Raw genomic sequence first — 42730 nt, forward strand, 5'->3', positions numbered from 1 at the left:
ACACAATTCTTTTGTCTGCCGAAGTTCCAGTGTGGGAGCGAGCCTGCTCGCGAAGGCGTCGGCACAGCCAACATCATCGCAAACTGATTCACCGCTTTCGCGAGCAAGCTTTGCTCCCACAGGGGACCTGTGCCGAACACAATTCTTTTGTCTGCCGAAGTTCCAGTGTGGGAGCGAGCCTGCTCGCGAAGACGTCGGCACAGCCAACAGCATCGCAAACTGATACACCGCTTTCGCGAGCAAGCTTTGCTCCCACAGGGGACCTGTGCTGAACACAATTTTTTTGTCTGCCGAAGTTCCAGTGTGGGAGCGAGCCTGCTCGCGAAGACGTCGGCACAGCCAACAGCATCGCAAACTGATACACCGCTTTCGCGAGCAAGCTTTGCTCCCACAGGGGACCTGTGCTGAACACAATTTTTTTGTCTGCCGAAGTTCCAGTGTGGGAGCGGGCTTGCTCGCGAAGGCGTCGGCACAGCCAACATCACTGCAAACTGATTCACTTCATAACCCTTTCCTGAAACTTCGATTCTGTCTGAAGTCGGTTTCAAGCGTCCCAAGGGACTGCTGCGTCAACGTCAATGGCATAGCGCGCAATCGCCTCGGCACAGACACTGGCGTCCAGAAGCCCCTCATGGACCAGTGAGGTCAGCGCACTCAAGACAATCTGGTGGCGGTCCACTTCGAAGAACCTGCGCAGCTGGTTGCGGGTATCGCTGCGGCCAAACCCGTCGGTGCCGAGCACGGTGTAACGGGCCTCGAGATAACTGGCGATCAACTGGGGCAAGGCGCGCACGTAATCGGTACAGGCAATGATCGGTGCCGAGTCGTCGAGGCATTCTTGAACATGACTGCATTTGGCAGGTTGGCCAGGATGCAGGCGATTCCAGCGCTCCACTTCCCGGGCATCCCGGGCCAGCTCGGTGAAGCTGGTGACGCTCCAGACCTGACTGTCGATGCTCCAGTCGCGGGCCAGCAACTCGGCGGCGGCAATGACTTCGCGCAGGATCGTGCCGGAACCCAGCAATTGCACGGTGCCGCGCGTATTCGTCACTTCATGCCGGGCAAATGCATACATGCCCTTGATGATCGCCTGTTCGACACCTTCGGGCAGGCTGGGCTGCGGGTAGTTCTCGTTCATCAAGGTGACGTAGTAAAACTCGTCGACCTGACGCTCCAGCATCTGGCGCATGCCGTGATCCAGAATCACCGCAAACTCACCGGCGAACGCGGGATCGTAGGCGCGACAGTTGGGCACCATCGACGCCATCACGTGACTGTTACCGTCCTGGTGCTGCAAGCCTTCGCCGCCCAGGGTTGTGCGCCCTGCAGTCGCGCCGAGCAGGAACCCGCGAGCGCGCTGATCCGCCGCTGCCCAGATCAGGTCGCCGATGCGCTGGAAGCCGAACATCGAGTAATAGATGTAGAACGGCAACATCGGCAGGCCATGCACCGAGTAGCTGGTCGCGGCGGCCACCCAGGAACTGATGGCGCCGGCCTCGCTGATGCCCTCTTCGAGAATCTGCCCGTCCAAGGCTTCTCGATAACTCAGGATCGAACCAATGTCCTCCGGCTCATAACGCTGCCCCACACTGGAGTAGATGCCGATCTGCTTGAACAGGCTGGCCATGCCGAAGGTACGCGCTTCATCCGCCACGATCGGTACGATTCGCGGCCCCAATTGCTTGTCCCGCAGCAATCCGCTGAGCATGCGCACGAAGGCCATGGTGGTGGAAATTTCCTTGCCTTCGGCGGCGATGGCAAACCCGGCGTAGCTGTCTACATCGGGTACGACCAATGACTCGCAGGTCGACGGTCGCGTAGGCATGTAACCGCCCAACGCACGGCGGCGTTCATGCAGGTAGCGCATTTCGGCACTGTCGTCGCCCGGCTTGCAGAAGCTCAGCGAGATGGCCTGTTCATCGGTCAACGGCAGGTTGAAACGGTTGCGGAATGCGATCAACGCCCCATTATCGAGTTTCTTCTGCTGGTGCACGGTCATCTTGCCCTGCCCGGCGTCGCCCATGCCGAAGCCCTTCTTGGTCTGGGCCAGGATGACCGTAGGCTTCTTGCCCTCGAGCATTGCGCTTTGATACGCGGCAAAGATTTTCACCAGGTCATGACCACCGCGCTTGAGGCGGTCGATCTGTTCGTCGGTCAGGCCTTGGGCCAAATGCGCCAGGGCTTCGTCCTGGCCAAAAAAATGCTCGCGGTTGAAGCGCCCATCCTTGGCCGCGAACGTCTGGAACTGGCCATCGACCGTTGCCGACAATGCCCGGACCAGCGCACCGTCTTTATCCCGGGCAAACAATCCGTCCCAGTCGGAGCCCCAGACCAGTTTGATGACGTTCCAGCCGGCCCCGCCGAACAGAGACTCCAGCTCATCGATGATGCGACCGTTGCCACGCACCGGACCGTCCAGGCGCTGAAGGTTGCAGTTGACCACCCACACCAGATTATCCAGCCCCTCACGCGCCGCCAGGGTCAATGCCGACATGCTTTCCGGCTCATCCATTTCACCGTCGCCAAACACCCCCCAGACGGTTCGCCCCGAGGTATTTTGCAGGCCGCGGTGCTCCAGATACCGCATGAACCGCGCCTGGTAGATCGAGCTGATCGGACCGATGCCCATCGAGCCCGTCGGGAACTGCCAGAAGTCCGGCATCAACCACGGGTGCGGGTAGCTCGACAAACCCCGAGCGCCATTGGCACGTGCGCTGATCTCTTGCCGATAATGTTGCAGATCCTGTTCCTCGAGACGCCCTTCCAGAAAGGCCCGCGCATAAACGCCCGGTGCCGAGTGCGGCTGGTAAAACACCAGATCACCGCCACGCGTGTCGGTGCGCGCCTTGAAAAAATGGTTGAAGCCCACTTCAAACAAATCGGCGGCGCTGGCGTAACTGGCGATGTGGCCACCCAGTTCCCCATAGGCCTGGTTGGCCCTGGCGACCATGACCAGCGCGTTCCAGCGCATGATCGACGCCAGTCGCTCTTCCAGCGCCAGGTCGCCCGGAAACACCGGCTGCTGCTCGACGCTGATCGTATTGATATAGGGCGTGCCGTGGCTGGGCCGCCAACCGATCTCGCAAGTGCTGGCCAAGGCCACCAGCCTGTCGAGGATCTGTTTTGCTCGGACCTTGCCACCGTGGGCGATAACGGACAGCAGCGCATCCTGCCACTCGGCCATTTCCTGTTCATCTTCAGCTGTCTGGCCCGGCAATGGGGTCTGGGTATCGGACGCGCTCATGAGCAACTCCTGCAGGTGTCGGGTAACACTTCAAGGTGGTGCGAACGGTTCACCCGGGCGAGGCTTTTCACCTGTTCTACCGCCGCAATAATCGAACGTTCGGCCGTCCCGTCTGAAGCAATCGAGTAGATGCAGGGCTGACCAATGGAAAGGTCGCGCAATAAACGCTCATCCAGTTCACCGAGCACTACAAAACAGTAGTCAGCCTTGGCCACTCGCACTTCAGAGAGATGGCCAGGCAGCGTGTTCACAGCATCGATATGGATCAGTGCAACATTGTCAAAACAGCTGAACCCCTGATGGATCAAATCAATGTGATCGCTATCAAGCCCGCACGCGATGACCACGACACGTGTGCAATTTGAAGGCTCGCGCACCCACTTCAGGACGTTGGTACGACAGCCGGCAGCTTGGCTCATAGGCATGGCCTTTGTTGTTTGGTGATTGATTCAACAGGTGAATTGGCGCAGACATTGGCTAAATGACGCCGCGCGCCTGCAGCACGCTTTTTGCCAGACGGCGGGTCGCCGAAAGCACTTGTTCTACCTGTTGATCCATCGCTGCGGTGGATGAGGCTATCGCTCCCAGTTCGACGACGCGCAACGGGTGACCGCGCACGGACCCCAGCCAGGTCAAGCCGGGAACCGTGCCGACTTCGACATCCAGTAAAAAACTTTCGTGGGAGACGCAGTGCAACAGTTGGCTGGCATAACACATGTAGCCCCCAGCAGATTGTTCCGGGCCAGACCCGACCCGCAACCAGTCGACCATCAACGCCTCGGATTGCTTGACGGCCAGATAAGCCACCTGGTCCCAGTCATCTATCGCCACGTGCAGCTTGTCGATCATGTATTTGGGCAGCGCGGTGCTGGTAACGATGACCACTCCGGCATCCGCCGAAGGCTCCTTGATCCAGACTGCGGATTGAGATATCGCATGCATGGCGGTACTCCCGGCGGCTTGGCAGGAGCAACTTGCTCCGGACGGCGATGAGGTCGTGACATTCAACATGGATGCCAACTGACCCAGCGCTTCGTGAACAAACTCGCTCCTACAGGTTATTGGCGTTGATCAGCCGTTGCGGAACAGGAAACTGTAGGCGTTCAGCGCAGGTGCCCCGCCCAGGTGTGCGTAAAGCACTTTCGAGCCTTCGGGGAACTCGCCACGGCGGACCATTTCAATCATCCCGTGCATGGATTTGCCTTCATACACCGGGTCGGTCAACACCCCTTCAAGGCTGCCGCACAGACGAATGGCTTCCAGCGTACCTTCGTTGGGCAACCCATATTCCGGGTAGGCGAAGCGTGTATCGAGCACCACGTCGTCTTCGGTGATCTCACGCCCCAGGTCCACCAGCTCAGCGGTGTGCCGGGCGATACGCAGTATCTGTGCCTTGGTTTTCTCTGGCTTGGCCGAGGCATCGATGCCGATGACGTTCTTCGAACGGCCGTCCGCGGCGAAACCGACGACCATGCCGGCCTGGGTACTACCGGTCACGGAGCAGACCACGATGTAGTCGAACTTGAACCCCAGTTGTTTTTCCTGCTCCCGTACTTCCTCGGCAAAGCCGACGAACCCGAGGCCGCCGTAGGGATGTTCAGAACATCCCGCCGGTATCGGGAACGGCTTGCCACCCCGCGCCACCACATCGTCCATGGCCTTCTCCCAACTGGGCCGGATGCCGATGTCGAACCCGGCGGCGTCCAGTCGTACATCCGCGCCCATGATGCGAGACATCTCGATATTGCCAACGCGGTCATACACCGCATCGGAATAGTTCACCCAGTTTTCCTGAACCAGCACGCACTTCATGCCCAGATGTGCGGCGACGGCAGCGACCTGGCGGGTCTGGTTCGACTGGATTCCGCCGATGGACACCAGGGTGTCGCAGCCCTGTTCGAGTGCCTCGGGAATCAGGTATTCGAGCTTGCGTGTCTTGTTGCCGCCAAAGGCTAGGCCACTGTTGCAGTCTTCACGTTTGGCATACAACTCGACCTTGCCGCCCAAGTGTTCGCTGAGGCGTTTCAAGGGCGTGATGGGAGAAGGACCGAAGGTCAGCGGATAACGTTTAAAGCGATTCAGGTTCATGACTCTGCTCCTTGTTTATTGAATATCCAAGCGCCAGACCGAAAGGCAAAAAAGGCTGCGTTCCAGGTTCTTTCAGAGGGGCTCCGATGAGTTCAATATTAAGAACAAAGCTGAAAATATGTGTTGCAAGTTTCAATCAACTAAAGAAATATAAATAATTAATAACCACTTTAAACATATCTTTATTGTGCAGAAACCAACATGAACGCAACAAATAACCACAACAAACCCGGCACCCCAGGCGCGGAGCCGCCCCCGCTGGACCGGACCGACCGCGCCATTCTCAAGACCCTGCAGCGAGACGCCTCTATCTCCAACGTGGCGCTCGCCGAGAAGGTGAAACTGAGCGCGCCGGCCTGCCTGCGACGAGTCGAACGCCTCAAGCAGGCGGGCCTGATCAAGGACATTGTCGCGTTGCTGGACAATCAAGCGCTCGATGCAGGGATGGTGGTGTTGATCGGCGTGGTGCTGGACCGCTCGACGCCGGAATCCTTCGCAGCCTTCGAAGCCGCGGCGCAAAAGGTGTCCGGCTGCATGGAATGCCATGTGGTGACGGGGGAATTCGACTACTTCATGTTGATACGAACCAAGGACAGCAACAGTTTCAACCGGCTCCACGCGGAGCAATTGCTTTACCTGCCCGGAGTTCGCCAGATTCGCTCGTTCATGGGGTTGCGCCAGGTCTTGTCGACAACCCACATTCCCCTTTGAGGCTCAATTTAGCCCGATGGGTGAGGGTGCCCCATGGAGGTGATAGCGAGAAGACCGGCACGTCGAGCGGACCGCGCACAGCACCGAACACACGATGGCGTCGTCGCAAGAGGGCATTTGCTCTAACGTACTCGGCCTGAATATAATGCGATTCATTATCAATTATGTATTTTCCGAGATGCTGATGCGCAGCAACGACACTCTGGGCAATGCCGATCTCGCGCTGCTCTATCGCAGTCACCATTCCTGGTTGCACAGTTGGCTGAGCCGGCGCATCGGATGTCGCGAAAGCGCAGCGGATTTGGCGCAGGACACCTTTGTCCGCCTGCTCAAGTCCCGTCAAATAAGCCCCTTGCGTGAACCCCGGGCTTATCTGAGCAGCATCGCCCGTGGACTGATGATCGATCGGTATCGCCGTCGCGAACTCGAACGCGCCTATTTCGAGAGCCTCGCGCTGCTCCCTCCGCAAGCGGCCCCCTCGGAAGAAGAACGGTTGCTGATCCTTGATAGCCTTGAGCGCATAGACCGCCTGCTCGACCTGCTTAAACCGAGAGTTCGCCAGGCTTTTCTACTCGCTCAGTTGGACGGCCTGACCTGCCAGCAAATAGCCGAAAAACTGTGCGTTTCCCGCTCGACGGTTGAACGCGACCTGGCCAAGGCCCTGCAACACTGCTATCGCTTGCGTTATGCCGAACAGTGAAGCGCAGGTGCTGGACCCGGCCGTGGTCGACCAGGCGATCCACTGGCTGGTGCGCCTGCGTTTCAATCCAGCCGATGAGCGAACACAGAGGACTTTCGAGCACTGGCTGCGGCAGCGTCCGGAGCATTTTTTAGCGTGGCAGCGGGTAGAAACCCTTGGCGATGACTTCGCGGGCGTTCCACCTGGTTTGGCCCGGCAAACCCTCAAGGGCGCCCGCTCAGGCATGCATCGGCGCCAAAGCCTGAAGCTACTGGGTGCGTTGGCCACGTTGGGTGGCGCGACCTGGCTGGGCCGCGACTACACACCGCTGCCGGCCATGCTTGCACAGCAGCACAGCAGGACCGGCGAGCAGAGACGCTTCCAACTCGATGATGGCAGCCTTATCCAGCTCAACAGCGACAGTGCGGTCGACAGCTATTTCAACGAACAGCGGCGTCTGATCATTCTGCGGCGCGGCGAAATCATCGTGAATACCGGCGCCGATGCGGGCTCGGCTCAACCGCGTCCTTTCTGGGTACAAACCCGCGACGCAATCATACGCACCCAGAATGCCCGGTTCCTGGCGTACGAGCGTGACGACGGGACCCTCATCGCGGTGCAGAGCGGCGCCGTCAGCGTATTTCCTGGATCCAGACAAGCCCTTGCGGTGAACGACACCGTCCAGGCCGGCAATCAGCGGCTGTTCACCTCAAATGGCGTTCGTGAATTCAAGGATAACGGCCTGGATGTATGGAGCTGGAGTGACGGGGTGATCAGCGCACGCCATATGCGCCTCGGTGATTTCATTGGGGCCTTGTCGCGCTATCGCCCCGGCCTGTTGCGATGCACCGAAGAGGTCTCGGGTCTACGCGTTTCCGGCACCTTTCAGCTCGCCGATACGGATCAGGTCCTGGCATTGGTTGCGCAGTCGCTGCACTTACAGATTGATTATCGAACCCAATATTGGGTGACGTTGAGCGCCGCCAGCTAAGCCCTTTTCCCGTCGCGCGCCAATATGAAATATAAATGAGGTGATTTCTCATTCTCGTTCGGCATGTAAGAAAGGCTGAAATACAGGCCGATCTGCCGATCCCCTTTCACGGAGCGAGTCAATGAGTGCGTCCCCGGTTTCACAGCGTCATCTACTGAATCGTGCCCTACACGGTGCGGTCTTTGGCGTCATCCTCAGCAGCTACGCGCTACCATCCCTGGCGCAATCCTCGAGCGTTGATCAGACCCACCAGGTTCACCCGTGGAACATTCCTGCCGGCCCGCTGGCACCGGCACTTGACCGCTTTGCGCGCGAGGCGGGTATCAGTCTTTCCTTCGACGCCTCAAGCGTAGCGAACCGCAATACCCGGGGCGTGAGCGGCACACTCGATACGTCCGAAGCTCTGTCAACGTTGTTGCAGGGGAGCGACATCGCGATACAGCAACAGGGCCCGAACGCTTACTTGCTGACGCCACAAACCAAGGCAGAGGGAGAACTCGAGGAGTATCGCCTCGCGCCCATCCTCGTCAACGCCAAGGCCAGGGTCGACGGCACCGAAGATCCCAACTCGGTGGTGGCCCAGGAACTCTGGGTCGGCGGCAAGGTGGCCACCAGCATCCTCAACACGCCCGCCTCGGTATCCGTGGTAACCGACAAGGAAATGAAGCAACGCAGCGTGAGCACGACCGAAGAGCTGCTGCAATACACGCCGGGGGTCATTACTGACTATTACGGCACTGACGACCGCAACGATTACTTCCAGATCCGTGGCTTCCAGGCCACGACCTATCGGGACGGCCTGACCTTGGGTTCGATGCGCGGTGTGCGCGAAGAGCCTTTCGCCTATGAGCGAGTTGAGGTGATACGCGGGGCCAACTCGACGCTGTTCGGCCCGGCTGACCCGGGCGGCTCGGTGAACTTTGTCAGCAAGAAGCCACGCTTCGACAAGTTCGGCCAGGGCTACGTCACCTACGGTTCTTTCGACCATGTCGAATCCGGCATCGACGTCGGGGACTCGCTGAACGAAGACAAAACCGTGGCCGGTCGCTTCACGGCAAAGATGCAAGACAGTGATCGCGAGTACGACCACTCACGGGACGACAACAAGTTCCTGATGGGCGGCCTGACCTGGTCACCCACGGACTTCACCTCCGCCTCCGTGATCGTGGACTACCTGAAAACCCAAAGCTCGCCCAACAGCGGCGGTTACCCGCTGGACAAGGAATACGACCGTGACAAGTTCTACGGTGAGCCCAGCTACAACTTCCACGACGTCGAGCGCACCAACATCAGCGGGACCTTCAGCCATGATTTCGACAATGGGTTCGTGCTGCGCAGTAACCTGCGCTACAGCGAACTGACCGATGATTTCGGCTATGTGTTCCTCAGCGACTCCCCTACCCGCACCGGCACCACGATCCCGCGTTATATCTTTGGCACTGACAGCGAAGCCGAGCAACTGAACGGCAACTTGATGCTGCAATACGATGCCCGCTTCAAAGACATCGACAGCAGTACGTTGGTGGGCGTGGAGTATGGCGATTCTTCGACTGAGGAACGCTCCGTATACGCCACGACAGGCTCCATCGACCTGGCCAACCCCGTGTTCACAGGTGTTCCAAGCGCAGTAGCACCCTATAGCAACAACAAGCTCGACACGAAAACCAAGGCCGTGTTCCTGCAGCAGAACCTCTCCTTCTACGAGCGCTTTATCGTCACCGCCGGTGTGCGCAACGACTCGCTGGATCTGTCCAGTACCGACATCAACAACGTAAAAGAGTCGGATAACTTCTCGGAAACCTCCTATCGCGGCGCACTGACTTACATCGTCAACGACGAAGTTTCCACCTACGTCAGCATGGTCGAGTCGGTCTCGCCGCCAACGGTTGGCGTTGTCCCGAAGACGGGCACGCAATACGAAGTGGGTGTGAAATATGCGCCCATCGGTATGGACGCATTGTTCTCGGCGGCCGTCTACGACCTGACCCAGGAAAATGTCAGCATCGCCGTTGTACTGCCCAGCGGTGTCATCGAGCAGCAAACCGTTGGCGAATCACGTGTGCGCGGCCTGGACCTGGAAGCCAAGGCTGAGCTGACCCCGAACCTGAGCCTGGTGGGTGGCTACTCCTACATGGAGTCCGAAGTGTTGCGCGGTACTTTGTACGACGGCAGCTCACTCAAAGGGAATGAGTTCGCCACGGCCCCCAAACACTCCGCATCGCTGTGGAGCTATTACAACATCCCCGACACCGATGTCAGCGTTGGCCTGGGCGCACGTTATGTGGGTTCCTATTACTTCGACGCGGCCAACACCGGCACCAGCGATGGCACGACGCTCTTCGATGCGGCCTTCAACTACAAACTCTTCAAAGGCACTGACCTGGCGATTAACGTCAGTAACCTGCTGGATGAGCAACATGTGGTTGGTTCGGGGACCGCGAACTACTACAACCCGGGCCGCGAAGTCACCGCGAAGCTGAGTTATAACTGGTAAAGAGCTGGTCGTTCACGATGGGGCTCGGCGTGATGCGGGTCAGTCATGTTTAAGAATGGCATGAGGCCCGTACACCCTGGAGAAATTCTCAAAGAAGAGTATCTGGAACCGCTTGGCCTTACCGCAGCTGCGCTTGCAAGGGCTTTGCACGTTTCTGCCCCCCACCGTAAATGACATTGTCTTGATGCGCCGTAGCATCAGCGCCGATGTTGCTTTGCGCTTGGCCGCCGCATTGGAAACGTCAGCGCAGTTTTGGCTGAATCTGCAGACTGCGTATGATTTACGTACAGCTGAGATTGCTAAAGGGGAACAGATTCACAGGGAAGTGGAGAAGGTCCCTCACTGCGCGTAACCAGCACAAAACAGAAATTTGATAGCCCAGCAAATAGCTGGGCTTTTTGTTGGGCATAAAAAGATACCGCGCGTTTGCCGCAAGCGTTTTTTGCGCCGGGACCATGAGTGACTAGAGTCAGCCGACATACCTGGCCCCATCACACGAGCCGGCAACCTGGCCAGCCGATCCCCACCCTCGGCACTGATCCCTGAACAGTTCAGCAACGCCAATGTGTGCAGCGGCAGTTGCAGCGACACAGGCACCGAGGCTGAGGTCATCCGCGACGCCCCCCTCTCGTGGCGAGGGAGCTTGCTCCCGCTGGGCTGCGCAGCAGCCCCTTCTGTGACATGAAGCACGCAAGTCTCTAGTAACACGCCATCCGAAGCAGTTTACAGCCCTTCTTATTTATTTGGATGTAGGAAAAAACGCGCTAAGCCCTACTTGCCTTCCGCTCGCCAATACCACCCGTCCGTCATTTTTCCCGTGCAGCTTCACTGCACTTTCTATTTCTGAATACAGCACCGGTTTGAATTCGATGACGGCTTCCCGGTCGCCAGCGAAAATAAACCTGTTTATATTTTTGCTGAACCACGCCTGGTTCGCCAGCGAGCTTTTGACAAAGTTGTAGACGTCCTTCAAAGGGTCTCCTTGGGTGATGTTGCTGAGGTCGAACAGAATGACCTGATCGACGGATCCATCGATAATTCCTCGACGATAATCCAGCTCATCTTTCACACTTCGCGAGTCATGGAACCTGTGCGCCTGCATGAAGTAATCGGACAGGAAGCTGGAGAGCTTCGCGCAGCGAGGGGTCTTCAATTCTATGGCGAAAACCCGGTTGTCCAGCTTCACGTAATAGTCAGGATAGGTAATGTTGCCTTTCTGGAAATAAAGAGAGCCATCCTCGTAGCAAATCTCATCTCGCCCTAGAACAACCTTGCGCCCCTGCCGGTTACCGCTGGCGGGGTTCGACTTTACCAAGCCCGGTTCAGGCACCGTTTCGTCATCGCAGAAGCTGCCGATATTGGCTCGATAAGCCTTGAACTGTCCGTCCCTGGCGAGGAAAAGGTAATTGGCCTCGTGGAGTTTCTGATACATCTGCGCCTGCGACTGTGCTTCCACCACCAAGAGGTTTCCCTGGTGCAATGAACTGCTGAACTCGTCGTAGGCATTGCTGGCTGAGACTTTCTGTTCCAGCGTGGGTATAGATGAAGAGGCTGCGGATGTGCTGGCAAACATGGAGGACGCTACCTGTGAACCGGGTGGCGATTGAGAGGAAAACGGCGACGTAGGAGGAGAGAACGAAGAATTGAAAGAGGTGACAGGCAAAGTTGGCGGTGAAAAGGACGGCACAGGAACCGTCGACTGCATGGCCATTGGTGCAGAGGTGGTGTTGGAGTCGCTTCTGTCTTGCGTCCCGAAAAGACGGGTAATCGGCACCTTCGCTCGCGGATGGTAGGCGGACTTGAGTACCGGATGATCCGAGACATAAGTCTTCCGCGTAAAGGTGGCCTTCAGCTTGCGGCCACACGCCGGGCAGACTCTGGATGCCAGCATCTGCGGCGTCAGCTTTTTTTCTGAGCGACTGAGATGCGCCAAATCGCAAATGAAAAAATATGACATCGATGCTCCTTATCGAATTTTCCAGATGCCAATATGGGTTCACGACCAATGGATAAACGAAGAAGACCATCGCAGTGTAGTCAGCCCTCCACAATTTCGCGCAAATGATCTGGGCAACTCGTGGAAGCGAATAAAGTCGTTGTAACAGAGCCGCGCCCCCGCCGGTAAGGATCCCCAGCGCCTTCAAGTCGCTCCCCCACTTTAAGGCTGTTCGAAACCCCTGTGGCGAGGGAGCTTGCTCCCGCTGGGCTGCGCAGCAGCCCCTGCTGTGAACGCTCCGCACTGGAGCACCAGCCCGGTCAAGCAGAAGCAAGCGCCCTCGCCACCGACTTGTCTCCGCCAACAGGCAAAGGTCCTACACGAAGCTCGGAAAGCGACATCTTGTAATGCTCGAACGGGGCACCCTATAGTCCCTTGTCGCCCAATGGTGACTCGGGTTTGGCGACTCGATTAACGAGGTAGCTCCTTTCAATTGAATGAGGTACTACCTATGAAACGATACATGCCCATCACCGGCATCGATTGCATCCCCGCCCAATGCCACCCATTTGAAGCGGGGCAGCATTGGGTTTGGAGGTAGCCATAACGTAGCCCCGACCGTCGGGAGCAATACATCCCTCTGCTGCGATGAGCTGTGGCGCAGTTCGTCAAAAACTGCGCCACTTCTTTCATCCAAAAATGGCGCAGTTCTGAGAACCGCGCCATAATTGCGCCAAAATCTCCTCAAACAGCGCCAACACAACCATGTCTTCGACCACCGACATACTGGACATGTTGATGGGCCACGGATTCATCGTTTTCTTAGGTGAGTGGCGCTGCGAACAGATCGACGCCTTTGCGGCTTCCCGCTCGCGAATCAAGGCTTTTAACCCCATTGCCCAGCAAGCTGGGCGACTCCCCGGTGATCTCACACAACAGCGCCGTCACGACGTGGCCTTCGACCATGCCTCGCGCTTGCAGAAGATTCGCCACCGCACACACAGCAGGCCAGTAACGATGCACCAGACAACTGCTGCGGGCGATGGCCTGGGATTCGGCAACAAGTAGCTTGCGCGGTGGCAACAGGCTGATCAATTCGTGCCCCCGGTCCAGGTCTCCCCGGCCGCTGCCCCTGATCAGCCGGTCGGACCTGCGGTGCCGGTAGACCGCTTCGGCCACGGGCCCCGCGAAGCAATTGAGCAAGTCACGTTCAATGGCATCGACCATCGAGGGCAGGTATTCAGCGATCCCCGGGGCGTCGAAGGCGGGACGTGGGACAAGGTAGTCACCTTCGACCAACCCTTCTGCGTATTGCGGGTTGCCGCGCAGGTCGAACAGGGGCCCCGTGCGGGCCTCGACCTTGGTACGCACAGTGATGCGTTTTATCGGTTGGCCGTTCCACCAAAAAGCCAGGGCATGACCCGCTTCGTGGAAGGCCGTGCTGCGCGGGCATTTGTTCATTATTGGGTCCGTCACGGCAGGCGCCATTCATATCATCTGCCTCTCCGTTGGGCCTCGATAAAAGATTATCCCTATCGACCGTTAATACTGCGCCTATTAGCTATCTGGCAAAGGGGGACTAGCCTGAATTCAGGCTGGTGTAATCCGGCCCGTGAAACCTGACGAAAAGATATGAAACGTTCAGAACGTACTGGGCTTGCCGTGGGCCACCGTACTGGCAGCTAGACCGCTCTCTCGAGTTGCCGCGCGGTCATGACAATCAGTTGAGCGAACTGCGAGCCCTGCGCCCTGTGTCATTTATTTCGCCTGTCGCTATTCGGGACCCGGCCGGGCTGGATAGCTGGATGAATACGACCAAAGGTAGCTTCTCATGGCAAACGAATCGAAATGCCCGTTCAATCACGCCGCGGGTGGTGGCACCACGAACCGTGACTGGTGGCCCAACCAGCTGAACCTGAAGATCCTGCACCAGCACTCCCCGTTGTCCGACCCCATGGGCGAGGATTTCAACTACACCGAAGCATTCAAAAGCCTGGATTTCCAGGCCCTGAAAAATGACCTGAATGCATTGATGACCGACTCCCAGGACTGGTGGCCGGCGGACTTCGGGCACTACGGGCCGCTCTTTGTCCGCATGGCCTGGCACAGCGCCGGCACCTACCGCACCGGTGACGGACGCGGAGGCGCGGGCTCCGGCCAGCAGCGTTTTGCGCCTCTCAACAGTTGGCCGGACAACGTCAGCCTCGACAAGGCCCGGCGACTGTTATGGCCGATCAAACAGAAATACGGTCGCAACATTTCCTGGGCCGACCTGATCGTCCTCACCGGCAACGTCGCGCTGGAGTCCATGGGCTTCAAGACCTTTGGTTTTTCCGGCGGTCGTCCCGACGTCTGGGAGCCGGATGAAGACGTCTACTGGGGTTCCGAAAACAAATGGCTGGGCGGCGACACCCGCTATGGCAAACCGGATAAAGCCGCGATGCAAGATCCCGGCGAGGGACAACTGGTGGCCGAACCCGGCAATGAAGAAAGTCGTACCGACCTGGGGCGCAACCTGGAGAACCCGCTGGCCGCCGTGCAGATGGGGCTGATCTACGTCAACCCGGAAGGCCCCGAAGGCCAACCGGACCCGGTTGCTGCCGGGCTGGATATCCGCGAAACCTTTGGCCGCATGGCGATGAACGATGAAGAAACCGTGGCCCTGATTGCCGGCGGCCATGCCTTCGGCAAGACCCACGGCGCAGGCCCCGCGGACAACGTCGGCGCCGAGCCTGAAGCCGCTGGCCTGGAACAACAGGGCCTGGGCTGGAAGAACGCATTCGGCACCGGCAAAGGCCCCGATACCATCACCAGTGGCCTGGAAGTGACCTGGACCACCACGCCCACCCGCTGGAGCAACAACTACCTGGAAAACCTGTTCGGTTTTGAGTGGGAGCTGACCAAGAGCCCGGCCGGTGCGCATCAGTGGACACCGAAAAACGGTGCTGGCGCGGGCATCATTCCGGACGCCCACGATCCGGCCAAGCGCCGCAATCCAACCATGCTCACCACTGACCTGGCGCTGCGCTTCGACCCGATCTACGAAAAAATCTCACGGCGCTTCCTGGAGAACCCGGACCAATTGGCCGACGCCTTCGCCCGCGCCTGGTTCAAGCTGATCCACCGCGATATGGGCCCGCTCTCGCGCTACCTCGGCCCGGAACTGCCCACCGAAGAATTGCTGTGGCAAGACCCTATCCCGGCAGTGGACCACCCCTTGGTCAACGACAGTGACATTGCCTCCCTCAAAGGCAAGCTGCTGGCCTCGGGCCTTTCGGTTTCACAGCTGGTGTCCACCGCCTGGGCGGCCGCGTCGAGCTTCCGTGGCTCCGACAAACGCGGCGGCGCCAACGGTGGCCGCCTGCGCCTGGCTCCGCAGAAGGACTGGCCGGCCAACCAGCCGGAACAATTGGCGCCAGTGCTGGCGACGCTCGAAAAGGTCCGGAGCGAGTTCAACGGGGCCCAGTCCGGTGGTAAAAAAATCTCCCTGGCGGACCTGATCGTGCTGGCCGGCAGCGCCGGCATTGAACAGGCGGCCAAAGATGCCGGGCTCAGCGTGACGGTGCCTTTTTCACCGGGGCGTATGGACGCCAGCCAGGAGCAGACCGACGTCGAGTCGTTCGGCTTTCTTGAACCCATCGCCGATGGCTTTCGCAACTACCTCAAGGGCAGGTATCGCGTACCCGCCGAGGCACTGCTGATCGACAAGGCGCAACTGCTGACCCTCAGCGCCCCGGAGATGACCGCGCTGATCGGCGGCCTGCGCGTGCTTGATACCAATGTCGGCCAAACCCGGCATGGGGTTTTCACCCAACAGCCAGGGGCGTTGACCAACGACTTCTTCGTCAACCTGCTGGACATGGGGGTGGAATGGAAACCGCTCTCGGACGACCAGCAAACGTTCGAAGCCCGTGACCGCAAGACCGGTCAAGTCAAATGGACCGGCACTCGTGTCGATCTGGTCTTCGGCTCCAACGCTCAACTACGGGCCCTGGCCGAAGTGTATGCCAGCGCGGATGCGCAGGAGCTGTTCGTCAACGACTTTATCGCGGCATGGGTCAAGGTGATGAACCTGGATCGGTTTGATCTCGGCTGAGGCTGTCAGGCGCTGAGAGAAGCCCTCAATCTGATCCAGGTTGAGGGCTTCGTTCCCTGCTCATTGAAACGTCACTCATGAACTTTTCTTCACCCCACACGTTGCCGTGATTGGGTAAAGTCCCCTCGCTCATTCAAGAAACTAAGGTTTTAGCCCGCCCTCCCGCGGGCTTTTTTTTGTCCGAAATTCAGGATAAGCCTGAGGCGCGCAGCAGATTCTTCAGCCAATGCCTGATACCCGGAAAAAATCCTTTCAGATCCAGAGTCGGCAGCCGATACAGCCCTGTTACACGTTTTAGCTGGCTCAAAAACAACAATCTTCCAGCGTACCGACGATCAAGCAGCACAATGTTCCTGGAGGAATTTGATGAATAGCTGGTTTGGCAACATTAGCGTCAACATGAAACTGGGCCTGGGCTTTGGCCTGGTGCTGGTACTGACCTGCGTCCTGGCGCTGACCAGTTGGACCAGCCTGGGAGGACTGATCGACCGCAGCAACTGGATGAGCGACATCACCAAGCTCAATGCCGGCCTGACCAAACTTCGCGTCGTGCGCCTGCAATACATGCTGACCAATGGCGACGAGACCGCCGCACAGAATGTGCAAACCACCCTCGATGGTTTTGTGGCGCAACAGAACGCGCTGCTAAGCAGTTTCAAGAGCCCGGAAAACGTCAAACTGCTCAAGGAGCAGAGCGCGACCATCAGCGCCTATCAGGTTTCCCTGAACAAAATGCGCAACGCCTACCGCACCGGCAACACCGCCCGCGCTGCGATGACAGCCAACGCCGGGACCGCTTACAAGCTGATCGAGACGATCAATACCGACGTTCAGCAAATGGCTCTGAGCGACCAGCGCTTCGAACAGTACCAGGCCATCACCGAGGCCAAGCAGGCGTTCATGTTGGCCCGCTATGAAGTGCGCGGTTACACCGCCAAGAGCAACGCCGAAAACGAACGCAAGGCCGTCGCTCAACTGGACGCGGCCATCGCTTCGCTCCAACCGCTGAATGTGTATTTCGCCAGCACCCGGCAAGATGAGCTGCGTCAGCTCGAAGCGGTCCTGACTCAATACCGCAGCGCTGTCCAGGCTTTCACGCTGGCCATTGCCGAGGCGGCGCAGGCCCGCAAGGAAATGACCGATCAGGGCACGACCATCGTCTCCCTGAGCGAACAGCTGTATCAGATCCAGCTCGACCGCCGCGATGCCGAAAGCGCCCAGGCCCGCACCCTGCAACTGGTCAGCACTTTATTAGCATTGCTGATGGGCATCATCGCGGCGGTGATCATTACTCGTCAGATCACCCGACCGCTGCGTGAGACCCTGGCCGTGGTCGATCGCATTGCCAGTGGCGATCTGTCGCAAAACGTCGTCGTCACCCGTCGCGATGAACTGGGCGTGCTGCAACAAGGCATCGCGCGCATGGGTGTGACCCTGCGCGATCTGATCAGCGGCATCCGTGATGGCGTGACCCAGATCGCCAGCGCCGCCGAAGAATTGTCCGCCGTGACCGAGCAGACCAGCGCCGGGGTCAACAGCCAGAAAGTCGAGACCGATCAGGTGGCGACCGCCATGCACGAGATGACCGCCACGGTTCAGGAAGTGGCGCGCAACGCCGAAGAGGCCTCGCAGGCCGCGGCCGCCGCCGACGGCGAAGCCCGTGCCGGCGACCAGGTGGTCAACGAAGCCATCGCCCAGATCGAACGCCTGGCCAGTGAAGTGGTGCGTTCCACCGACGCCATGACCGTGCTGCAACAGGAAAGCGACAAGATTGGCAGCGTCATGGACGTGATCAAGGCCGTCGCCGAGCAAACCAACCTGTTGGCGCTGAACGCGGCGATTGAAGCGGCGCGCGCCGGTGAAGCCGGTCGTGGTTTCGCCGTGGTTGCCGACGAAGTCCGTGGCCTGGCCCAGCGCACGCAGAAGTCCACCGAGGAAATCGAAGGTCTGGTGGCCGGCCTGCAGAACGGCACCCAACAAGTGGCCGCCGTGATGAACAACAGCCGCAGCCTCACCGACAGCAGCGTCGCCCTGACCCGCAAGGCCGGCGTCTCACTGGAAAACATCACCCGCACGGTGTCGAACATCCAGTCGATGAACCAGCAGATCGCCGCCGCCGCCGAAGAGCAAAGCGCCGTGGCCGAGGAGATCAGCCGCAGCATCATCAACGTACGCGACGTGTCCGAGCAGACCGCCGCCGCCAGCGAAGAAACCGCAGCGTCCAGTGTTGAACTGGCACGCTTGGGTAATCAGTTGCAGATGATGGTGAGTCACTTCCGCGTCTAACACCCTACGCACTGTGGGAGCGGGCTGTGTGGGAGCAAGGCTTGCTCGCGATCCAGGCGCTGCGGTCCTCAAGAGACAGCGGCGTTTTCATCGCTGGCAAGCCTTGCTCCCACACAGCCTGCTCCCACCGGGTTTGCATCAGCGCCGCCCACGAATTGCTCTTTCGTACAAGTTCCCCATCCCCTGTCCTACCGCCTTTCTTTGCCCGCTCCTGTACGGTTTTCGCTTGAACAAGCACATTCCGTTCGCACAGGAGATGACAACACATGGACGTAAGCAACGACTCGCTGTTGCACAGGCTCGTTGGCTCCCCAGACAGAGCGGACGCCACAAAAGTCGATCTGAGAACCGCCCTGCAACGAATGGGCGTGACGTCGGTCTTCGACATCGCGCGCATGAGCAAGGCGCAGTTCACCCAGGCACTCGCCAGGCATAGCGACGCGGACGGTGAACAGGTCTACGACAATGCGACGAGCCATGCCCGGCAAATCAGCCGTCTGTATCAGGAGCATCGCGTATCGTCCGGCGCCAACCCGCCACGGAGCAAGCGCAGCCTAAAGGCAGGCTCGACGTCAGAGTCCACCGGCTATCAAGCGCTGTTCGAAGAGAATTGGGGCCAGTTCTGCAACGAGGGTGATATCGCGGCAATCGACTCGCCCGTGGCGTATCTGCGGGCGTTGTATCTGTTTGCCGGGGAGCTGGAAAACCGCTCGCCCCACGCCGGCAGAATCACCTTGGCGCAACGGCGCCCGGACCTCAAGGCACTGATGCTCGATCGCCAGAGTGCCTTCGTGACCCGTCCGATGCTCGACATCATCAACGACACCCTGCAAAGCAATATCGAAGCGCACCTGGCAAAAACCAACGAGAACAGGACCGTTCACCAGGTACTGGCCAGCGCACACTACCCCTTCTCGCTGCCCTACGATCTGCACCATCACCAATGTCTGCTTGGGCTGGGCACGGGCAAGCCGACGCTGGGCGAACTGAATTATCGGGTTAGCCGGAACCTGCCGTTTTCAAAGGATCGGGAGCTTTACGGGGGAGTAGTCGTCAATTCTGCAGAAGCGCAAAAACTCCTGTCCGGGTTGAGCTCCGCGCAACAGATGCTGCTCATCGCGCCAACCGCCTCGGATGCCAATCTCGGCACACTAAAAACAAACTACGGCACTGAGAACATCTCACGCTTGAGTGAACTTGAGTTCTTCAAGGAGCGCACCGGGCTCACGACGGAGCAGGTTGAGCAACTTCTGGCGCAAGGCAGGTACAGCTCGAGAACCTCATCCCATAGCCCAACGTCCACTCAGGCTCATTATGGAACCAGCTACATCAACGGGCCGGGGTCGAGCCCTGCCCTGAGCATTGAAACCCAAGCGGACCAGAGGCGCTTCACCCACCATTCCCATGAGCGTTTCGACCGCTTGCAACGAATGATTCGATTACACCGCTGGACCCGTATCCCCGTCGACGAACTGGACACGCTGATCTTCAATGCCCAACGCTCGCAGAGCGACTATACGTTCAACGCCCACACCTTGCGCACGCTTGGCGTCTATCGATACCTGAACCAACGCCACGGCATAGCGCCTGAAGAATTCGCTGTATTCCTGCACGACATGCCGACTGGCGCTTGCGGGGAGCGTCTGTCGTTATTCGATCAGGTGTTCAATCGCACCCAACTGCTCAAAAACCCTGTGTGGCAAACGCCATCAGAGCCCCTTGTCACCACGGACCTGCAGAGCTTCAGTTATCTCAGTGCCGGCCTTGGGCTACCCATTACGCAAGATTCGCTGTTGCTGCTTGCGGCCTACTCCCAGAAGTACCTGCTTTCGTTGAAACATGATCTGCGCACGGTTTCTTCGCTGTATCGCCAGGCCCGTATCGCACGGATGTTTGGTCTATCCCCCCTTGAATGCATGGAGCTGGCACGATTACTGGGTGGGGATGATTTCTGCAAAGCGCTGGTGACCGGGAAGCTGGGCTCCTCGGGGTCCACACAATCCGACATTCTCGACGTCCTGATGGCAATGGATTGGGCCGTTGACTGGCTCAGGCGACACCATTGGGATGTGCTGCATTGGTGTCGCCTGTTTGATGTCATCGGAAACAGCTTGCCTCTGAGTCAGAATCTGGAAAAGCGATTGGCGAAATTCCAGGCGGACACCAACACCTCCCACGCCCCTCAGCATCGAGTGGAGGTTCTACTGCACGACATTGCAGACCTGTCTGCCGAATACGTCCCTTGCGTATTGAAAATGGCCAACACCGACGCAATGGCGCTCATCGCGGCCATCAAGCAAGCCCCGGGAACAATGCCCTCGTTGCTGGCGACGGTATTACGCACGGCCGAGACTTGCCAACGTTTGCACCTGGGCAGCAGCACGCTGAAGGTCCTGATGGAAAACCCGACATGGCTGGCCCCGCACCTGTCCAGCACCCTGACGCCCCAAACCCTGTATCTGCTCGAATGCTTCAGTCATTGCGCCCGCCATCAGGCCCAGTCGGAAGAGAACCTGTTGCACTACCTGCAAGTGGCCAACCAGGAACATTCGGAAAAAGAAGCCAATGGCCTGCTGGCCAAGCTGTTGAACTGGAGCGTCGAAGAAGTGAGTTCCCTGACGGCGTCACTGGACACAAGACGCGCAAACTCAATGGAAGCGGTGGATTGGATCATGCGCTGCCAGGCGAGCTGCCAGCAAACGGGATTGTCGGCAAACCTGCTGACCAAGGCGACCAGACTGAAAACCGCCAGTCCTGCATCGGATTGGAAAATAGTTGGTGAAGCGCTGATCGCCGCCTGCCATTGACGGGTGTACCCACTTTAAATTCAAGGATTGAATACATGACCGAGGCCATAAAAAAGCAGCTCGATGAAAGCTTGCGTGACGCACTACTGGCGCTCTACCTGAACAATGTCGCACCCGCTAGTGCCAAGTCGTTGAGGAACGCCCATGACCTCTATGAGTACTGGCTGCTCGATGTGCTGGTCAGCCAGGATGTGCCCACCACACCAGTCGCCTGTGCGATTGCCAGTCTGCAGCAATACATCAACCGTATCTTGATGAACCTGGAGCCCGGATACGACCCGGAGGACTTCAGCGCTGAACATCGGCAGACGTGGCGCAATGAACTGCATCAGTACGCCACCTGGGCCGCCTATCAAAAGCTGCTCAATTTCCCCTCGACGTATCTGGACCCGACCCTGAGGGCCAACAAGAGCGATAACTTCCTGCAACTGGAAAACGCCCTCAACCAGAACCGGATTCAACCCGACGCGGTTCAATCGGCGGTCCTGGCCTACCTGTCCCGATTCGAAGAAGTGGCCAACCTGACGATTCTCAACGGCTATATCGATGGCGAGGACTTTGCCAACAGCACCTATTATTTCATCGCCAAATCCCGCACCGAAAACACTTACTTCTGGCGCTCGCTGGACATGGCGCAACGTCCGCTGGACAGTACCTTACCGCCCCCTTCCAAACAGGATCAGCCGGATCCATACGCCTGGTCGGACTGGGAAAAAGCTGATGTGCCGATTCCCGATAGCGCGGTTGAACACTCGATTCGTCCTGTCTGGTTCAACAATCGCCTGTTCGTTGTCTGGGCAGAATGCATCCATCAGGATCAGTCGGCCTCCAGCGCGCCTTCGAACGCTGATGCCGTGGCACCCGGTGTGAATCATCCGCTACTGCGCTTGAGCTATTGCTTCAAAAAACAGGATGGCATGTGGAGTACGCCACGAGTGGGCCTGCAAGGGTATTGCGAGGACAAAACGCTTGCCAGTCTGAGCCTGGAGGCGATCAGGTCGTTGATAGGTTCCGTTGCGGTGCGACACCGCAACGGGTCGCTTGACTCGCTCTGTCTCATCCTGTGTGCCAAGAGTCCCAAGGCCAATGCCGAAGCCATGCCGACGAATGCTTTCAGCTTTATCAAAACGGTTCGCGTTGATAAAAACCTCGTTCATGAACCGGATAGCTCAGCCTTCATCAAACAAACGGAGAAGGAAAAAGTCACTGGTCCGAATCGCAGCCCCGTTGATGATGACCTCATCGAGGTTCACGACCAGCGCATCCAAACAAAACTGTCTTTTATGAATATAGAAGGTTCTGATACCCCTCTGCCGAAGAATATAATTAATACCCTTCCCAGCCTCGATGACCAGTTGAACGGTGTCATCGTTAGATCCGCCGACTCAACACATTACCTGTCTTTCAACGCCGACAACGCGTCGCTCCCTCCAACAAGTAAAATTCGCCTCTACTCCGGTAACTTCACATTGAATCTGATGCCACCGGACGAAAACCTGCCGTCCTCCGCCTATATTCCGCTCGGCGAAAACTCGACTCTCAGATTTGCGTATCCCAGCAACTTCGATACCGAATACAAGTTGTCGATAGACAGCCTGAGCAACGTGATCCTGGATGATGAAAATTCGACGGGCTTTACGCTTCCTGGGAATACCTACGTCAGTGGCAAGCTCATTTCCGTCGCTGCGGTCAGATATTTAAACCGGGGCGCAGATATTCGGATGACGCTCGACACACCCGACAGGTCTACTAATTTCCAGGCTCGCGTTCTCTGCGAAGAAGAGTTGCTCTACAAAAAATACGTGGTCTTCCGTCAGCCAGACGCGATGGCCCCTGACTCGCTAACCTATGAAAACCTGAAGCCTGTCGCGACGTCCTCTCTGGTAAAGCAACTACCGGCTCTCTACCAATACCCTTTACGCATCGAAGAACTCAGTGGAGAAGGCGATACATTGTTTTATGGGGTTGCGTTAGCCCGCCCTCACGAACCCGATAAGACAGTCGCCTTCGTCCTGAAAGCGATCAAGCTCAACCTGGCCCCTGCACTTTCCCAGCCTCCCGGCATTAACTCCCTATCAACACCGAACCTGGGCGCCACCCAATTTATCGACTTCGCCCATTCTTCCATCAAGTACAGCGACGGCAAAAACCAAAAACGCCAACCGATCCGGTTGAACACCCTATTCGCCGCCGAACTGATCCGGCGCACCGAAAACAGCCTGGACGAGCTGTTCGACTGGGCCACTCAACACCTGCCGGAACCCACCCTGCCCGGTGACCCTAACAACAGGATGGACTTCCATGGAGCTTACGGCCGTTACTTCACCGAACTGTTTCTTTACTTGCCATGGCTGGTCGCCCATCGATTGAACGCCGAGCATCGGTATGAGGAAGCTGAACGGTGGCTGCGCTATGTCTTCGACCCGGGTCGCAGGAAAGCCGAATGCTGGAGAAGCGTCCCTTTGCTCGACGGTGACACGCCTTCGTATGCCGACCAGGCGCCCCACGATCCCCATCAAATTGCCCTCAGTCATCCGGTGCACTTTCGCAAGGCGCTGTACTTCCTGTACCTCGACATCCTGGCCAACCGAGGCGACGCCGCATACCGCGGGCTGACACCCGACAGTCTCAGCGAGGCAAAGCTCTGGTACGTTCGGACACTGGACTTGTTGGGGCCGCGCCCGGTCGTTCAACCGGTCGATCACTGGACGGCCGTCAGCCTTCACGGCTTGAGCACCACCAACAATGACGACCTGCGCCACTTTGAAAAGCGGCTGCCTCTGCCCACCGTCAGCCCGCCGTCGCTTGTCCAGGAAGGCCGTTCCCAAGCGGCCCTGACGGCGATCGATAACCCGTATCTGCGCGTGCCGTTCAATCCGCAGTTGCTCAAATGCTGGGACGTCGCCGAAAGTCGCCTGTACAACCTGCGCCATAACCTCGACATCGCCGGCAAGCCGCTGCATTTGCCGGTATTCGCTGCTCCGCTGGACCCTCGCGCCTTGGACAGCGCCAGTGCCCCGAACACCCCGGCCGGTGCCACCGTCCACTTGCCGGCGGTTCAAATCCCCCACTATCGCTTCACGGTCATGCACAGCCAGGCCCAGAGCGCGGTTGAAAGCATCATCCAGTTCGGTGCCACGCTGCTGTCGTTGATCGAGCGCAAAGAACAAGTTCAGCTACAGGAGCTGCAACAACAGCAAGCCTGGGACCTGGCGAAAATCTCCGTCGGCCTGCAACGCCAGGCCTTGAACGTCGACCGGCAAAACCGTCAGGCGCTGCTGGCCAGCAAGGCAATCGTCCAAGGCCGGGTCGATCACTACCAGCAATTGCTGGAGAAAGGCATCAGTGAAGCCGAGACGCAGGCCTCTGAGTTGTACTTGAACAGCGGCAACTGCGAACGTGCGGCATCGATCACCCAGGTCATGGCGGGCAGCCTCATGTTGGCTCCAAACATCCTTGGTTTCAGCACTGGCGGCATGCGCTGGGAAGGTGTCACGCACGCTGCCAGCGCGCTCGCCCAAGGGGCCGCTATCGCCGATCGCACGGCCGCGTCAAATCTTGACCGCACAGCACAGTTCAATCGTCGCCAGGAGGAATGGACCCAGGCCCGTGACCAATCACAACTCGAACTGGCCCATATCGATGCCCAACTGGCGCAATTCGCCGAGCAGGAAACCGCCACGCGCTTGCAACTGCGCCTGGCCGAATCAACCTTGGGCCAAGCCAAGGCCAACTACGACTTTCTCAGCAAGCGCTTTACCAAGGCACAACTGTACCAATGGCTGAACAGCCAATTTGCCGCGCTCTATCGCCAGGCCTACGACGCCACACTGGCGCTGTGCCTGGCGGCCGAAGCCTGTTGGCAGTATGAAATCGCCGACTTCAATACGCGGTTCATCCAACCCGGCGCCTGGCATGCAACCTATCGCGGGCTGGGTGCTGGCGAGCTGCTGAAGATGAACCTGTTGAAGATGCACGCCCAATACCTGCGACGCCACGAACGGGAACTGGAGATACGCAAAACGGTGTCCCTGCGTGAGCTCAAGCGCCAGACCCCAACCAGCACCCTCAACAAGGCGTGGCCGCACATCCACGCCGACTTGAAGAAAGGCACCTGCGAATTCGAGCTGCCCCAGTCATTGTTCGAAGACGACTACAAGGATCAGCAGCACTACCTGCGGCGGATCAAGACCATCAGCGTGTCCTTGCCGGCCCTCATCGGTCCTTATGAAAACATTCGAGCCACGCTGACCCAGACCGCCAGCAAGGTATTTCTCTCGCCGGGTGACCGTGGCCAGACCCTGGAGAGCCTGCGCGCCAACCAGCAGATTGCCCTGTCGACGGGCGTCGACGACAACGGTCTGTTCACGCTGAATTTCAACGATGACCGCTACCTGCCTTTCGAGCACACCGGCGCCATCTCCAAATGGCAACTGACCTTCCCGAACCCCGAAGCGCAAAAGGACCTGCTTGACTCACTGACCGACGTCATCGTGCATGTGAGCTATACGGCCCGGGTCGGTGGAGGTGCGCAATGACCGAGCAATCACTCTTGCCCGTCACCGCGCCATCGCTGCCCAAGGGCGGCGGGGCCATTCAAAGTATCGGCAAAGGCTGGGCGGCCATCGGCGCCCACGGTACGGCGTCCTACGAAATTGCCCTGCCGATTTCACCGGGGCGCGGCTTTGCTCCGCCCTTGTCCCTGAGCTATGCCAGTTCCCTCGGCAACGGTGTGTTCGGCATCGGTTGGGGGCTGTCGCTGTCCAGCGTGGCGCGCCGCACCAGCAAGGGCGTGCCGGCCTATACCGAGGATGACGAAATTATTGGCCCCAGCGGGGTGGTCTGGTTGCCCGAGCGTGACCGGCAAGGCGTCATCACCGCAATCCGCATCGATCAATACAATGATCTGGACCTGGGAACGACCTACAACGTCACACGGTATTTCCCCCGAATCGAAAACCGCTTCGACCGCATCGAACACTGGTCCTCGCCCGACGACAAACCGGGCTTCTGGCTGGTGCACGGTGCCGATGGCAGCCTGCATCTGTTCGGAAAAAACCCTGCCTCCCGCCGCAGCGATCCCCTGGATAGCCGTCGTGTGGGCGAATGGTTGCTGGAGGAGAGCCTGAACGCTTATGGCGAACACATCCTCTACCAATACAAGGCCGACGCAACGGCCCAGCGCTATTTGAGCCAGGTGAGCTATGGCAATTTCAAGGCCGATCCGCACCTTTACTCATGGAAAACAGCGCAGCTCGTCTCTGTGCAATGGCACTTCGAATTGGTCTTCGACTATGGTGAACGGAGCACGGCCTACGAACAGAAACCGCCGTACGAAGGCCATCAGTGGGCAACCCGTAGCGACGGTTTTTCCAGCTTCGCCTACGGTTTTGAATTACGCACCGAACGCCTGTGCCGCCAGGTCCTGATGTTTCACCGCTTTCCCGAGGAACTGGGCGCCGCCCCCGTCCTGGTGCGCCGCCTGTTGCTCGATTATCGCCAGGCATCCCTGGGTTATCACCAGTTGAGCGCCGCCCATGACCAGGCCTTTGGCGACTCGACAACCGTCGACAGTCGGCCACCCATCGAATTCAGCTACAGCCAATTCAAGCTCCGGCCGGAGACCCGCGCCTGGAAGCGTTTTGAAGACATGCCGGGGCTCAACGATGGTCAGCGTTATCAACTGGTGGATTTGTACGGCGAAGGCCTGCCGGGCGTGCTCTATCAAAACGACGGGGGCTGGCATTACCGCGAACCCGTGCGGGCCAAGGCCAAAGGCGACAACGTGGCTTACGCGCCGTGGCGAACACTGCCCGCCATCCCGGTTGCCGACCTGGCGAAACCGGTGCGCCAGTCATTGAGCGACCTCACCGGAGACGGCCGCTTGGACTGGCTCGTGGCCCAACCGGGACTGAGCGGTTTTTTCTCCCTTGGTGCCGATCGAAGCTGGTCGGATTTCGCCACATTCAGTGCGTTTCCGGCAGAGTTTTTCAGCCCACACGGGCAATTGGCCGACCTGTCGGGAGAGGGGCTCAATGACCTGGTATTGATCGGCCCGCGCAGCGTTCGCCTGTACGTCAACCATCGGGAACACGGATTCGCCACCCCGCTGCAAATCGCTCGTGACGAGCATGAAGATGCCCTCGCGGTATCGCGCACCGGGCCCGGTGAACTGGTGGCGTTCAGCGATGTGCTGGGCAGCGGCCAGCAGCACTGGGTGCGCATTCGTCACAACGAAGTGCGGTGCTGGCCAAACCTGGGTCGCGGGCGGTTTGGCAAGGGCATCGTGTTGGACTTTCCCGGGCTGGCCTACGAAACCTTCGACGCCTCGCGCATCCGCCTGGCGGATCTGGATGGCTCCGGCGCCGTCGACCTGATCTATCTGCAAGCCGACCAGGCACTGATCTTCATGAACCGTTGCGGCCAGGGTTTCCGCCCTGCGGTTGCCCTGCCCTGGCCCCCCGGGCTGCGTTACGACAACTTATGCCAGGTGAGCATCGCCGACCTGCAAGGGCTCGGCTGCTCCAGCCTGATCCTGAGCGTGCCGCACGTCACACCGCAACACTGGCGCTACGATTTCGTCGACACGAAACCGTATCTGCTCACCGACACCCACAACAACATGGGCGCCAGCGAAACCCTCCGCTACCGCAGCTCGGCGCAGGAATGGCTGGATGAAAAAGCCGCCCATCACAAGGCCGGCACGCCTGCGCTCTGTCATGTGCCCATGGCGCTGCATCTGGTTTCGAGCCAGACCCGGGTAGATGAAATCACCGGCAATCGATTGACCTGCAAATTCGCCTATCGCCAAGGCTACTACGACGGGGTCGAGCGCGAGTTTCGCGGCTTCGGCCTGTTGCTGGAAACCGACAATGAAACCACCCCCGACGATGCCGACTCCCAGGGCTTCACGATGCCCAGCCTGAAGAAGACCTGGTTTCACACCGGGCAAGCGGTGAACATGCCCCGTATCGGCTACAACAACGACGACCCGCAAGCCGTGGCGCTGGGCAAGGCGCTGCTTTGCCAATACCAAGAGGAGACCGGGCGCGACATCGCCGTGGCCGCGCCGGCCGCAGCCACCCACATTGAAATGGCCCGCGCCCTGAGTGGCCAGGTGCTGCGAAGCGAGATATTCGGGGTCGACAGGCGCCGGAAAACCCGAACCCTGTACTCGGTCCAGGAACACCGCTATCACGTACGCCTGCTGCAAGCGCCCGACAGCCATCGGTCCTACGCCCGGATGCTACCGCTGCCGCTGGAATCCATCACGTATCAATACGAAGGCACCGCCGATGACCCGCAGTGCCAGCACACCTTGAACCTGCAACACGACCTCTACGGCGCCCTCACTCACCGCCTGGAGATCCATTACGCCCGCAGGAAAACCGACGACGATACGCCACCGTTCAGCGATGTCGATCAACAGCGATGGTGGCGCGATGCGCATGATCCGGCGCAGCAGTTTTACTACCTGAACGAGACCCGGGCCGAGTTCATCCACCTGCAAGCGCCCCAAGGGTGGCGATTGGGCCTGCCCTATCGCCAGCGCACCCAGGCGTTGCGATGCCCCAAGGCCCCCGAGGCCGGTGGGCTGGCGCCGCAGGAGTTGACCTTCGAAACCCTCAGCGAACGCGTGAAGCAAACGACCTGGACCGACCAGAGTGTGCTGACCGGCCTGACCGTGCAGCGCTACAAAGACGCTTCGAGCGTAGTCACCCTGGCGGATGGCGTCGCAGACTTCCAGGCTTTGACCGACCATCTGGAAAGCGCCGAGCTGGACGAAAGCGCCCTCAAGGCCTTCCGCCTGCTGCCCCAGGAAACACGCCCCAAGGGAAAAATGCTCGAACGCAATCACTATCACCGCATGGCCGATTTTCTTTCGGCGAGCAGCAGTCCCGTACGACTCTGGTCCGTCAAAAGCGGCTTCGCGACTTATGCCCCATGGGACGGTTTCTACAAAATCCGCACCCTACAACCGAGCGAAAGCCATGGCGTGATCGAGATCAGCCACGACAACGCTCACTGTGTGATCACCCGGTTCCAACAGCCTGATGGTTGTACCACCGAAGCGATCTACGATTACCGCTCACTTCAGCCGCAGCACATCAACGACCCCAACGGTAATGTCCAGGAAGGCCTGATCGATGCTTTCGGCCAAGTCTTGGCCAGCTCTTTTTATGGCGGCGAGCACCACGCGCGCGCAGGTTTCAAGCCGCTCGCACAGTTCAAACAGCCACCGTTCAGCAGCCCCACAGAGGCCATCAGCCAAAGCTGGGACGCGTTGCAAGAGGCGGCCACGGCGCTTTATTACGCGCCATTCAGCTGGATGGGTTGCGTATCGAAGACCGCCCTGGCGGACTCCGACTGGCTGGCGCGCTGCGTGAGCAAGGGCGACCTTCTCCCCGCCGGACACATCTGCGCGTCGGCTCGAGCCCGGCTAGCGGAGCATCAGACACTCTCGGCCGATGACCTCAGGTTGAAGAACGAACTCGACGCCGCGCCACGTGAACCGGTGCACATCGCCACACTGGTCGCCGACCGCTACCCCAATGATGATCAAAAACAGATCCGCATCGCCGTCACCTGCTTCGATGGCTTCGGGCGAACCCTGCAAAGCAAGCAACTCGTCGAACCGGGCCTGGCTTACGTCGTCGACGCCAAGGGCGACCTGACGCTGACGGATGGAACACCCAAGGAGCAGATCGCCGCAAAGCGCTGGCGGGTCAGCGAACGGGTGGAATACAACAGTAAGGGTTTGGCGGTGCGCATCTACCGCCCTTATTTCGCCGATCAGCATCGCTGCATCAACGATGTGTCCTTGCGGCAATTCGGCCATTGCGACCGGCAGTTCTACGACGCCCTCGGGCGCCCCACCCTCACGCGCCTGGCCAGGCAAGCCGGACTCCCCTACATGCGGCGCCACACCCGTCATGCCTGGTACACCGTGGACGAGGACGAGAATGACACCCTGCAAGAAGTCCAGTCCGAACACGCCGCCACGGCCGGAGGTGGCGCATGAACGCACGCCTTCATCACAAGACACCTACGATCAACGCCGTCGACGGCCGTGGCCTGCCCGTGCGGCAAGTCGCTTACTACCGGCGCGACGCCGAGGAACCCGCCCAGGCGCGCATTGCCCAGCAAGACTACGATGCGGCGGGACGACAGGTGGCGCAGCGCGACCCTCGGCTGTTTGCCAAGGCAACGGGCGGTTCGAACCTGCAAACTGTCTACAGCTTGTCCGGCAAGACCCTGTTGCTGGACAGTATCGACGCCGGGTGGCGCCTGTTCCTGCCAGGCGATGCCGGACAGATACTGCACAGCTGGGATCAGCGCGGCACCTATTGGCGGACCACCTACGACACGCAACTGCGCATGACCGCCGTCCATGAACAAGCGGCAAACGACGTGCCGCGCAAAGTCGAATGCCTGCACTACGGCGACAGCTCGCCGAAGTCCGCGGTGCGCAACCGGTGCGGTGCGTTGATCCGTCACGATGACAGCGCCGGCACCCTGCTGATCCATGACTATGGGCTTGGCGCCAAACCTCTGAGCCAGACCAGGCATCTGCTGGCCGTGACCGAACGACTCGACTGGCCAGAGGATGAAAAAGACCGCGACCGCTTGCTGGAACCGGGCGACGGCTACACCACGAGCTGGCGCTACGACGCCCTCGCCGAGCTTATCCAGCAGACCGATGCCGCCCAGCACCAGCAGCGCTACTCGTTCGATGTCGCGGGTCAGCTCAAGTCCGTGGGCCTGCAGATAAGAAACACGGCGACCGAAAAAGTCATCGTGAGCGATCTGGTCTACAACGCGTCCGGCCAGATCGAGTCCCAGACGGCCGGCAACGGTGTCGTCAGTCGCGCCGTGTACGATCCGGCCAACGGCAGACTGATCGCGCTGCGCACATCGCTGGCGGCCAGGACCTTGCAGGATCTGCATTACACCTGCGACCCGGTGGGGAATGTGACGCACCTGGAGGACAAGGCCCAACCGGTGCAGTTCGGCAACAACCAACGGGTCGACGCCTCCAGCACATTTACCTACGACACCCTGTATCAATTGATCAGCGCGACGGGCCGCGAGGCCGCTGGATTGACCCGTCCCCCGGACCTTCCAGCCCTCGGCAAACTACCCATCGACCCCGGGCAGCTGTTCAACTTCACCGAACACTACGAATACGATGCCGGCGGTAACCTGATCGAATTGCGCCATCGTCGCGACGGCAATCACTACACCCGAACACTGGATGTGGCCGCCGCAAGCAATCGCTTGCGCGCCTGGAACAAAGGCCACTCGACGCCCGACGTAGCAGTGGACTTCGATGCCAACGGCAACCAGCAGGCGCTGGCCCCGGGCCAGGCGCTGACCTGGAACCTGCGCAATCAGCTCGACAGCGTGGTGTTGGTGCGGCGTGAAAACGCGTCCGATGACATCGAGCGCTATCGCTACGACAGTGGCGGCCAACGCGTGCGCAAGATCCAGACAACCCAGGGCGCAACGCGGGTCCACACCCGGGAAGTCCGCTATCTGCCGGGCCTTGAAATTCGCACGCGGGATAACGAACGCCTGGAAGTCATTACCCTGCAAGCGGGGCGCAGCAGCGTGCGCTACCTGCACTGGACTCAAGGCCGACCGTCCGCCATCGCCGCCAATCCATTGCGCTACAGCTTCGGCGACCATCTGGGTTCAAGCGCACTGGAACTGGACGATCAGGGCGACCTGGTCAGCCAGGAAAGCTACCTGCCTTATGGAGCCACCGCTTGGGCGGCGTCCCGTTCGGCCGTGGAAGCTGACTACCGAACCATTCGCTACTCCGGCAAGGAACGCGATGCCAGCGGGTTGTATTACTACGGGCATCGGTACTACGCACCGTGGTTGCAGCGCTGGATCAGTCCCGACCCGGCGGGGGCGGTCGATGGTTTGAACTTATATGGCATGGTGGGGAACAACCCACTGCGCTACACCGACCCCTACGGCCACAACAAAGAAGAATCCGACATCAAGAAAGAAATAGCGGCCTACCCGAATATCTTGTCCACCCTAAACAACAGGGTCGGCACGTTGAACTACCAGCTCTACAACAGCATGAGACCCAGAGACATCGCCAAACGAGTCTTTCAGACTTACGCTTACAACGCGTTCAAGAATGTGATCTCGTTAGGGACAGGCCTGCTGGCGGCTCCCGCCGGCCCGGTCGCCGCATGGGCCGCAATGAGCGGCACGTCTATCGCGACCGATTCGATGGCCAGCAAAATGGACGCAACGCGGCATCTGCCGGTGTCGATATACCCACAAACCAGCCGACTGAGCCCCGACGATATCGAACATGAAGGCAGGACAGCCTTCTATGACCTGGACACAAAGTCGCGCAAAGCGGTCAAGGATCTGAATCCATTCACCCACACAGGGCAGAAGAAAATATCGCTGATGGCGACCAGTTTTATCCTGACCAAAGTGCTTCGGATTCCCGGGGCATGGATTCAAAATTTCGAAGCCTCCACCCAGGCCACCAAAAACTCGAACGGAGTGCCTTCACAGAAAATCAAACGATTGGACGAAGCGCTGCTCGAGCTCGACGGATACCTGGCCCATGACGCCACCGCCATCAATGCCGCGTTTTCTACGCTTGGGGTCGAAGAGTTCTATGCCAAGGGGGCAAAAGGATTTATGAATCAAACCCTGGACCGGATGGCTAATGACGTCGGCACGGCGCAAGCCCGCACATTACGCCGCTCGGAAATACAGTTTGAGATTCATAAAACCCGCGAAACGATACAACGCGGACGAGAACTGCTGTTCAGGCTTAACGAATACAACAAATCCTTGGGCCGACTCTCGCCGTAGAGCTCAACGGTAGGTTAGACCCGTCGAGGTGATCGTCAGCCCCATGGATTGATCACCTCGACCCCGGAGAACTCAAAGTCCCGAACATTGCGAGTGGCAATCGGGGCTCCATGGGCTCGGCAAATAGCGGCTATCTGTGCATCGGCCATCGACACCGCCCGCCCCCTTGCTTCGCAGTTCGCCACCAGCGTCGCGTATTCAACGGCGGCATGAGCGTCAAACGGAAATATTCGCCCAACGAAGTCTTCTTCGAACATGGCCATCGCATGGGATTCAAGTTTCTGCTTGCGCTTACCGGATGGGAGTCGGGCAATGCCATGGAGAATTTCTGCCACGGTCACCGCAGTAATCGCAAGATCCATCGCTGGGAGCACGTCGACCCAAGCCAAAACTCTAGCGTCAGGCTCAGACCGCATGAACTCTGACAGGACATTGGTATCGAGCACGATCATTCGGAAAGATCCACCGCCTTCGCCTTCTCCTGTCGCGAAGGCAAATCGAGCTCAACCCCACCGCTTTCGCTGAACCTGTTGCGGATCCGGCTTCCAAGCCCTCCTGCTTGATTAACAGAGGCCAATGCCTTTCCCAGGATCAACCGGGCCTCTTCTTCCATCGAATGCCCATTATGGGCAGCAGCTATCCGCAGTTGTTCTTTGATCTGGTCGTCAAGGTTTCGAATGGTGATGCTGGCCATGATGCCTCCTGCAATCAATGAAATCATTGATTGAGGCTAACACACCTTGCGTCGGCAGGAACCGGGAGTCGCCAAACGGCTCAGACGTTAATCGCATTGGTAAACACCAACCGATTCCCGAACGGATCACTGATCGCCATGTCCTGGCTACCCCAGGGCATGGCCTGGATCTGTGGGTGGGCGTAGCGGTATTGCTTGGCGAGCAATTGCTGCTGGAAGGCTTCCAGCTCATCGGTCTCGATTCGCAACGCCGAGCCCGGCGTGCAATCGCCATGGTGCTCGGACAGGTGCAACACGCAGTCACCGCGGGAGACTTGCAGGTACAGCGGGAAGTTGTCACCGAAGCGGTGTTGCCAGTCGACGGTAAAGCCCAGGAAGTCGACATAGAACGCCAATGCCTTGGTTTCATCGAAGATCCGCAGGATCGGGGTGGTTTTACCGAAGCTCATGGGTTGCTCCCTGGCTGAAAAGACCCAGTGTAGATGGGTTGACCTTAGTGCTTCGGCCTTAGATCCGGCTTCTTTAGTGTCGCAGTGCCATTATTGTGACGCCAATTTACCCAAACTCAGCCGCTTATACGCCATTCGATGGACTGAACCCCTGGCGCAGATCGCCCTCGCGCGCCAGGAACCGCCCTTCCCGGCGCCCGTTTGCCTGCCCTTGGCGATAGCTCAAGACACCATTGACCCACACGCCATCAATCCCTTCGGCAGCCCGTTGAGGTTCGTTGAAATCGGCCACGTCGCGAATGGTGTGTGGATTGAACAACACCAGGTCCGCCCAATGCCCTTCACGAACTTCACCACGGTCCTTCAGACCGAAGCGCGCTGCGGAAAGGCCGGTCATTTTGTGCACGGCGGTGTGCAACGGAAAAAGCCCGACGTCACGACTGAAATGTCCCAGTACCCGTGGGAAAGCGCCCCACAAGCGCGGATGCGGAAACGGGTCCTCCGGCAAACCGTCGGAGCCGACCATGGACAACGGGTGGGCGAGGATTCGTCGTACGTCGCCTTCGTCCATGCCGTAGTACACCGCACCCGCCGGTTGCAGGCGGCGCGCTGCGTCCAGCAGCGACACGTCCCATTCGACGGCGATGTCAGCCAGGTCGCGGCCGCCCATGTGCGGATGAGCCGTCGACCAGGTGATGGTGATGCGATGGGCATCGGTCACCTGTTTGAGATCCAGGGTCGAGGAGCTGGCCGCATAGGGATAGCAGTCACAACCGACCGGATGGGTTTTCGCCGCATTCTCCAGCGCCGCGAGCACTTGCGGGCTTCGCCCCCAATTACCGGCACCCGCACATTTGAGGTGGGAAATGATCACCGGGCTTTGGGCGTGACGGCCAATCTGGAACGCCTCGTCCATGGCCTCGAGCACCGGTTCGAATTCGCTGCGCAGGTGGGTGGTGTAGACCGCACCGAATGCGCTCAGCTCCTGGGTCAGTTGCATGACTTCGTCGGTGGAGGCCGAAAATGCGTTGGCGTAGGCCAGGCCGGTGGACAACCCCAGTGCGCCGGCCTCCAGGCTTTCGCGCAGCTGCTGGCGCATGGCGGCGATTTCTCCCACGCTGGCTGTGCGCAACAAATCGTCCATGTGATTGCTGCGCAGCGCCGTGTGCCCCACCAGCGCCGCCACGTTGACCGCCGGCGTGGCTGCCTCCACCGCCGCACGATAATCTTCGAAACGCGGATAGGCGAACGCTTGGGCCGTGCCGAGCAAGTTCATCGGGTCCGGCGGCTCGCCCCGCAGGCTTACCGGCGAAGCGCTGATGCCGCAATTGCCGACGATCACCGTGGTCACACCCTGGCTGAGTTTGGGCAGCATCTGCGGCTGGCGAATGACCACCGTGTCGTCGTGGGTGTGCACATCGATGAACCCTGGCGCCAGCACACGGCCGGCGGCGTCGATCTCTTCAATTGCCCGGGCATCGCGCAGGTCGGCGATGCGCTCGATGCGACCGGCGCGGATCGCCACGTCGGCGCTGTAAGCGGGGGTGTTGCTGCCATCGATGACCAGGGCGTTGCGGATAAGCGTGTCGTACAGCATCTCAGTCTCCCAGCGGCAAGTGATCGTCGCCGCCGCGGTAATCGTCCAGGGCGAGTTTGACTCGCCGCAGGCGTTCTTGATTGTCTTCGGGGTGGGCCAGCGCAAGCTCGGTGGCGAGCACATCGATGGCCAGCAGCATGCCGTAGCGCGCCGCCGTGGGCTTATAGATGAACGAGGTTTCGGCGCCTTGCAGGGGCAACACCACATCGGCCAGCCGGGCCAACGGCGAGTCGGCACGGGTGATGGCCAGGATCGCCGCACCATAACTGCGCGCCAGTTCAACCGCGCCGAGCAGTTCCGGGGTGATGCCGGTGAGTGAACAGGCGATGACCAAATGCTCCTGGCTCAATGACGTGGCGGTGATGCGCATCATCACCGGATCCCGGCAGGCGGCAATCGAGTAGCCAAAACGCACCAGCCGTACCTGCAACTCCTCACCGCACAACGCCGACCAACCGCCAAGCCCGAACGCATGAATCATCCGCGCCTTGCCGAGCATCCGCACCGCGTCGCCGAACCGAGACTCTTCGAATGCCGACAGGTGCTGACGCAGCGTCGTCTCGATATCGCCGACGATCTGCCCATAAAACGCCGATTGCTCGGGCGCGCCGGCAGGGTCGAGGAAACGGCTGCCAACGCCGCTGGCCTGAGCCAGTTGCAGGCGCAAGTCCCGCAGGTCGCGGCAGCCAACGGTTCGGGCAAAACGCGACAGCGTGGCGCTGCTGACTTCGGCGCGCTGGGCCAGTTCATCCAGGCTGGCCGAGGCGGCAAATCCTACGTCGTCGAGCATCAGCCGGGCGATTCTTCCTTCGCCGGCGCTGAAGGAATCCTGACGGGAGCGAATCTGGTAAAGGATGTCCATGACGGCACCTGTGTTGGAGCGCTGCGATTAAAGCAAGCGTGCAAGTCCTAGGGTCAGGCCGAACGCGACCAGGGAGATCAGCGTTTCGAGGACGGTCCAGGTCTTGAAAGTTTGAGTGACGGTCATATTGAAGTATTCCTTGATCAGCCAGAAGCCGCCGTCGTTGACGTGGGAAAAGATCACCGACCCGGCACCGGTGGCCAGCACCAGCAGCTCGGGATGGGGATAGCCCAGACCGATCGCCACGGGCGCGACGATGCCCGAGGCCGTGGTCATCGCCACCGTGGCCGAGCCGGTGGCGACGCGCATCAGGGCGGCGAACAGCCAGCCCATGACCAGCGGCGATAATTGGAATTCCTGGGCCAGGCCAACGATTTGTTGAGTGACCCCGGCGTCCACCAGGATCCGGTTCAAACCACCGCCAGCGCCCACCAGCAACGTAATGCTGGCCGTCGGCGCCAGGCATTCATTGGTGAACTTGAGGATCGATTCGCGGTTGAAGCCCTGGGCCAGGCCCAGCGTCCAGAAGCTGAGAAGGGTCGCCAGCAGCAAGGCAATCACCGAGTTGCCGATGAACAGCAGGAACTGGTTGAAACCGCTGCCCGGCTCGGAGATCAGGTTAGCCCAACCGCCGATCAACATCAGAATCACCGGCAACAGGATGGTCCCCAGGGTGATACCGAAGCCCGGCAGGTTGGCCCGGGGCTCGCGGTCGAGGAATTGTCGCTCCAGCGGGTTATCGTCCGGCAGTTGGATGCGCGGCACGATGAATTTGGCATACACAGGGCCGGCAATGATCGCGGTAGGAATACCGATCAGGATCGCGTACAGCAAGGTCTGCCCCACCGAGGCCTGGAACGCCTGCACCGCCAGCATCGCCGCCGGGTGCGGTGGCACCAGGGCATGCACCACCGAGAGACCGGCGACCATCGGCAACCCCACCATCAGGATTGACACGCCCACGCGCCGGGCAATGGTGAACGCGATGGGCACCAGCAGCACGAAACCGACTTCGAAAAACAACGGCAGCCCCACCAGGAAGGCAATGCACACCATCGCCCAATGGGCGTTGCGCTCGCCGAAGCGCTCGATCAGCGTTTGCGCCATGCGCTCGGCCCCGCCGGACTCGGCCATCATCTTGCCGAGCATGGTGCCCAAGGCCACCACCAGCGCGATGTGCCCCAGGGTCTTGCCCACGCCCCCCTCATACGCCCCGACCACACTGGACGGCGGCATCCCGGCCAGCAGCGCCAGGCCAATGGACACCAGCGTAATGACAATGAACGGATTAAGCCGATATCGGGCGATCAAAACGATCAGCGCAATGATGGCGATGGCCGCGTAGACCAACAGCCAATAACCGAATGCAGGGGCCATGCGTTACTCCTCGAATGGGGTCACGTCGTTGTGTTGTGAAACTCATAAATCATTTCGAGGATTAATCTTCAAACGTACTGAAAGTAATTTTCGTACACAGGCAAGAAATGTCGCTGACGGACATCGCGACACGGCGTTGATGAAAATTCAGCGCAAGATTTTCATGCAAAACCGTCCTCTTGCGGCTGGCCGCACTGCACTCAATTCCGTACCATCCCCACCCTGTTTTTGCACCACGCCCACGGCAGCCGATGTTCAAGCGCTGCCCCGCCAGGAAAATCATGAAACCAGCACGTCTTCGCGCCGACGCCCTCGCCGGCCTCACCACTTCTTTTGCCTTGTTGCCCGAATGCATCGCGTTCGCCCTGGTGGCCCATCTCAACCCGTTGATGGGGTTGTACGGTGCCTTCATCATCTGCACGCTGACCGCGCTGTTCGGCGGGCGGCCAGGCATGGTGTCTGGCGCGGCGGGATCGATGGCCGTGGTGATTGTCGCGCTGGTGGTGCAACACGGCGTGCAATACCTGCTGGCCACTGTGCTGCTGGGCGGGTTGATCATGATGGCGTTCGGGTTGTTACGGCTGGGCAAACTGGTGCGCATGGTGCCGCACCCGGTGATGCTCGGTTTCGTCAACGGCCTGGCGATCATCATCGCGCTGGCGCAACTGGAGCACTTCAAGAGTGGCGAGACCTGGCTGAGCGGCGGCCCGTTGTACCTGATGATCGGCCTGGTGGCGCTGACCATGGCCATCGTCTACCTGTTGCCGCGCCTGACCCGCAGTGTTCCGCCGGCCCTGGTGGCGATCCTGGGGGTTGGCCTGGCGGTCTACTTCTTCGGCCTGCCGACCCGCACCCTGGGTGATATGGCGCATATCGCCGGCGGCCTGCCGGCCTTTGTCTGGCCGGATATTCCCTGGAACCTGGATACTTTGCGGATCATCGCACCCTATGCGGTGGTGATGGCGATGGTCGGCCTGCTGGAAACCCTGCTGACCCTGAACCTGACCGACGAGATCACCGAGAGCCGCGGCTACCCGGACCGCGAGTGCGTGGCGTTGGGCGCGGCCAACATGGCCTCCGGGCTGTTCGGCGGCATGGGCGGTTGCGCGATGATCGGCCAGACCGTGATCAACCTGAGTTCGGGCGGTCGCGGTCGCTTGTCCGGCGTGGTGGCCGGGGTGATGGTTCTGCTGTTCGTGTTGTTTCTGTCGCCGTTGATCGAACGCATCCCGTTGGCCGCGCTAGTGGGCGTGATGTTCGTGGTGTCCCAGCAGACCTTTGCCTGGGCCTCGTTGCGGGTGATCAACAAAGTGCCCGTCAATGACGTGTTGGTGATCATCGCGGTGACGACCATCACGGTGTTCACCGACCTGGCGACCGCAGTGCTGTGCGGCATTGTCATTGCGGCGCTCAACTTCGCCTGGCAACAGGCCCGGGAACTGTACGCCGATACGCATCTGGAAGCGGACGGCAGCAAGCTCTATCGCCTGCACGGCACCCTGTTCTTCGCCTCGACCACGCCGTTTCTCAACCAGTTCGACCCGGCCAACGATCCGTCCCAGGTAACCCTGGACTGCCGCCACTTGAGCTTTGTCGACTATTCGGCCATCGCCGCGCTCAAGACCCTGCGTGAACGCTATAGCAAGGCCGGCAAGCACCTGCGGGTGTTTCACTTGTCCGAACGCTGCAAACAGATGCTCAAGCGGGCCGGTGTCCACCACGACTGAAGAGATCGTCGCTGCGTCCGCCCAGGCGATGAATAGCTGCGACACACCGTCGCAGCCCAATCCTTCGCCCTCTTCCCATGCCGTATACTCGCCCCGCCTTTTCAACCTCGCCCACGCCGGAGTGTTTCGATGGATCCTGTGGTTTTCGAAGAGTGGATGATGACGGGCCTTGTCAGCATCCTGATCATTTTCATGGGTTTCATCGTCTGGGATTTGGCGAAGAAGTCCAAGGCCGGGCGTTTCGGCTCGTTCATCCTGTTTTTTGTGCTGGGACTGGGCGTGGCGGCATTCGTCATCAAGAGCGTGGTGATCGGCCTGATCGAGACGGGCACCTTATAAACGCGCCGGCACTTCCTTCCACTGGCCCTGATCCAGCCCGTCGAGCGTCCAGTCGCCGATCCTGACCCGCACCAAGCGCAATGTCGGCAAGCCCACCGCGGCGGTCATGCGCCGTACCTGACGGTTGCGCCCTTCGCGAATCACCAATTCCAGCCAACGGGTCGGCACGCTTTTACGAAAGCGCACCGGTGGGTTGCGCGGCCATAGCTGCGGTTCGTCCAGTTGCCGCGCTTGCGCGGGCAAGGTCATGCCGTCATTCAGCTCCACACCATCGCACAGACGCTGCAATTGCTCGGCACTGGGCTCACCTTCGACTTGCACCCAATAGGTCTTGGCCAGTTTGTGCCGGGGGTCGGCGATGCGGGCCTGCAGTTGCCCGTCGTTGGTGAGCAGCAGCAACCCTTCGCTGTCGCGATCCAGCCGCCCGGCAGGATAAATGCCGGGCACGTCGATAAAGTCCTTGAGCGTCGCCCGCCCTTGATCGTCAGAAAATTGCGTCAGCACATCGAAAGGTTTGTTGAACAGGATCAGCCTCGGTTCGGCCGGCGGGGCCTTGGCCACACGGCGCGGGGCGGATGCGGGAGGTTTCGCGCCAGGGCGGCGGGAAGCGGGACGTGGCGGACGGGGCATGGCAAACACAACATCTAACGGTCTGGGCCGACCATGCTAGTGGCCCGACCGTTAAATAACCACTGCCCCTTCAACCGGGGTCAGTTCATCAGCGGAACGGCGGCTCGTCGAAGCTGCGCAGCTTGCGCGAGTGCAGCGAGTTGAGTTCGTTGCGCAGCAGGTCCAGCGCCGCGATGCCGATCTTCAGGTGCTGGTTGACCGCCCGTTCGTAGAACGCGTTGGCCGAACCCGGCAATTTGATCTCGCTGTGCAGCGGTTTGTCCGAGACACAAAGCAACGTGCCGTACGGCACCCGCAAGCGGTATCCCTGAGCGGCGATGGTGCCGCTTTCCATGTCCACCGCCACGGCGCGGGACAGGTTGATCAACGGGCGCTCCTGGGCCCAGCGCAATTCCCAGTTGCGGTCGTCGTAGGTCAGCACGGTGCCGGTGCGCAGGCGTTTCTTCAGTTCGTCGCCCTTTTCACCGGTGACATTGGCCGCCGCTTGCTGCAAAGCCATCTGCACTTCAGCCAGGGCCGGGATCGGAATGTTTGGCGGCACGACCCGGTCGAGGATGCCATCGCGACGCATGTAAGCGTGGGCAAGCACGTAGTCGCCGATGGTCTGCGACTGCCGCAGCCCGCCGCAGTGACCGATCATCAACCAGCAGTGGGGGCGCAGCACGGCCAGGTGGTCGGTGATGTTCTTGGCGTTGGACGGCCCGACGCCGATGTTCACCAGGGTCACGCCATGGCCGTCGTTGGCCTGCAGGTGATAGGCCGGCATCTGGTAGCGATGCCAGACCACGCCCGCGGCGATCGCCGAGGCTTCACCGTGGTCCATGCCCTTTTCGATGATCACGTTGCCCGGCAGGACCATGCGCACAAAACGCGGGTCGCTGCGCAGTTGCTCCAGGCCATGGACAATGAACTGGTCCACATAACGGTGATAGTTGGTCAGCAGGATCCAGGGCTGCACATGGCGCCAGTCGCTGCCGGTGTAATGCACCAGCCGACGCAGGGAAAAGTCCACCCGCGCCGCGTCGAATAGCGCCAGGGGCAGCGGGTCGGTGTTTTCCCAGTCGTAGAGGCCGTCGGCAATGCCATCGGTGGCGGCCGACAGGTCGGTGCTGGGGAACACTCGCGCCAGCACGGCGGCAGTCACGCCGGAGCCGGCCAGTTCATCACCCTGCTCCACCACGTAGGGATAGGGGATGTTCTGCTCGCTGACACCCACTTCCACGGTGACGGTAAAGTCGTGCATCAGCGGGACCAACTGTTCCAGCAGGTATTTACGGAACGCAGCAGGATGGGTGACGGTGACACTGTAGGTGCCCGGCAACTGGACCTTGGCGTAGGCGCGAGTGGTTTGCGGGACTTCACCATGGCAGTGATAGGTCAGGCGCAAGGCCGGATAGCGAAACAATGCACGCTGTTCGGCATCTGGCTCGATGCGATCCTTGAGGTACCGCTTGAGCGCCTGGTTCAGCGCAGTGGTCGCACGCTCGTGCAGGGCAGCCAGACGATCCACGGCTTGTTCGGCGGTTTGAACGACAATAAACGCTTCGGTCACGATCAGCTTCCTGTGTTCTGACTTGCAGGCCTTCATCTTGCCTGCATCATCGTCCAACGGGAACAGTGGCGTATTGGGCACGATCGATCATTCACCGACAATCCCTGGGGGAGCGGGCTTGCTCGCGAAAGCGCTGTGTCAGTCACCCGTGATGCTGGATGTGCCTATGCCATCGCGAGCAGGCTCGCTCCCACCCTTGATCGCTGCCAGCCGCAGATTCTTCATTCACCGCAAATCCCCTGTGGGAGCGGGCTTCTCGCGATAGCGCTGTGTCAGTCACCCGTGATGCTGGATGTGCCTATGCCATCGCGAGCAGGC

26 protein-coding genes and 1 pseudogene are annotated in these 42730 nt (G+C 59.8%); 13 read left to right on the top strand and 14 right to left on the bottom strand.

The annotated features are described in order from the left end of the window. Positions 1–544 precede the first annotated feature (544 nt). The 4 genes from mdeB to MA884_RS17625 form a co-directional block, all read right to left on the bottom strand. Positions 545–3244 carry an alpha-ketoglutarate dehydrogenase gene (gene mdeB, locus MA884_RS17610; RefSeq protein WP_256231692.1) on the bottom strand — a complete coding sequence of 900 codons (2700 nt, stop codon included), beginning with the start codon at positions 3242–3244 and terminating at the stop codon, positions 545–547. Then, complete coding sequence (locus MA884_RS17615; RefSeq protein ID WP_256231693.1) at positions 3241–3663, bottom strand: hypothetical protein; 423 nt, start codon at positions 3661–3663, stop codon at positions 3241–3243. The genes mdeB and MA884_RS17615 overlap by 4 nt, the downstream gene beginning before the upstream one ends. Before the next feature lie 58 nt (positions 3664–3721). Then, positions 3722–4186, bottom strand: coding sequence for a transketolase (locus MA884_RS17620; RefSeq protein WP_256231694.1), 465 nt, complete (start codon positions 4184–4186; stop codon positions 3722–3724). A 129-nt stretch (positions 4187–4315) separates the two neighbouring features. After that, positions 4316–5332 carry a 1-aminocyclopropane-1-carboxylate deaminase gene (locus MA884_RS17625; RefSeq protein ID WP_256231695.1) on the bottom strand — a complete coding sequence of 339 codons (1017 nt, stop codon included), beginning with the start codon at positions 5330–5332 and terminating at the stop codon, positions 4316–4318. Positions 5333–5533: 201 nt separating this feature from the next. Here MA884_RS17625 and MA884_RS17630 point away from each other — a divergent pair, with 201 nt between their 5' ends. The 5 genes and pseudogenes from MA884_RS17630 (at position 5534) to MA884_RS17650 (ending at position 10559) form a co-directional block, all read left to right on the top strand. Continuing rightward, complete coding sequence (locus tag MA884_RS17630; RefSeq protein ID WP_256231696.1) at positions 5534–6043, top strand: Lrp/AsnC family transcriptional regulator; 510 nt, start codon at positions 5534–5536, stop codon at positions 6041–6043. A 184-nt stretch (positions 6044–6227) separates the two neighbouring features. Continuing rightward, the gene (locus MA884_RS17635) at positions 6228–6743 is read left to right on the top strand and encodes a sigma-70 family RNA polymerase sigma factor (RefSeq protein ID WP_256231733.1); all 516 of its coding nucleotides are present in this window, start codon (positions 6228–6230) and stop codon (positions 6741–6743) included. Continuing rightward, positions 6730–7713 (top strand): FecR domain-containing protein, encoded by a 984-nt coding sequence (locus MA884_RS17640; RefSeq protein ID WP_256231697.1) that lies wholly within the window; start codon positions 6730–6732, stop codon positions 7711–7713. Before MA884_RS17635 ends, MA884_RS17640 begins: the two co-directional genes overlap by 14 nt. A 121-nt stretch (positions 7714–7834) precedes the next feature. Beyond that, a complete protein-coding gene (locus MA884_RS17645) occupies positions 7835–10207 on the top strand; it encodes a TonB-dependent siderophore receptor (protein ID WP_256231698.1) in 2373 nt (790 codons plus the stop codon). Between the two features lie 45 nt (positions 10208–10252). Next, positions 10253–10559 (top strand): annotated as a pseudogene (locus MA884_RS17650) (HigA family addiction module antitoxin). Between the two features lie 387 nt (positions 10560–10946). Here the strand turns inward: MA884_RS17650 and MA884_RS17655 are convergent. After that, positions 10947–12164, bottom strand: a complete 1218-nt coding sequence (locus tag MA884_RS17655; RefSeq protein WP_256231699.1) for a hypothetical protein — start codon at positions 12162–12164, stop codon at positions 10947–10949. A gap of 801 nt (positions 12165–12965) precedes the next feature. Further along, complete coding sequence (locus tag MA884_RS17660) at positions 12966–13604, bottom strand: hypothetical protein (protein WP_256231700.1); 639 nt, start codon at positions 13602–13604, stop codon at positions 12966–12968. A 370-nt stretch (positions 13605–13974) separates the two neighbouring features. Here MA884_RS17660 and katG point away from each other — a divergent pair, with 370 nt between their 5' ends. The 6 genes from katG to MA884_RS17690 all read left to right on the top strand — a co-directional run bounded on the left by katG (position 13975) and on the right by MA884_RS17690 (position 33185). Further along, positions 13975–16239 carry a catalase/peroxidase HPI gene (katG, locus tag MA884_RS17665; RefSeq protein WP_256231701.1) on the top strand — a complete coding sequence of 755 codons (2265 nt, stop codon included), beginning with the start codon at positions 13975–13977 and terminating at the stop codon, positions 16237–16239. Between the two features lie 366 nt (positions 16240–16605). Further along, entirely contained in the window at positions 16606–18525 is a 1920-nt protein-coding gene (locus MA884_RS17670; RefSeq protein WP_256231702.1) for a methyl-accepting chemotaxis protein, read from the top strand. A gap of 266 nt (positions 18526–18791) precedes the next feature. Next, positions 18792–21332, top strand: a complete 2541-nt coding sequence (locus MA884_RS17675; protein ID WP_256231703.1) for a Tc toxin subunit A — start codon at positions 18792–18794, stop codon at positions 21330–21332. A gap of 35 nt (positions 21333–21367) precedes the next feature. Continuing rightward, the gene (locus MA884_RS17680; RefSeq protein WP_256231704.1) at positions 21368–25870 is read left to right on the top strand and encodes a neuraminidase-like domain-containing protein; all 4503 of its coding nucleotides are present in this window, start codon (positions 21368–21370) and stop codon (positions 25868–25870) included. Next, on the top strand, positions 25867–30354 hold the full coding sequence (locus tag MA884_RS17685; protein ID WP_256231705.1) for a SpvB/TcaC N-terminal domain-containing protein: 4488 nt from the start codon (positions 25867–25869) through the stop codon (positions 30352–30354). The genes MA884_RS17680 and MA884_RS17685 overlap by 4 nt, the downstream gene beginning before the upstream one ends. Further along, complete coding sequence (locus tag MA884_RS17690; RefSeq protein ID WP_256231706.1) at positions 30351–33185, top strand: RHS repeat-associated core domain-containing protein; 2835 nt, start codon at positions 30351–30353, stop codon at positions 33183–33185. Before MA884_RS17685 ends, MA884_RS17690 begins: the two co-directional genes overlap by 4 nt. A gap of 35 nt (positions 33186–33220) precedes the next feature. On the opposite strand, the gene MA884_RS17695 is transcribed toward MA884_RS17690, so the two are convergent. From MA884_RS17695 to MA884_RS17720, 6 genes are all read right to left on the bottom strand, one after another. Beyond that, on the bottom strand, positions 33221–33637 hold the full coding sequence (locus tag MA884_RS17695) for a type II toxin-antitoxin system VapC family toxin (protein ID WP_256231707.1): 417 nt from the start codon (positions 33635–33637) through the stop codon (positions 33221–33223). Continuing rightward, positions 33634–33879 (bottom strand): plasmid stabilization protein, encoded by a 246-nt coding sequence (locus MA884_RS17700; protein WP_256231708.1) that lies wholly within the window; start codon positions 33877–33879, stop codon positions 33634–33636. Before MA884_RS17700 ends, MA884_RS17695 begins: the two co-directional genes overlap by 4 nt. Before the next feature lie 80 nt (positions 33880–33959). Then, positions 33960–34328: a glyoxalase superfamily protein gene (locus MA884_RS17705; protein ID WP_256231709.1), complete on the bottom strand. Its 369-nt coding sequence runs from the start codon at positions 34326–34328 to the stop codon at positions 33960–33962. Positions 34329–34452: 124 nt separating this feature from the next. After that, the gene (locus tag MA884_RS17710) at positions 34453–35925 is read right to left on the bottom strand and encodes an amidohydrolase family protein (protein WP_256231710.1); all 1473 of its coding nucleotides are present in this window, start codon (positions 35923–35925) and stop codon (positions 34453–34455) included. Between the two features lies 1 nt (position 35926). Next, positions 35927–36787, bottom strand: coding sequence for a MurR/RpiR family transcriptional regulator (locus MA884_RS17715; RefSeq protein ID WP_092394525.1), 861 nt, complete (start codon positions 36785–36787; stop codon positions 35927–35929). 27 nt (positions 36788–36814) lie between these two features. Further along, positions 36815–38164 (bottom strand): gluconate:H+ symporter, encoded by a 1350-nt coding sequence (locus tag MA884_RS17720; RefSeq protein ID WP_256231711.1) that lies wholly within the window; start codon positions 38162–38164, stop codon positions 36815–36817. Positions 38165–38445: 281 nt separating this feature from the next. On the opposite strand from MA884_RS17720, the gene MA884_RS17725 reads away from it, so the two are divergent. Both MA884_RS17725 and MA884_RS17730 read left to right on the top strand, forming a co-directional pair. After that, positions 38446–39891 carry a SulP family inorganic anion transporter gene (locus tag MA884_RS17725; RefSeq protein WP_256231712.1) on the top strand — a complete coding sequence of 482 codons (1446 nt, stop codon included), beginning with the start codon at positions 38446–38448 and terminating at the stop codon, positions 39889–39891. 129 nt (positions 39892–40020) lie between these two features. After that, positions 40021–40230 carry a DUF2788 domain-containing protein gene (locus MA884_RS17730; RefSeq protein ID WP_047230243.1) on the top strand — a complete coding sequence of 70 codons (210 nt, stop codon included), beginning with the start codon at positions 40021–40023 and terminating at the stop codon, positions 40228–40230. Here the strand turns inward: MA884_RS17730 and MA884_RS17735 are convergent. Beyond that, positions 40225–40791, bottom strand: coding sequence for a pseudouridine synthase (locus MA884_RS17735; RefSeq protein WP_256231734.1), 567 nt, complete (start codon positions 40789–40791; stop codon positions 40225–40227). The genes MA884_RS17730 and MA884_RS17735 overlap by 6 nt on opposite strands. 157 nt (positions 40792–40948) lie before the next feature. Further along, a complete protein-coding gene (gene amn, locus MA884_RS17740) occupies positions 40949–42448 on the bottom strand; it encodes an AMP nucleosidase (protein ID WP_256231735.1) in 1500 nt (499 codons plus the stop codon). Positions 42449–42730 lie beyond the last annotated feature (282 nt).

It is taken from the genome of Pseudomonas sp. Q11, from assembly GCF_024494355.1.
GTDB classification, from domain to species: Bacteria; Pseudomonadota; Gammaproteobacteria; order Pseudomonadales; family Pseudomonadaceae; genus Aquipseudomonas; species Aquipseudomonas hefeiensis.

Coding starts and splice junctions, on each gene's coding strand:
- MA884_RS17710 (WP_256231710.1), bottom strand. CDS start 35,925: ATGCTGTACGACACGCTTATCCGCAACGCCCTGGTCATCGATGGCAGC.
- MA884_RS17655 (WP_256231699.1), bottom strand. CDS start 12,164: ATGTCATATTTTTTCATTTGCGATTTGGCGCATCTCAGTCGCTCAGAA.
- MA884_RS17645 (WP_256231698.1), top strand. CDS start 7,835: ATGAGTGCGTCCCCGGTTTCACAGCGTCATCTACTGAATCGTGCCCTA.
- MA884_RS17705 (WP_256231709.1), bottom strand. CDS start 34,328: ATGAGCTTCGGTAAAACCACCCCGATCCTGCGGATCTTCGATGAAACC.
- MA884_RS17680 (WP_256231704.1), top strand. CDS start 21,368: ATGACCGAGGCCATAAAAAAGCAGCTCGATGAAAGCTTGCGTGACGCA.
- MA884_RS17720 (WP_256231711.1), bottom strand. CDS start 38,164: ATGGCCCCTGCATTCGGTTATTGGCTGTTGGTCTACGCGGCCATCGCC.
- MA884_RS17660 (WP_256231700.1), bottom strand. CDS start 13,604: ATGAACAAATGCCCGCGCAGCACGGCCTTCCACGAAGCGGGTCATGCC.
- katG (WP_256231701.1), top strand. CDS start 13,975: ATGGCAAACGAATCGAAATGCCCGTTCAATCACGCCGCGGGTGGTGGC.
- MA884_RS17700 (WP_256231708.1), bottom strand. CDS start 33,879: ATGGCCAGCATCACCATTCGAAACCTTGACGACCAGATCAAAGAACAA.
- MA884_RS17620 (WP_256231694.1), bottom strand. CDS start 4,186: ATGCATGCGATATCTCAATCCGCAGTCTGGATCAAGGAGCCTTCGGCG.
- MA884_RS17730 (WP_047230243.1), top strand. CDS start 40,021: ATGGATCCTGTGGTTTTCGAAGAGTGGATGATGACGGGCCTTGTCAGC.
- MA884_RS17630 (WP_256231696.1), top strand. CDS start 5,534: ATGAACGCAACAAATAACCACAACAAACCCGGCACCCCAGGCGCGGAG.
- MA884_RS17635 (WP_256231733.1), top strand. CDS start 6,228: ATGCGCAGCAACGACACTCTGGGCAATGCCGATCTCGCGCTGCTCTAT.
- amn (WP_256231735.1), bottom strand. CDS start 42,448: ATGAAGGCCTGCAAGTCAGAACACAGGAAGCTGATCGTGACCGAAGCG.
- MA884_RS17695 (WP_256231707.1), bottom strand. CDS start 33,637: ATGATCGTGCTCGATACCAATGTCCTGTCAGAGTTCATGCGGTCTGAG.
- MA884_RS17690 (WP_256231706.1), top strand. CDS start 30,351: ATGAACGCACGCCTTCATCACAAGACACCTACGATCAACGCCGTCGAC.
- MA884_RS17725 (WP_256231712.1), top strand. CDS start 38,446: ATGAAACCAGCACGTCTTCGCGCCGACGCCCTCGCCGGCCTCACCACT.
- MA884_RS17615 (WP_256231693.1), bottom strand. CDS start 3,663: ATGAGCCAAGCTGCCGGCTGTCGTACCAACGTCCTGAAGTGGGTGCGC.
- MA884_RS17715 (WP_092394525.1), bottom strand. CDS start 36,787: ATGGACATCCTTTACCAGATTCGCTCCCGTCAGGATTCCTTCAGCGCC.
- MA884_RS17675 (WP_256231703.1), top strand. CDS start 18,792: ATGGACGTAAGCAACGACTCGCTGTTGCACAGGCTCGTTGGCTCCCCA.
- MA884_RS17685 (WP_256231705.1), top strand. CDS start 25,867: ATGACCGAGCAATCACTCTTGCCCGTCACCGCGCCATCGCTGCCCAAG.
- MA884_RS17670 (WP_256231702.1), top strand. CDS start 16,606: ATGAATAGCTGGTTTGGCAACATTAGCGTCAACATGAAACTGGGCCTG.
- mdeB (WP_256231692.1), bottom strand. CDS start 3,244: ATGAGCGCGTCCGATACCCAGACCCCATTGCCGGGCCAGACAGCTGAA.
- MA884_RS17640 (WP_256231697.1), top strand. CDS start 6,730: ATGCCGAACAGTGAAGCGCAGGTGCTGGACCCGGCCGTGGTCGACCAG.
- MA884_RS17625 (WP_256231695.1), bottom strand. CDS start 5,332: ATGAACCTGAATCGCTTTAAACGTTATCCGCTGACCTTCGGTCCTTCT.